49 protein-coding genes and 1 pseudogene (2 of these 50 cut by a window edge) are annotated in these 57671 nt (G+C 34.0%); 24 read left to right on the top strand and 26 right to left on the bottom strand.

All coding sequences use genetic code 11. The features are described 5' to 3' along the window. Nucleotides 1-555 carry the 3' portion of a hypothetical protein gene (locus UH7x_RS06205; RefSeq protein ID WP_482362852.1) on the top strand. Its footprint begins 312 nt before the window's first position, so the window shows 555 of its 867 coding nt (coding positions 313-867); its start codon lies beyond the left edge, outside the window; it ends in the stop codon at nucleotides 553-555. A 235-nt stretch (nucleotides 556-790) separates the two neighbouring features. Then, entirely contained in the window at nucleotides 791-925 is a 135-nt protein-coding gene (locus tag UH7x_RS06200; RefSeq protein ID WP_482362851.1) for a hypothetical protein, read from the top strand. A 159-nt stretch (nucleotides 926-1084) separates the two neighbouring features. On the opposite strand, the gene amaB is transcribed toward UH7x_RS06200, so the two are convergent. From amaB to UH7x_RS06180, 4 genes are all read right to left on the bottom strand, one after another. Beyond that, nucleotides 1085-2638, bottom strand: a complete 1554-nt coding sequence (gene amaB / locus UH7x_RS06195; RefSeq protein ID WP_482362850.1) for an L-piperidine-6-carboxylate dehydrogenase — start codon at nucleotides 2636-2638, stop codon at nucleotides 1085-1087. 58 nt (nucleotides 2639-2696) lie between these two features. Further along, nucleotides 2697-3059: a DUF1304 domain-containing protein gene (locus UH7x_RS06190; protein ID WP_482362849.1), complete on the bottom strand. Its 363-nt coding sequence runs from the start codon at nucleotides 3057-3059 to the stop codon at nucleotides 2697-2699. A 72-nt stretch (nucleotides 3060-3131) separates the two neighbouring features. Next, nucleotides 3132-3665 carry a 3-hydroxyanthranilate 3,4-dioxygenase gene (locus tag UH7x_RS06185; protein WP_482362848.1) on the bottom strand — a complete coding sequence of 178 codons (534 nt, stop codon included), beginning with the start codon at nucleotides 3663-3665 and terminating at the stop codon, nucleotides 3132-3134. A 117-nt stretch (nucleotides 3666-3782) separates the two neighbouring features. Further along, nucleotides 3783-4268 (bottom strand): CAP domain-containing protein, encoded by a 486-nt coding sequence (locus UH7x_RS06180; protein ID WP_482362847.1) that lies wholly within the window; start codon nucleotides 4266-4268, stop codon nucleotides 3783-3785. A gap of 363 nt (nucleotides 4269-4631) precedes the next feature. On the opposite strand from UH7x_RS06180, the gene UH7x_RS06175 reads away from it, so the two are divergent. Both UH7x_RS06175 and UH7x_RS06170 read left to right on the top strand, forming a co-directional pair. After that, nucleotides 4632-10145, top strand: a complete 5514-nt coding sequence (locus tag UH7x_RS06175; RefSeq protein ID WP_482362846.1) for an alpha-2-macroglobulin family protein — start codon at nucleotides 4632-4634, stop codon at nucleotides 10143-10145. Nucleotides 10146-10216: 71 nt separating this feature from the next. Next, complete coding sequence (locus UH7x_RS06170; protein ID WP_482362845.1) at nucleotides 10217-10549, top strand: hypothetical protein; 333 nt, start codon at nucleotides 10217-10219, stop codon at nucleotides 10547-10549. Nucleotides 10550-10644: 95 nt separating this feature from the next. Here UH7x_RS06170 and UH7x_RS06165 read toward each other — a convergent pair whose 3' ends face one another. The 4 genes from UH7x_RS06165 to UH7x_RS06150 all read right to left on the bottom strand — a co-directional run bounded on the left by UH7x_RS06165 (nucleotide 10645) and on the right by UH7x_RS06150 (nucleotide 14126). Continuing rightward, on the bottom strand, nucleotides 10645-11382 hold the full coding sequence (locus UH7x_RS06165) for a hypothetical protein (RefSeq protein WP_482362844.1): 738 nt from the start codon (nucleotides 11380-11382) through the stop codon (nucleotides 10645-10647). 142 nt (nucleotides 11383-11524) lie between these two features. Then, a complete protein-coding gene (locus tag UH7x_RS06160) occupies nucleotides 11525-12667 on the bottom strand; it encodes a helix-turn-helix domain-containing protein (RefSeq protein ID WP_482362843.1) in 1143 nt (380 codons plus the stop codon). Nucleotides 12668-13080: 413 nt separating this feature from the next. After that, entirely contained in the window at nucleotides 13081-13380 is a 300-nt protein-coding gene (locus UH7x_RS06155) for a hypothetical protein (protein WP_482362842.1), read from the bottom strand. Between the two features lie 236 nt (nucleotides 13381-13616). Then, nucleotides 13617-14126 carry a CvpA family protein gene (locus UH7x_RS06150; RefSeq protein ID WP_482362841.1) on the bottom strand — a complete coding sequence of 170 codons (510 nt, stop codon included), beginning with the start codon at nucleotides 14124-14126 and terminating at the stop codon, nucleotides 13617-13619. An 85-nt stretch (nucleotides 14127-14211) separates the two neighbouring features. On the opposite strand from UH7x_RS06150, the gene UH7x_RS06145 reads away from it, so the two are divergent. From UH7x_RS06145 to UH7x_RS06120, 6 genes are all read left to right on the top strand, one after another. Further along, the gene (locus UH7x_RS06145) at nucleotides 14212-14568 is read left to right on the top strand and encodes a hypothetical protein (RefSeq protein ID WP_482363585.1); all 357 of its coding nucleotides are present in this window, start codon (nucleotides 14212-14214) and stop codon (nucleotides 14566-14568) included. A gap of 9 nt (nucleotides 14569-14577) precedes the next feature. After that, nucleotides 14578-14886 (top strand): antibiotic biosynthesis monooxygenase family protein, encoded by a 309-nt coding sequence (locus UH7x_RS06140; protein ID WP_482362840.1) that lies wholly within the window; start codon nucleotides 14578-14580, stop codon nucleotides 14884-14886. Then, nucleotides 14870-17248, top strand: a complete 2379-nt coding sequence (gene pbpC / locus UH7x_RS06135; RefSeq protein ID WP_482362839.1) for a penicillin-binding protein 1C — start codon at nucleotides 14870-14872, stop codon at nucleotides 17246-17248. Before UH7x_RS06140 ends, pbpC begins: the two co-directional genes overlap by 17 nt. A gap of 66 nt (nucleotides 17249-17314) precedes the next feature. Beyond that, a complete protein-coding gene (gene glpK, locus UH7x_RS06130) occupies nucleotides 17315-18802 on the top strand; it encodes a glycerol kinase GlpK (RefSeq protein WP_482362838.1) in 1488 nt (495 codons plus the stop codon). A gap of 49 nt (nucleotides 18803-18851) precedes the next feature. Further along, nucleotides 18852-20519 carry a glycerol-3-phosphate dehydrogenase/oxidase gene (locus tag UH7x_RS06125; protein WP_482362837.1) on the top strand — a complete coding sequence of 556 codons (1668 nt, stop codon included), beginning with the start codon at nucleotides 18852-18854 and terminating at the stop codon, nucleotides 20517-20519. 125 nt (nucleotides 20520-20644) lie between these two features. Further along, entirely contained in the window at nucleotides 20645-22489 is a 1845-nt protein-coding gene (locus tag UH7x_RS06120; protein ID WP_482362836.1) for a hypothetical protein, read from the top strand. A gap of 150 nt (nucleotides 22490-22639) precedes the next feature. Here UH7x_RS06120 and UH7x_RS06115 read toward each other — a convergent pair whose 3' ends face one another. The 9 genes from UH7x_RS06115 to UH7x_RS06075 form a co-directional block, all read right to left on the bottom strand. Beyond that, the gene (locus tag UH7x_RS06115; protein ID WP_482362835.1) at nucleotides 22640-23203 is read right to left on the bottom strand and encodes a hypothetical protein; all 564 of its coding nucleotides are present in this window, start codon (nucleotides 23201-23203) and stop codon (nucleotides 22640-22642) included. Nucleotides 23204-23276: 73 nt separating this feature from the next. After that, entirely contained in the window at nucleotides 23277-25706 is a 2430-nt protein-coding gene (locus UH7x_RS06110) for a TonB-dependent receptor (RefSeq protein ID WP_482362834.1), read from the bottom strand. Nucleotides 25707-25726: 20 nt separating this feature from the next. Continuing rightward, the gene (mddA, locus tag UH7x_RS06105) at nucleotides 25727-26464 is read right to left on the bottom strand and encodes a methanethiol S-methyltransferase (RefSeq protein ID WP_482362833.1); all 738 of its coding nucleotides are present in this window, start codon (nucleotides 26462-26464) and stop codon (nucleotides 25727-25729) included. Between the two features lie 190 nt (nucleotides 26465-26654). After that, entirely contained in the window at nucleotides 26655-28280 is a 1626-nt protein-coding gene (locus UH7x_RS06100) for a leucine-rich repeat domain-containing protein (RefSeq protein WP_482362832.1), read from the bottom strand. Between the two features lie 84 nt (nucleotides 28281-28364). Beyond that, entirely contained in the window at nucleotides 28365-29654 is a 1290-nt protein-coding gene (locus UH7x_RS06095; protein ID WP_482362831.1) for a Kelch repeat-containing protein, read from the bottom strand. A gap of 44 nt (nucleotides 29655-29698) precedes the next feature. Then, nucleotides 29699-30190 carry a nuclear transport factor 2 family protein gene (locus tag UH7x_RS06090; protein ID WP_482362830.1) on the bottom strand — a complete coding sequence of 164 codons (492 nt, stop codon included), beginning with the start codon at nucleotides 30188-30190 and terminating at the stop codon, nucleotides 29699-29701. 178 nt (nucleotides 30191-30368) lie between these two features. Next, nucleotides 30369-30644, bottom strand: a complete 276-nt coding sequence (locus tag UH7x_RS06085; RefSeq protein ID WP_482362829.1) for a hypothetical protein — start codon at nucleotides 30642-30644, stop codon at nucleotides 30369-30371. Between the two features lie 129 nt (nucleotides 30645-30773). Then, nucleotides 30774-33644 carry an ATP-binding protein gene (locus UH7x_RS06080; protein ID WP_482362828.1) on the bottom strand — a complete coding sequence of 957 codons (2871 nt, stop codon included), beginning with the start codon at nucleotides 33642-33644 and terminating at the stop codon, nucleotides 30774-30776. Between the two features lie 247 nt (nucleotides 33645-33891). Beyond that, a complete protein-coding gene (locus UH7x_RS06075; RefSeq protein ID WP_482362827.1) occupies nucleotides 33892-35868 on the bottom strand; it encodes a helix-turn-helix domain-containing protein in 1977 nt (658 codons plus the stop codon). 163 nt (nucleotides 35869-36031) lie between these two features. On the opposite strand from UH7x_RS06075, the gene UH7x_RS06070 reads away from it, so the two are divergent. The 8 genes from UH7x_RS06070 to UH7x_RS06035 all read left to right on the top strand — a co-directional run bounded on the left by UH7x_RS06070 (nucleotide 36032) and on the right by UH7x_RS06035 (nucleotide 44904). Next, nucleotides 36032-37117 carry an adenylate/guanylate cyclase domain-containing protein gene (locus tag UH7x_RS06070; protein WP_482362826.1) on the top strand — a complete coding sequence of 362 codons (1086 nt, stop codon included), beginning with the start codon at nucleotides 36032-36034 and terminating at the stop codon, nucleotides 37115-37117. A gap of 116 nt (nucleotides 37118-37233) precedes the next feature. Next, nucleotides 37234-39033 (top strand): helix-turn-helix domain-containing protein, encoded by a 1800-nt coding sequence (locus tag UH7x_RS06065; protein WP_482362825.1) that lies wholly within the window; start codon nucleotides 37234-37236, stop codon nucleotides 39031-39033. Nucleotides 39034-39198: 165 nt separating this feature from the next. Beyond that, nucleotides 39199-39921, top strand: a complete 723-nt coding sequence (locus UH7x_RS06060) for a porin family protein (protein ID WP_482362824.1) — start codon at nucleotides 39199-39201, stop codon at nucleotides 39919-39921. 18 nt (nucleotides 39922-39939) lie between these two features. Beyond that, nucleotides 39940-40629, top strand: a complete 690-nt coding sequence (locus tag UH7x_RS06055) for a DUF4386 domain-containing protein (RefSeq protein ID WP_482362823.1) — start codon at nucleotides 39940-39942, stop codon at nucleotides 40627-40629. Nucleotides 40630-40901: 272 nt separating this feature from the next. Continuing rightward, nucleotides 40902-42158 carry a serine hydrolase domain-containing protein gene (locus tag UH7x_RS06050; RefSeq protein WP_482362822.1) on the top strand — a complete coding sequence of 419 codons (1257 nt, stop codon included), beginning with the start codon at nucleotides 40902-40904 and terminating at the stop codon, nucleotides 42156-42158. A gap of 85 nt (nucleotides 42159-42243) precedes the next feature. Beyond that, nucleotides 42244-43413, top strand: coding sequence for a serine hydrolase domain-containing protein (locus tag UH7x_RS06045; RefSeq protein ID WP_482362821.1), 1170 nt, complete (start codon nucleotides 42244-42246; stop codon nucleotides 43411-43413). Continuing rightward, entirely contained in the window at nucleotides 43403-44269 is an 867-nt protein-coding gene (locus tag UH7x_RS06040) for an SDR family oxidoreductase (RefSeq protein WP_482362820.1), read from the top strand. The genes UH7x_RS06045 and UH7x_RS06040 overlap by 11 nt, the downstream gene beginning before the upstream one ends. Before the next feature lie 14 nt (nucleotides 44270-44283). Continuing rightward, nucleotides 44284-44904 (top strand): CatB-related O-acetyltransferase, encoded by a 621-nt coding sequence (locus tag UH7x_RS06035; protein WP_482362819.1) that lies wholly within the window; start codon nucleotides 44284-44286, stop codon nucleotides 44902-44904. Nucleotides 44905-44922: 18 nt separating this feature from the next. Here UH7x_RS06035 and UH7x_RS06030 read toward each other — a convergent pair. From UH7x_RS06030 to UH7x_RS06020, 3 genes and pseudogenes are all read right to left on the bottom strand, one after another. Further along, nucleotides 44923-45907: pseudogene (locus tag UH7x_RS06030) on the bottom strand (NAD(P)H-dependent glycerol-3-phosphate dehydrogenase). A gap of 301 nt (nucleotides 45908-46208) precedes the next feature. Further along, nucleotides 46209-46598 carry a hypothetical protein gene (locus tag UH7x_RS06025; protein WP_482362818.1) on the bottom strand — a complete coding sequence of 130 codons (390 nt, stop codon included), beginning with the start codon at nucleotides 46596-46598 and terminating at the stop codon, nucleotides 46209-46211. 83 nt (nucleotides 46599-46681) lie between these two features. Further along, entirely contained in the window at nucleotides 46682-47530 is an 849-nt protein-coding gene (locus UH7x_RS06020; protein WP_482362817.1) for an AraC family transcriptional regulator, read from the bottom strand. Between the two features lie 142 nt (nucleotides 47531-47672). Here UH7x_RS06020 and UH7x_RS06015 point away from each other — a divergent pair, with 142 nt between their 5' ends. Beyond that, on the top strand, nucleotides 47673-48647 hold the full coding sequence (locus UH7x_RS06015; RefSeq protein ID WP_482362816.1) for a phytanoyl-CoA dioxygenase family protein: 975 nt from the start codon (nucleotides 47673-47675) through the stop codon (nucleotides 48645-48647). A gap of 83 nt (nucleotides 48648-48730) precedes the next feature. Beyond that, on the top strand, nucleotides 48731-50317 hold the full coding sequence (locus UH7x_RS06010) for a SulP family inorganic anion transporter (protein ID WP_482362815.1): 1587 nt from the start codon (nucleotides 48731-48733) through the stop codon (nucleotides 50315-50317). Nucleotides 50318-50393: 76 nt separating this feature from the next. On the opposite strand, the gene UH7x_RS06005 is transcribed toward UH7x_RS06010, so the two are convergent. The 3 genes from UH7x_RS06005 to UH7x_RS05995 form a co-directional block, all read right to left on the bottom strand. After that, nucleotides 50394-50876: a c-type cytochrome gene (locus tag UH7x_RS06005; RefSeq protein ID WP_482362814.1), complete on the bottom strand. Its 483-nt coding sequence runs from the start codon at nucleotides 50874-50876 to the stop codon at nucleotides 50394-50396. A gap of 75 nt (nucleotides 50877-50951) precedes the next feature. Then, nucleotides 50952-51914, bottom strand: a complete 963-nt coding sequence (locus UH7x_RS06000) for a YheT family hydrolase (RefSeq protein ID WP_482362813.1) — start codon at nucleotides 51912-51914, stop codon at nucleotides 50952-50954. 30 nt (nucleotides 51915-51944) lie between these two features. Then, nucleotides 51945-52919: an NAD(P)H-dependent flavin oxidoreductase gene (locus tag UH7x_RS05995; protein WP_482362812.1), complete on the bottom strand. Its 975-nt coding sequence runs from the start codon at nucleotides 52917-52919 to the stop codon at nucleotides 51945-51947. A 109-nt stretch (nucleotides 52920-53028) separates the two neighbouring features. Here UH7x_RS05995 and UH7x_RS05990 point away from each other — a divergent pair, with 109 nt between their 5' ends. After that, entirely contained in the window at nucleotides 53029-53511 is a 483-nt protein-coding gene (locus tag UH7x_RS05990) for an acyl-CoA thioesterase (protein WP_482362811.1), read from the top strand. On the opposite strand, the gene UH7x_RS05985 is transcribed toward UH7x_RS05990, so the two are convergent. Both UH7x_RS05985 and UH7x_RS05980 read right to left on the bottom strand, forming a co-directional pair. Next, nucleotides 53504-54427: a DMT family transporter gene (locus UH7x_RS05985; protein WP_482362810.1), complete on the bottom strand. Its 924-nt coding sequence runs from the start codon at nucleotides 54425-54427 to the stop codon at nucleotides 53504-53506. The two genes, UH7x_RS05990 and UH7x_RS05985, sit on opposite strands and share 8 nt — an antisense overlap. After that, nucleotides 54424-54777 carry an arsenate reductase family protein gene (locus UH7x_RS05980; RefSeq protein WP_482362809.1) on the bottom strand — a complete coding sequence of 118 codons (354 nt, stop codon included), beginning with the start codon at nucleotides 54775-54777 and terminating at the stop codon, nucleotides 54424-54426. The genes UH7x_RS05985 and UH7x_RS05980 overlap by 4 nt, the downstream gene beginning before the upstream one ends. A gap of 127 nt (nucleotides 54778-54904) precedes the next feature. On the opposite strand from UH7x_RS05980, the gene UH7x_RS05975 reads away from it, so the two are divergent. Further along, nucleotides 54905-55360, top strand: coding sequence for a DinB family protein (locus UH7x_RS05975; protein WP_482362808.1), 456 nt, complete (start codon nucleotides 54905-54907; stop codon nucleotides 55358-55360). On the opposite strand, the gene UH7x_RS05970 is transcribed toward UH7x_RS05975, so the two are convergent. Beyond that, nucleotides 55338-56114 (bottom strand): DUF3298 and DUF4163 domain-containing protein, encoded by a 777-nt coding sequence (locus tag UH7x_RS05970; protein WP_482362807.1) that lies wholly within the window; start codon nucleotides 56112-56114, stop codon nucleotides 55338-55340. The two genes, UH7x_RS05975 and UH7x_RS05970, sit on opposite strands and share 23 nt — an antisense overlap. A 62-nt stretch (nucleotides 56115-56176) precedes the next feature. Here UH7x_RS05970 and UH7x_RS05965 point away from each other — a divergent pair, with 62 nt between their 5' ends. Both UH7x_RS05965 and gdhA read left to right on the top strand, forming a co-directional pair. Then, nucleotides 56177-57331: a cystathionine gamma-synthase gene (locus UH7x_RS05965; RefSeq protein ID WP_482362806.1), complete on the top strand. Its 1155-nt coding sequence runs from the start codon at nucleotides 56177-56179 to the stop codon at nucleotides 57329-57331. 140 nt (nucleotides 57332-57471) lie between these two features. Further along, on the top strand, nucleotides 57472-57671 hold the beginning of the coding sequence (gdhA, locus tag UH7x_RS05960; RefSeq protein ID WP_482363584.1) for an NADP-specific glutamate dehydrogenase. 1144 nt of this gene lie beyond the right edge of the window; 200 of the gene's 1344 nt are visible here — the first part of the coding sequence; it begins with the start codon at nucleotides 57472-57474; its stop codon lies beyond the right edge, outside the window.

Here is a 57671-nt window from a genome sequence, read left to right as displayed (position 1 = left end):
GGCGCAGATGGTCAAGATGGTGTTGACGGAGCAGATGGTGCTGATGGACAAGACGGAGCCGATGGTGCTCAGGGTCCACAAGGAGAGCAAGGTCCGCAAGGAGAACAGGGTCCAAAAGGAAATACCGGAACTGCCAATGTGATATATTCTGGATGGATTGATACGACTTTTCCAGCGAATATTCCGGGTCAAGGTGCTGGAATAACCATCAATGCAAATGATTTGACTCAAGATATCATTGATAAAGGAATGGTATTGGTCTACGCCAGAAATTTGACCATATTTGGCTTTGATGTATTTCCATTGCCAATAATTAATGCAGGAAATCAACATGCTTTTAGATTGGAAGGCGTGAAAAAATTACGTCTTACTATAGCATCCTTAGATGGAGGGGCAATAGGTCCGAGGTTTTTTGAAGGCTATCGTTATGTTCTAATTCCTGGAGGAAGGTCAGTAAACAACGCCCCTGTACTTACAACAACAAGCAGTAAAGTTATGGATTACAGCAAAATGTCTTATAGCGAAGTTTGTGCTGCATTAAATATCCCAGAATAAAATAGTGTTTGAGTTAGGTTGGTTTTTCCGCCGATTGCTTTGACAACTGTGTCCAATGCTTTCGGCGGATTTTAACTAGTAAACTTATGAATATTGCAAAAGGTTTACAGGTAGAATTTAGACTAAACCATTTATACAAAATAATGGTACAGTTATACAAGATATTTGCAGATTGGCACATATCTAGATTAAACAAGGAAACAATATCCTATTTTTAATATGTTAACTAGAACAAATGAAAACGAGAATAGTAAATATGTTGACATTCTTTTTAATGGTAATGGTGTTGGGAACACAAACACTTTTACATGGCAGTTGGACTATAAAAGAAACTGAGAATGCCAGCTCAAATAATAAAACAAAAAATTAGGTCCTTTTAAGTAGTAGAATATTTATTTAGTAGTTTAATATAGTTAGTTTTAAATTAACCGTTGTAATTCAAACTTGTCTTTCGGGGGAACGGACAAATTAGAGATCAGCGGTTTTTTTATTCCCTATTTTTTACCATTTCTATTTCTTCTTAAACCTATTAAAGGTCAAATTTAATGCCTTGCGCTAACGGAAGTTCTGTAGTGTAATTTATAGTATTCGTCTGGCGTCTCATATATACTTTCCAAGCATCTGACCCCGATTCTCTGCCTCCTCCTGTATCCTTTTCACCACCAAAGGCACCTCCAATTTCCGCTCCAGATGTTCCAATATTTACGTTTGCAATACCACAATCACTTCCAGCAACTGAAAGGAAATGTTCTGCTTCACGTAGATTATTCGTCATAATTGCAGATGAAAGTCCTTGAGCTACACCATTTTGGATATTGATTGCATTTTCAACTGTGCCAGAATATTTTAATAAATAAAGAATTGGCGCAAAAGTCTCATGTTGTACTATTTTAAAATTAGGTTGCGCTTCTGCAATGGCAGGTTTAACAAAACATCCGCTTTCGTAACCTTCACCTTCTAAAACACCACCTTCAACAATAATAGTACCCCCTTCTTCAACAACTTGTTCTAAAGCTGTTTTATACATTGTTACAGCTTCCTTATCTATTAACGGTCCAACATGATTATTCTCATCTAATGGGTTTCCTATACGTAATTGTTTATAGGCTGCAACTACAGCATCTTTAACTTTATCATAAATTGAATCATGAATTATTAATCTTCTTGTTGAGGTGCATCTTTGCCCAGCTGTACCTACTGCTCCAAATACTGCTCCGATTACCGTCATTTTAATGTTAGCATCAGGAGTGACAATAATTGCATTATTTCCTCCTAATTCTAATAATGATTTACCCAAACGAGCTGCCACAGTTTGTGCCACGATTTTCCCCATTCTTGTAGAGCCTGTTGCAGAAACAAGAGGTATTCTAGAGTCGGTAGTCATCATTTCACCTACTTTATAATCCCCATTTATTAAACATGATATTCCTTCAGGTAAATTATTTTGCTTCAACACTTCAGCAATTATATTTTGACAAGCAATTCCGCAAAGTGGTGTTTTTTCTGAAGGTTTCCAAACACATACATCACCACATATCCATGCTAACGCCGTATTCCAAGCCCATACCGCCACTGGAAAATTAAAGGCAGAAATAATTCCAACCACTCCTAAAGGGTGGTATTGTTCATACATTCTATGTCCCGGGCGCTCGGAATGCATTGTTAATCCATGTAATTGACGCGAAAGGCCAACTGCAAAATCACAGATGTCAATCATTTCTTGAACTTCACCCAATCCTTCTTGGTAACTCTTACCCATTTCATAAGACACCAATTTACCAAGAGGTTCTTTTAATTCTCTTAGCTTATCGCCAAATTGTCTTACTATTTCACCACGTAAAGGGGCTGGTTTTTTTCTCCAAGTTATAAAAGCAGCAGTAGCTGTTTGCATTACTTTTTCAAAATCTTCGGAGGTAGTTGTAGAGACTTTTGCAATTAACTTACCATCTACAGGTGAATTTGATTCAATGCTTAATCCTGATCCGAAATTTAACTGTCCTGTTGATGTGCCATTATTATTGGCGGAAATACCCAATTTTTTTAAAGCATCAGGGATACCAAATGCAGCTGCTGTGTTTGACATTTTGTAACTTTTTACGCGTGTATTGTTATAATTTATTCAAATCTACGAATATTAGATGTTATCTAAATAAAATAAGAAGTATCGTAATTAAAGCAGGTAAGCCTTGAATAATGAATATTTTTTTCTCAACCGTAATTGCACCATATATTCCTGCAATTACTACACATCCTAAGAAGAAAAGTGCAACATTCTCTTTCCAAACTAAATCAGAAATAAAATAGGTCCACATCAAACCAGCGACTAAAAATCCATTGTATAGACCCTGGTTGGCTGCCATTGCTTTTGTTGGTTCGAACATGTCTTTCGGAAAATTTCGAAATATTTTCGGTCCCTTGGTGGTCCATGCAAACATTTCGAAATATAGAAAGTATAAATGTAGCAAGGCCACAAAACCTATAAGTATGTTGATTACTATTTCCATAATGTTCAATTGGTTTAGAAGTTCTTTAAATTAATATTTATGCACCTAAAACCGCACATAAATAAATTTTTGCTATCCTATAAAACGTTCATCTACAGGCATTACATTATTGCAGTTGTCACAAGTTCTTAGTTTTTCAGATCCATAAAAGACTTTGAAATGTGCTAGAAAATCTTTTTCAATATCCTCTAGTGTAAAGTAGGCTTCATATAATTTATGATTACAATTATCGCAAAACCAAAGCAGACCATCATCAATATTCATATCTGCTCGTTTACGCTCGATAACTAAACCAATACTACCCTCATGTCGTACAGGGGAATGCGGTACTTTTGCAGGATGTAAATACATGTCGCCAGGTCCCAATTGCATAGTTTTCTTTTGACCATCTTCTTGAATATGAACCTCAATATTGCCTTCTAATTGATAAAAAAGTTCTTCTGTCTCATTATAATGATAGTCTTTTCTAGCATTCGGGCCAGCAACAATCATTACAATATAATCTCCGGATTCTTTATATAGATTTTTATTTCCAACAGGTGGTTTCAGCAGATCTCGGTTTTCAGAAATCCATTTATTAAGATTAAAGGGAGGTGCAATTGCCATACGGGTAATTTGATTGTTTCAGGTGTTTTGCTAACAAATAACCTAAAAACGGGTTTTATCAAATTTAAAAAAAGAAACCGACATGCCCCTGAAGTATACTAAACAAAAAACAGAATGCTAACGGTAGAAGAGTTGAGTGAAATATAGTTTTCCATCTGCATTTACTTTCACACTTACTGCTGTATGCGTAAAATCGCCCTCCATTGTTTTTTTATGACTTGCACTTGCTAACCAATTGCCATATGCTCCGGATGCCGAATCGAAATTTCTGGCTACATTTTCAGCAATATATTCAACATTAACAGCGGCTGCAATTTTTGAAGCACGTGAGCTAAAATTATCGTGACTTAAACTGCCTTTAGCTATCATATAATCGTTGTGTGCATTTGCCTCAATATATGCTTCTTCACTAAATTCAAGAGAATTGGCGCCAATTGATAAACGGTGGTCGTTTACAATGTCTAGAAGCTCTCCTTCAATTACAATGTTATTCTTGGCTATTGGAAGGCCACTATTGTCTGTATTTTCTAAGGATTCTTTGCTGCACGAACTCCCCAAACATACAAACAAGACCAACATTAAGTGTTGTAATCTCATTTTCATATACAAATGTCTTTAAAGTAGGTCGTTCTAGTACCACTTTAAGTAGGAGAAAAGAAAGGGGAAATTCTTGTGTTCTAATGTTGAAATGGGGTTTCAACATTACGAATATAGAAAAACTTGCCAGTGCAGTAATCGAATAAATACGTTTTTCGACGAAATACACGAACCAGCTATATTTTGTAGTATAAAAGTGACAATATTTATAATCTCAAATTGCCATCCTTACAGGAAATATATTTATTGAATAATCGTTTTTATACTACTGGTTGTGTTAAAACCATTGTTTTCTGGGGCAATATTTCGAGGTTATAGGAATATTATTATGGGGAAACGCTTTAATTTCATCTTCAAAATGTATCATGCATGCGTATTAAATCTTTAGTGTCAATTGCGTTATTTTTATTTATTACCTCATGTTCAGAAAAGAAAACAACTTTTGAAGACTTTAGTAATTTAAATAATTATAGCGATTTTATTTCTGATGCATCACACGGTATTATTTCCGTAAAAAGTGATGTGCGCGTAGTCTTAAATGAGCCTATTGAGTCTTGGCAGAAGGGAAATGAATTAGATGGTGATTTGTTCAGGGTTAACCCTAAAATAAATGGTAAAGTTGTAGCCTTAAATGATAGAACAATTGCTTTTATTCCTGAAAATGGCTTTGAACCAGATACGGAATATCAATTTAGTTTAGCATTAAAAGAGATAATCACTGAGCTTCCTGAAGATTTAAAAGTACTAACCTTTGGTGTTAAAACACTTAAACAACAATTTAATGTGTATACTAATGAATTGCAATCATACTCAAAAGATTGGCAATATGTAGAAGGACAAATACGCACTTCGGATATTATTGATAGTAAAGAAGTGAAACAACTCGTTTCTGTTGAACATAATGGAAAGCAATTAAAACTAAAATTTGATACAACAGTCGAAGAAGGAACTCAATTTCAGTTTCGATTGGATAGTATTCAGCGATTTGAGGAAGATTCAGAATTGAAGATTTCTTGGAATGGTTCAAAATTTAATATTGAAAGTTCAGGTAGTAATACTTTAAAAATTCCTGGCAAGAATAATTTTTCTGTATTGAATGTGTCTGTTGATCGCTCTGATAAAAGTGTGGTGTTAATTAATTTTTCCGACCCTATTAAAAAAGGGCAAAACTTTAAAGGCTTAATAGTTTTACAAGGTGATGAAAATTTGAAGTATACCATTTCTGGTAATACGTTAAAAGTGTATCCTTCTGAAGATTTAAAGGGTTCGATTCCTTTGGAAGTATTTGAAGGCATAGAAAGCGCTGATGGTCATAGGTTAAAATCGAAATATGAAGATCGAGTTGCCTTTGAGCAATTGAAACCACAAATTCGCTTATTGTCAAACGGAAGTATTTTACCTTCTTCAGAAAACTTAAAAATTAATTTCGAGGCTGTAGGTCTAAAAGCTGTTGATGTTCAAGTATTGCGCATTTATGAAAATAACGTGATGCAATTTTTACAAGGAAATAACTTAAATGGTAATTATAATTTAAGAGCCGTTGCCAGACCAATTGCCAAAAAGAAAATTGATTTAGAATTCGGGTTAGGGGTAAGTAATGAAAAATGGATGGCACATGCACTTGATTTAAAATCGGTTATTACACCGGAACCTGGAGCTATTTATCGTGTTGAATTTAATTTTAAACCCGCCTATAGTAATTATACCTGCTCAGATTCCAATTTTACAAATGAAGAAACTCAAGAAGACAATTTTGATGATGAGAACGAGAGTAGTTCTTGGGATGGAATTGAAATGTATTATGATGATAGTTACTACTACAACTATAATTGGAACGAACGCGAGAATCCATGTCATACCTCATATTATTATGATAAAAAAGTAGGAATAAATATTTTAGCTTCAGACTTAGGTGTGACTGTGAAAAAAGGTCTGAATAAGAGTTATTTTATTGCAGTGACAGATTTGATTTCGACGAATCCAATTCCAGGTGCTACCATTACTTTTTATAATTATCAACAGCAAGCTCTAGGTAATGTTTTAACTGAAGCAGATGGAACATCATTTTACGATGCTGAAAAAATACCTTATTTCGCAATTGTAGAACATAATAGGCAAAAGACATATGTGAAATTAGGTGATGGTAATGCACTATCCGTAAGTAAATTTAACGTTTCGGGTGTAGCATTGCAAAAAGGAATTAAAGGATTCATATTTGGTGAACGCGGCGTTTGGAGGCCAGGAGATCAATTGTTTCTATCCTTTATGTTAAATGACAATGCTAATGAACTCCCAGAAAATCATCCTGTAAAATTTGAATTATTAGACCCTTATAATAAAGTGGTTCACCGTGAGATTAATACTATGGGTCTCAACAATTTTTATAATTTTAATGTAAAGACGAATGAAAATGCTCCTACTGGAAATTGGTTGGCAAAGGTTTCTGTTGGCGGAGCATCGTTCACGAAGACTATTAAAATTGAAACGATTAAGCCAAACCGATTAAAAATTAAAGCTGGTTTTGATTCTGAACTATTAACATCGGCAAAACCCGTTAAAGGTGATTTAGAGGTTCTATGGCTACATGGTGCTATTGCAAAAAATTTAAAGGCAGATATTAATGCCAAGTTCAATACGAGTACCACTACTTTTAAAACTTTTCCTGGATATGTTTTTGATGATCCGTCTGCGACATTCGCACCTCTAGAACAAACAATTTTTGATGGTAAAGTTAATGCTGAAGGAAAGGCCAATTTTACAATTGCTCCTAAATTAGATAGTAAAGCACCCGGTATGCTAAAAGCTGCATTTGTTACTAAGGTTTATGAAAACGGTGGTGATTTTAGTACCGATGTCTTTACTAAAACCTATTCGCCTTATACTACTTATGTTGGTTTAAATGTACCAAAGGGAGATAAAAATAGAGGTATGCTTTTAACGGATATAAAGCATAAGTTTGAAGTGGTATCTGTTGATGAACTAGGAAAGCCAAAGGCGGCTAATAAATTAAAAGTTACGATACATAAAGTCAATTGGCGTTGGTGGTGGGATACTTCTTCTGACAATCAAAGTGATTTTAGTAGTAGTAATTATAGAGAAAAAGTTTTTGAAGAAACCATTAGCACAAATGCAAGCGGAAAAGGTTCATTTAATTTTGAGTTAAAATATCCAGATTGGGGTCGCTATCTCGTTCGTGTAGAAGACCTAAATGGTGGGCATGCTACTGGTAAAGATATATATATCGATTGGCCAGGTTGGGCTGGAAAGTCTAAAAAGAATGATCCCTCAGCAGCGACAATGTTATTATTTTCAGCGGATAAAGAAAACTATAATGTTGGTGAAACAGCTACAGTAACTTTTCCGAGTTCAGAAGGAGGTAGAGCGCTTGTGACTGTTGAGAATGGAAGTGAGGTTTTAGAATCACTTTGGGTAACATCTAACAAAGGCGAAACAAAATTTGAATTACCAATTAACAAGAACTATACCCCCAATGTATTTATTAGCATAGCCTTATTGCAGCCACATGCAAATACAAAAAATGATTTACCAATTCGCATGTATGGTATACTTCCCATTTCGGTTGAAAATCCGAATACAAAACTGCAACCTGAAATTCAGATGCCCGATGTTTTGCAACCGGAACAAGTGGTAACCTTAAAAGTAAATGAACAAAAAGGCAAAGCGATGACATATAGCATCGCCATAGTCGATGAAGGTTTATTAGATCTAACACGTTTTAAAACTCCAAACCCATGGAATACTTTTTATGCCAATGAGGCGCTGGGTGTGAAAACCTGGGATGTATTTGATGATGTTATTGGAGCATTTGGTGGGCGAATAAATCAAGTTTTTGCCATTGGTGGTGATGGTGCTTTGGCGGGAGCAAAAAACAAAAAAGCAAATCGATTTGAGCCTATGGTGGTTCATTTAGGACCTTTTAGTTTAAAAGAAGGTGAATCTAAATCTCATCAAATAAAAATCCCTAAATATGTAGGCTCGGTGCGAACAATGGTTGTGGCTGGGAATTCAAAAAGCGCGGCATACGGAATGGTTGAAAAAGCAACTCCAATTCGAAAACCTTTAATGATTCTTGCATCATTACCTCGAAAAATAACACCGGGTGAAAAAGTTACTTTACCTGTTACGGTTTTTGCAATGGAAAAAAAGGTTAAAAACGTAACCATAAATATTAAAGATGATGAGGCATTTTCTATTACTGGAGGAAATTCTAAATCGTTGACTTTTAATGAGCCAGATGAAAAAATGGTTTATTTTGAATTGGATGTTTCTGACTTTAACGGAATAGGAAAAGTTATTGTTGAAGCATCGGGTAATGGAGAGAAGGCATCTTTTGAAATTCCTATAGATGTGGTTAACCCAAACCCGACCACTAGTGATGTGACTGATATCGTTTTAGAAGCAAATGCAAGTCAATCTATTAATGTAGAAACTTTTGGATTGACCGGAAGTAATTCAGCTGAAATTGAATTTTCAACTTTGCCTCCAATGAATTTTAATGGTCGTATGCAATATTTAATTCGGTATCCGCATGGGTGTGTAGAACAAACGACTTCGGCAGCATTTCCGCAATTATACTTATCTGAAATTTTTGATGTTCCATCAGAAAAGAAAAAGAAAATACAATCGAATATCGAAAGTGCCATCAAGCGCATAGGAGGATATCAAAATGCAAGTGGTGCATTTGCATATTGGCCAGGACAAGCTCAAGCTAATGATTGGGGTACTTCTTATGCCGGACAGTTTTTATTGGAAGCTGAGAAAAAAGGATATGTATTGCCAATAGGTTTTAAATCTTCTTGGGTTAATTACCAAAGACAAGTAGCCAAGCAATGGCGTGTAAATAGTAGTAGCGATCTTGCACAAGCATATCGTTTATATACGTTAGCACTTTCAGGAAATGCCGATATCGCGAGCATGAATCGTTTACGCGAAAGTTTAAATGTTTCTAATGAGGCCAAATATAGATTGGCAGCAACTTATGCACTAGTGGGTCAGAAGAAAGTAGCCCAAGATTTATTGAATGGAGCAACGTTTGACTTTAAGGCTAACAAGTATGATTATTACACTTATGGTTCAGCAACAAGAAATAGAGCAATGGCATTAGAGACTTTGGTTTTATTAGATGATAAAGCAAAAGCGCAAGAACTAGCTAAGAGCCTAGCTTTACTATTAAATAAAAAGAATTGGATGAGTACCCAAAGTACTGCCTATAGTTTATTAGCGATGGCCAAGTTTGCCGAAATGGTTGGTGGTAGAGGAATAAAGGCCAATGTAACCGTAAATGGAAAGTCTGAAGATGTATCAACGGACAAAACTTTGGCAAATCGGAACTTAAATATTCAAAAAGGAGGTAATTCGATTAGCCTTAAGAATAATGAGGCAAATACCCTTTACGTAAGTGTTGTTAATTCAGGAATTCTGCCTGTAGGTAATGAGAAAGTAGTACAACGGAATTTGTCTGCTACAGTTTCTTTTAAAGGAAGAAATGGAATTAAAATAGATGTTTCAAAAATTCAACAGGGTACAGATTTTATTGCTGAGGTAATCTTAAAAAATACAACTGATAACAGTTTAAAAGATGTAGCGCTGATGGAAATTTTTCCAAGTGGATGGGAAATTGTAAATACTCGATTTACCGATTACGATTCTTTTGATGAAAATAAAGTAAGCCATACTGACTTACGTGACGATAGGGCAAATTTCTATTTTGATATGGAGGCTAATGAATCTAAAACCTTAAGAGTTGTGCTAAATGCTTCGTATTTAGGACGCTATTATTTACCAGGCGTTCAAGCCGAAGCTATGTATGACAATGATTATGAAGTGCATACCAAAGGGCAATGGGTTGAGGTAGTGCAGTAGTAATTTTGAATGCTTCTTTTAAATGGTTTTGATGAAGAATTAAATATTAACTAGGTAATAATACTTCCTTAATGCTAAACACAAAACGCAAAATATTTGTTTATGTACTTATTGCCTTTTTAATATTAATTGCAGTATTATTATACTTAGATGCTAACACCAAAGGTTTTCCCGATGGGTATTTAACTGAACTTGACAAGGCAGAAAAACCTTTGTATTATTTTACAAGTATTCTGAGTTTGGTGGTTGCCCTTTTTTTGTTTTATTTAACCGCATTTAAAAGTAACGAGTATGCCAAAAGGTTTTTCTTTCCCACACTGGTTTTTCTTGTCTTTGTTTTTTTGATAATTGGATGCCTAGATTGGCATTTTATTATATCCTTAGATAATGGTTCGGGTGGATAAATACACAAAATTTACTTAATAAAATTAAATTAAAAAGCCCCTTAGATTTATCTAAGAGGCATAGTGTATTTTCGTTTAAAATTATTTTGGAGTTGCTAATCTTGCGAGCCAACATTTTCAAATACGATGACATCAATGTCACCTTCTATGCTTAAATCATGCCCAGTTTCACTGTTGGTGCTGTCAATATCCATCGTAAAGGAAAATTTCAAATTGTTTGTGGTATCATCAAAACTATAATCGCTCACTGTAGAAATATTGGCTACATTATTTGCAACCCTACCAGTATTGTTGATTGTCCCAGAGTGAGAATTATATAGTGTAATGTATTTTAAGTCATCAGAAAAAATGGTAAAGTCTGAAAACTCAATTCCTAAATCAAAGTTTTGAGATGATAAATCCGCATCATTGACATCTAGATTAATCTTAATGCCGTTTATTTCATCAACATTGGGTGAGTGTAATAGTCTTAAAAAGTTAAACTCAAGATTTGTATTTTTTGCTTCAAAACTGTTGTAGTTTAATTCAGGAGAAATAAAATCGAGTTTCGTTTCATAGTCAAACGCAACGCTGTCTGGTCGGATACCTTGAACCCGAAGTTCAATTGAACCATAATTTGTGAATTCTTCAAGACCAATTGCATCTGAACCATCAGTTCCATTTAATCCATCGGTTCCATTGGTTCCATCTTGCCCGTCTGAACCATCTACTCCATTGATGCCGTTGATTCCGTTTATACCGTCGACACCATCTTCGACACTACAACTTATAGCACTGCTAATAAATAACGCTAGACTGGTTGCACCTAGAATACGTAAAATTTTGTTTTTCATGATAAAAATGTTTTAAAGGTTAACTCGTATAGCATATGATTTATACTTATGAGCTTATTGATTTCCCTCAAAAACGGATCCATTATTATGAAAGTATTTTTAGGTAGGTTGTTCTTGTCCAGTATCTTACAAATTGATGAATTTAGGACGGTTTTTGAATTTTTTTACGATAATCGGTTGGTGTTATTCCCTCAATTGATTTAAAATATTTGTAAAAATTAGATTTTGAATTGAACCCAGCTTCTAGTGCGATCGCCATAATTTTGAAGTTTTTGAAATTTGTGTCTTCTAATAGTTCTTTAACCATTTCATGCCGATATTGATTGACAAGGTCTGTAAAACTTATATTGGCCTGGGCATTTACAATTTTTGATACGTAATTGGGAGAAATATTAAGTTTGTCGGCTATATCTTGTAGACCTAAGGTGGGATTTGTATAAATCTGTTCATTTTTTAATAATATGATGATTTCATTGTAATGCTGCATTTCTTTGGTGCCATTTTTTTTAAGTGACTTTTCCTTAGATGAAATTTTTATCGCTTTTATTCCTTGTCTTATTTCGGATCGTTCTTTAGCCAATTTCGACTGGTAAATTCCAGTATAACCCACCCAATAAATCCATAAGGTTAGAAATAACCATAAAGGGTAGAAAAGGGCTTGATTATTAATATCGGAGGTCATGTCAATAACGATTAAAATAACCCAACAAATAATAATTAGACAAGAGAGTATCAGCATTTTTCGTAACCAACCGAGTTTAATTATATAATGTTCGGGCATTTTTTTTTTGGCTGCACGAAATTTGTTCAACAATCTAAAGGAAGTTATAGCGGAAATTACGATTGCGGTTAAATTTAAAAGCTCCAAATAAAAATAGTATATACTCTTGATAATATCGGGCTTGTCGAATGCCAAAGAATAAAGTCGAATGCCCCAAATAATTAGAGATATTAAGATAAAGGGTAAGAATAATGCGAATGTATTTTCATGTTTTTTGCTTATTGACATTGTGGGCCTAACTGAATGTCGAACATAAAGATAAAAGCAGGGAGCTAAGATTAATGCCCATGGAATATGTAGAAAAACTAAAATGGAAATACTTTTCATAAGTCCAACATCCCAAGCATAATAATTGAGATTGCTTATACTTAAAAAAAGTACTGTAAGAGCCAGGTAATAATTGGCCTTACCTCGATATTTTTTATTGGAAATTATAGCAACAAAAAAAATGAGTCCTTGCAGTACCCCAGAAAGAATAAGAGTATTATAAATATTGAAGTTCATAGTCAATGGTATCAAAGTACGATGCTGTACTTAAGCTAGCCTTACCTTTTTTTAAGCAAAAGGATGGATAATACTTTGAACGTGAAAATATATTACTGGCAAGTTGAAGTAGTCCGTTATCTTACAATTTACAGAATTTAGGATAACTCTTAGATTTTTGTGGAAAGTTATTGACAATAAATATCAATAGATTTTATTCAGGCCCCATTGCAATATCATTAATCATTCTTAGTATGTTGATTTACCTGAATCAATTTAAAAGTAGGATAGCTGTTAATTTGTAAATAACAAGTTAACATTAAACAAAAGGATTTTTAAAAATTTGAACAAAAAAAAAGGAACCGTTCGAAAACGATTCCTTTTTCTAAATCAGTATGGATTGAATACCATATCAATTTATATATTCTAACTAACTACTCAATAGTTTTACCTTCTTCATCAAGAGTTAAAGATCCTACAGTTCCGTCTTCTAAAGCAACCTCTAATTTATAATGGTTTTCATCGTTTTTCTCTGCTTTATTTATTGTTGCACCCGGGTAGCTAGCTTCAATCATATCCGATACAGCTTGAGGAACTTCTTCAACTGAAATTTCAGAAAAATTATCTTGAGCAACAACTTCAGTTGCTGTTTCTTGAGCTTCAGTTGCTGCTTCTTGAGCAAATGTTGCGAAACTACCTAATGCGAATACTGCTGTAAAAATTAATTTTTTCATAATTCAAATATTTTAAATTAAACTGTTATTACTAATTGTTTAACCTACTTGAAAATAATGTGCCATCAATATTCAAAAAAATAAAATCGCTGATTTTCAGCGTATTAAAAATAAAATGAATTTATGCTGTTGTGTATTTCTGTAGTATTTTATAACAAAATGTGTAATTATTTCACAACTTTAGACAGCTGCGAGAATTGCAAATTATTAAAAGTGCTTTTTGCTAGTAGAGAATTTTATACTTCTGATGATTCGGATACTTCTTCCTTTTTTAAAACCTTAGAAAATATAAAAACACCAATTTCTTTAATTGGCTCGTATAATACAGATTGTTGTACATTTTCATTTTTAACTAAACCTAAAGAACTATTTGCGCGTTCGATAAAAACTAAAATTGCACCTAGAATAACTGCTACTTTAAGTGCTCCAAAAAGTGCGCCTGCAATTTTATTAAGAAGGCCGAGCATAGCAAAATTAGCAACCTTGGTTAATAGTTTTGCAAGTATATTTACCGCAATTACTATTAGTATAAATGTTATTACAAATGAAGCATTACTTATATAACGCTCATCCCAGTTCATATTTTCAGATAGATAATCGCCAACGTAATACGAAAAATGAATAGCTCCGTAAATTCCAGCAATCAATGCGATTATTGAAGCAAGCTCTACTAAAAGACCATTTTTAAGCCCTTTGTATAGGCCATAAACCAATAGTATTCCTAAAATAATATCTAAAAAATTCATACAACAAATATAGCTTTTTGATTTGTACCTTTGAATTCGCTTTGCACGCATGCAAAGACAAATTTCATTTGAATATTTAGTTTTAATGTCTAGAGACGTACAATTAAAAGAACGCTGGGAAGTATTGGTAGAAAAGCTATCCATACAATTTGCTGATGGAGATGTTTTAGAATTGGATGCCATTATTTATTTAGTGGGAATACAAGAATTAGGTCAATACCATAAAAAGTATAAAAAAGATGATAAGCTTGATCTTATGCATATTTCTATTTGTCGCTTGTTAGAGCCCTATGGATATTATGAATTTGATTACTTTGATGAAGAAGGATGGCCGCACTACATAGTTAAAGAAGAATTGCCAACATTAAAAGCAGGTGAACAATCGGTATTAATGAAAGAAGCTATTGTAAATTACTTTATAGAGAAGAAATACATTAACTAAGAAAAAATTTTGGAAACGAAAAAACCATATTACGCAGTAATATTCACCTCTACATTAACAGATAATGTTGAGGGTTATTCTGAAATGGCGCAGCGAATGGATGAATTAGCCAAAAAAGAACCGGGGTACATTGATTTTGAAACTGCTAGGGATGAAATCGGAATCTCAATTAGTTATTGGGAAAGTTTAGCCGCTATTGCAAATTGGAAAGCTAATACAGAACACTTGTTGGCTCAAGAAAAGGGCATCAAAGATTTTTATTCTTATTATAAGGTTCGCATTTGTCTAGTGGAACGTGAATATGAATTTAAACGGTAATCTTCAGAATTCTTTTGGGTTTAGTATTATTTCAAGATTAAAAAAGCATCCCAAAAAACTAGTGCTTTTAGCAATTATAATGATTGCATATTATTTCTGTCTTCCAAAAGAATTATTTGTCTCTCCGACTGCAACGGTAATAGAAAGTAATAATGGGCAACTTTTAGGGGCTCAAATTGCGGAAGATGGACAATGGCGTTTTCCTTTGGTAGATAGTATTCCAAGTAAGTTTAAGACGTGTTTATTACAGTTTGAAGATGCCCATTTTTATCAACATCCGGGGTTTAATCCTGTTTCAATGGTAAAAGCAATTGGAGAAAATATTTCTGCCGGTAAAACAGTGCGTGGCGGAAGTACTATTACCCAACAAGTAATTCGACTTTCTAGAAAAGGTAAAAAGCGATCGTATTTCGAAAAATTTGTAGAACTTATTTTGGCGACGCGATTGGAATTTCGCCATTCTAAAGATGATATTCTAAAATTATATGCAAGTCATGCCCCTTTTGGTGGTAATGTGGTGGGATTAGAAGTAGCTGCATGGCGCTATTACGGCTTACAACCACGACAATTATCTTGGGCAGAATCTGCAACCTTAGCTGTGTTACCTAATGCCCCTAGTTTGATTTATCCGGGTAAAAATCAAGAGCGACTTTTGCACAAAAGAAACCGTTTGCTCAAAAAGCTTTTTGCTACAGCGATAATTGATAGCACTACTTATGAACTTGCACTTCTTGAAACATTACCACAAAAACCTTTTACGTTGCCTAAATTGGCTAATCATTTGGTGCAATACACTGCAAAACGAAATAAAGGGAAAAGAGTTCGCACTACTGTAGATGTTATGCTACAAGAGAATGTAAATGCTATTGTTAAAAAACACTACCAGCAATTATCGCAAAATCAGGTTCATAATATTGCAGCATTAGTCTTAGATGTAAAGACTAGAAAAGTACTGTCTTATGTTGGAAATGCACCAACTATAAAAGAACATCAAAAAGATGTTGATATGGTTCAAGCGAATCGTAGTACTGGTAGTACTATAAAACCGCTATTGTATGCTGCCATGTTGGATGCTGGTGAATTGCTGCCAGATATGTTGATCGCCGATGTGCCTACGCAAATAGCGGGGTATACTCCTGAAAATTTTAACGAAGATTACAGTGGAGCAGTAAAGGCCAAAACTGCGTTAGCGCGGTCTTTAAATATACCGGCGGTTCGGTTATTGCAACAATATGGACTCGATAAATTTAGAGATCAACTAAACTTTTTTAAGCTTCACGGACTTAATAAGCAGGCTGATCATTATGGACTTACATTAATTTTAGGTGGAGCTGAAACTAGCCTTTGGGATTTGTGTAAGACTTATGCTTCAATGGCATCAACTATCAATCATTTCAATATTACTTCTAGTGAATATTTTGAAAATGAATTTGTAGAACCAGTGTTTAAAAAAGACCAGGTGGTTGATTATGGAAATAAATCGATTGAAAAAACTATTTTCGATGCCGGTAGCATTTATCTCACATTTGAGGCTATGAAAGAAGTTAACCGCCCAGAAGGTAATGAATCATGGAAGTTTTATGATTCATCTAAAGAAATCGCTTGGAAAACAGGCACTAGTTTTGGTAATAAAGATGCTTGGTCTATTGGAGTGACAAAAGACTACGTGGTTGGTATTTGGGTAGGTAATGCTGATGGTGAAGGGCGACCAAATATGACCGGTGTTACAAGTGCTGCTCCTATTTTGTTTGATGTTTTTGATGTGCTACCCGATTCAGAATGGTTTCAAAAACCTTTAGACGAATTTTCAGAAATTACTATTTGCGAAGAGAGCGGATTTTTGGCATCTGAAATTTGCCCAAAGAAAATTATCGAGATTCCAAATAAAGAAAATTTTGCACAAGTCTGTAAATATCATCGTTCTGTTCAATTAGATGTTGACCGCAAGTTTAGAGTGAATTCGTCCTGTGTAGATTTATCAAATTCCGTCACAGAATCTTGGTTTGTTCTTCCACCATTAATGGAGTTTTACTACCGTAAAAATCATCCAACCTATAGAATACTTCCGCCTTTAAGAGATAATTGTCAGCCAACGGATGTTTCACCATTAGAATTTATTTATCCTAAGAATGGAAGCAAGATTACATTACCAAAGAACTTTGATGGTAGTATTAATGAACTAGCGGTTAAATTGGCACATCCGAAACCAGAAACAGTAGTATACTGGTATTTAGATGAGCGGTTTATTGGGGAAACAGTACAATTTCATGAAAAGGGTGTTGTAGCTCCAACAGGTAATCGTAAAATAACTGTTGTTGATGCTTTAGGAAATGAGGCTGTGGTACATTTTATTATTGAGTGATATTACACTTTTGAATCCGCACTTTAACCGTTATATTTGGTAGGATACCTCTAAAACAATTCAACCATGGCCGAAAAGTATATTGTTTCGCTTGATCAAGGCACGACAAGTAGTCGCGCATTACTTATAAATTCTGAAGGAAATATTGTTGCAATGGAGCAGCAAGAATTCCCGCAAATATTTCCAAAACCGGGTTGGGTAGAACATAATCCAAAAGAAATATTGGGTTCACAGATAGCTGTTTTAAAGCAATTATTACATAATCAGAATGTAGATCCAACATCAATAAAAGGTATTGGAATAACAAATCAGCGTGAAACTACATTGGTGTGGAATAAGAATACTGGTGAGCCTGTTTACAATGCAATTGTATGGCAAGATAAACGGACTGCAAATATTTGTGAAGATTTAAAAGAACGTGGTTTATCAGATTATGTAAATAAAACCACAGGTTTAGTAATTGATTCGTATTTCTCTGCTACCAAAGTAAAATGGATTTTAGATAATGTGTCTGGCGCAAAAGAACAAGCTGAAAACGGTGATTTAATAATGGGTACTGTAGATACTTGGCTCGTTTGGAATATGACCAAACGTGCGAATCACGTAACCGATTATACGAATGCCTCTCGTACCATGCTCTATGATATATCTGAATTAGAATGGGATACAAAGCTTTTAATGGAATTAGAAATTCCTGAAAGTATGTTACCCTCGGTTAGTCCTTCTTCACATCATTTTGGTGATTATGAATATGAAGGTGTAAAAATTCCTATTGCTGGTATTGCTGGTGATCAACAAGCTGCTTTATTTGGTCAAGCTTGTTTTGAGAAAGGCACAGCTAAAAACACCTATGGTACTGGCTGTTTTATGTTAATGAATACTGGGCAAAAACCACAATTCTCTGAAAATGGTTTATTAACTACTATAGCTTACGGTCTAGATGGTAAAGTTTTTTATGCGCTAGAAGGTAGTATTTTTATCGCTGGAGCAGCAATTCAATGGCTTAGAGATGGATTAAAATTGATAAAGAATGCTAAAGAAACAGAAGCATTAGCAGAATCTGTACCTGGTGAAAGCTCGGTATACGTTGTACCGGCATTTGCTGGTCTTGGCGCGCCATATTGGGATATGTATGCTCGTGGAGCTGTTTTTGGACTAACACGAGATACTGGTAAAGCGCATTTGGCAAAGGCTACGTTAGAATCGTTGGCATATCAAACCAAAGATATATTGAATGCCATGCAAGAAGATTCGGGTGTTGAATTGGCTAATTTAAGAGTAGACGGTGGCGCTTGTGCTAATAATTACTTAATGCAGTTTCAATCAAATATTTTGGGCTGTGAGGTTCACCGACCGAAAGTAATTGAATCGACAGCTATGGGAGCTGCTTTTTTAGCAGGAATAGAAGTTGGAATGTGGAAACAAAGCGATATCAATCAAAAAAGAGCCTTAGATAAAATTTTTGAACCTACTTTTGAAGAAGAAAAACGTGACAGATTGTATGGAAAATGGCAAAAAGCCGTCAAACGTACGAAAGGATGGGAATTAGACTAATTCAATTCAGCTTTTGTAATTCTTAGCTTAATAAAATAAGATGCATATCATGAAAAACATACCCTTTTCAAACCTAAATAGAACTGCAACTATAAAAAAAGTAGCAAATGAAGAATTCGACCTTGTTGTTATTGGTGGTGGTATTACTGGTGGTGGTATTGCCTTAGATGCTGCTTCTCGAGGACTGAAAGTTGCCCTAGTTGAAAAAGGTGATTTTGCCTCTGGCACAAGTAGTAAATCGACAAAATTGATTCATGGTGGGCTTCGTTACCTTAAGCAATTCGATTTTTGGTTGGTTAAAGAGGTAGGTTCCGAACGTGCAATTGTACATAAACTAGCTCCACATTTAGTGATACCTGAAAAGATGTTACTACCACTAATTGAAAATGGGTCTTACGGTAAGTGGTTGGCTTCTATTGGATTAAAAGTTTATGATATTCTAGCACAGGTTACTGGTGATGATAAGCGGAAAATGTTAGAAAAAAAGGAAGCAATGAAATTAGAACCCTTACTTCCGAAAAAAATATTAAAAGGGGCTGGGTATTATGCTGAATATAGAACCGATGATGCTCGTTTAACTATTGAAAATATAAAAACTAGTCTGCAGTTTGGGGCGGTGCCATTAAATTATGCTGAGGTTACCGATTTTGTTTATGTTGACGAAAGAGTAGCCGGAGTAAAAATTAAAGATGGTATTACTGGTGAAGATTATGAAATAAAATCGAAATATGTAATAAGTGCTGCTGGCCCATGGGTTGATGAGTTGCGTAGCAAAAACAATTCTAAAAAAGGAAAGCAGTTGCATTTAACCAAAGGTGTGCATTTGGTTTTTCCGTATGAGAAACTTCCCGTAAAACATTCTGTTTATTTTGATGTGCCCGACGGACGAATGATGTTTGCAATTCCGCGCGGTAAAATAACTTATGTGGGTACTACAGATACCAATTTTAATAAGGATAAAGATAATGTAGATATCGACTTAGCAGATGCTATTTATTTGTTGTCTGCTGTAAATCATATGTTCCCAAAAATAAACTTAGAGATGGAAGATATTATTTCTTCTTGGGCGGGACTGCGACCTTTAATTCATGAAGAGGGAAAATCTGCTTCTGAGCTTTCTAGAAAAGATGAAATTTTCACTTCTAATACAGGCTTAATTAGTATTGCAGGTGGTAAGTTAACAGGTTATCGCAAAATGGCAGAACGAGTTGTAAACCGTATTTCCAAAAAGATAGAAGAGGACGGTGGTGCAGAACTAAAAGAATGTGCAACAGATAAAATTCCACTATGTGGAAATGTAGATTTTAAAAAGGCCAAACATGTTAAGAAATATATCGACGAGATTTATAGTCGTTTAAAACCAGATGGATTTACAAAACATGATGCTTGGTTTTTAGTTACCAATTATGGGAAACAAACAGAAACCATTTTTGATACTTTTGCTACTTTAAAAGAAAAAGACATCTACGAACGAATGGCGAAAGCAGAGTTGCGTTTCGGAATCGATTTTGAAATGATACAAACTCCAATGGATTTCTTTATCCGTAGAACAGGTCGATTGTATTTTGATATTGATAGTGTTCGAACTCTTATGGAACCTATACTTTCTGAGTTTAAATCTATTTTTGAGTTAGAGGATAAACAAATTTCGGAATGGCGAGAAGAACTTTTGGCTCAAATTGATACGCATTCTAATTTTACCTTAGATCGGGTATAAGATTAATGCTTAATAAAGGTAAATTTCTAGTTGTTTTAAGCAATATAGGAGAGAACTCCGATTGTATTACATTGTATATTTAAAGGTTGCTATAAACTATTTTTTTCTAACCTTTATTTTTATAAATGATTTCTTCCAACGATTTTTTTAGTAGATTGATTGCAGTAGTTTTAATAGTATTCATTTTTAGTTCTTCGCAAGTAAGTGCGCAAATGGACGAAAATTTTCGCTTTGCTAAAGAAAATCAAGATGATTTAAGACTGAGCGTTTACATCACAGCACATTCCGTAGAGCGATTGCTTTCAACTTCTGAGGGCAGAAGGGAAGCTATTTCATTAATGATGGCAAATGGAATTACCAAAGTTTATATTGAGGTTTACCGAGGAGGCTTGGTCGTCTCTCCAAGTTTGTTGACCGAGGTTACAAAATATTTTAATCAAAATGGTTTTGAAGTAGTTGGCGGAATTGCCACTGTGCCTGGGGGTGATATTGGGGTAAAGGCAGAGGGAGGTCTTGGTTGGTTTAATTGGCAGAATCCAAAGACACAACAAGATATGAAGAAAGTGATGTTAGACGCAGCACCCATTTTTGATACATTTATAGTTGATGACTTTTTGTGTACTGGTGATGTCAGCCTAGAATCAAAGGCTGCAAAGGGAGATCGCAGTTGGTCTGAATACAGAAGACAATTGCTGACTAAATTAGCAACATCTATTTTTATAGAACCAGCGAAGTCTGTTAATCCTGATATTCATATGATTATTAAATACCCACAGTGGTACGATCGTTTTCATATGTTTGGGTATGATGTTGATAGTGGGCCAAAATTGTTTGATGAAGTATGGGTTGGCACCGAAACCCGTGGCCAATACACACAACGTTTTGGATTTGTACAACCCTACGAGGGATTTGTAAATTATAGCTGGATTAAATCTATTGCGGGAAAAAAAATTGGGGGAGCTTGGTTTGATCATGGTGATTGCGATGCTTTAGATTTTGTAGAGCAGGCCTACCAATCTGTGCTTGCAGGTGCAAATGAATTAGTTATTTTCAATTATACAAGTTTTGTAAATGGGCATCCTGGTCATCATTTGCTGCGGATGGATTTTGAAAAATTAATAAGACTTGCCAAAGCTGTAAAGACTTCTCCAATTCATGGAATTGCTGGGTATAAACCTTCAAGTAGTGATGCTGGAGGTGATTTATATATTATGGATTTTATTGGCATGTTTGGGATACCATTGTTACCTACAGCCTACTATCCCGAAAACTCAGAAACTATTTTTTTACCAACACAGGCTGCTTCGGACCCTGAAATTGTAAGTAAGGTGATTGCATCGTATAAAAAGGGAAAAAGAATTATTATGACTGCTGGTTTTTTGGCAAATGTAGATGACAAAGGGAAACTTGCCAAATTGGCGGGTATCGTGAAACCTGAAGTCGAAGTAATTCGTGCTGAGAAAATAATTTTAGAAGGAAGTGAAACTAATTTGGAAAGGTCATTGGATTTGGAGGCAGCAGTGGAAATTAAAAATGCAAGAGTGATGTTAGAAGCTAAATCGGGCAATAGCATCATTCCTTTTTTGACGCAAAACAAAGACGGAAACCTATTTATGTTAAATTCTCATACGTTTTCCGAGGCAGATTTCAAGGCTGTTGGAGAAGTTTTGCTTAGCCCACGTCCACTAGGTTTGCTGGATTTGCCAACTTCTTGGGCTAATGTTATTCGTGATGTTTTCAATAAACAATTACCATTTAAATTTAATGGTCCAACCAGAATCACCATCCAACCGATGGAAAATGGAGGCATAATATTGCACAATTATAATAAGACAGAAGAAGCGATTCAATTAAATGGGTTTGAAAACAATGGATTTTTAGATGCCTTTACCAATCAAAAGGTGGATATCGAACTAGGTGCGCTAAAAATGAAACCTAGATCAAGAATTTGGCTTAATAATAGTAATTGAATTGTGAACCCATAAATGGTAGACTGGGCCTCTACCCGAGGTAGTGTCTTTTATCTTTCTAACTTTTTGATTATATCGTATTTAGCTGAATCTAGGAATAATTTGATCCTAAGTTTATATTTTCTTTTTCACTTCAAGACTAATTTATACTTATTTAAAGGAATCATACTTTTTAGGAAGCTGATAATTATCCGATTCAGATTGACGCAAAATAGATTGTATCTTCCATTTACCATTTGTATATACTAGTTGAATACTGTTCACTCCTCGATTGGTTATTGAGTCCGAATTCGTATGATAAATATGATAACTGATTCGATGCGCGGTATTTCCAAAATATGTAGTTTCGGAACCAATTTCTCTTTCATTAAAAGAAAAAATATGTCTAGCATTAAAAGCATTTTTGAAACCTTCAACGTTTTCCGATATGGGTGATACTATTATTGAGTCTTGCATAATATCTTGAAATATTGCTGTGGATTCATAATAGCCTTCAAAATTTGAAAAATCTGGTTTACCACCTTTACTAAGAAACCATACTTTATACGCACCTATAATTGCCTTGTCGATATCAATCTCGGTTTGTGAAATTAATGTTTCTATTTTGGTATTATTTTTTTTGTCTTTTGTTTCGCAACTTTGACATAGCCCTGCTAGGCATAAAAAGATAATAGTTAAGTTAGACAATGAGAAATAATTAGATTTTGTATTCATAATGTAATTTAGTTTTATTTGAATGCTAAGTTGTTTACTTCACAAATTGTAAAGCAAAACCTGTGTTTTATTATTACATCCGATTTCGTTCTTCTTGAGAACCGATTTTACGCTGTCTTTTTTCTTTCAATTTTCGATTTCCAAAAGGAAAAGAATACGTTGTCTGAAAAACTCTTTCTGAGAAATTATTATCGCCAAAGGTTTTTATACCTAATTCTGGCTGATGGTATTCCCAATCTATAATACCGCTGGTAGCTGTTATATCTTGTACGCTAAATGTGAGTGTACTTTCATTTCTAAATTTTTTGCTTATCCCAAAATTTATAAAGTGTCGCATGAAATGAACCTGGTCTCCCGATATAAACGGACTCATATACCGCCCATCAATATTAGCCGTCCATGATTTCCCTAATTCAAAAACATTGGTAAGCTGAGCAGTAATTGTGAAAAGGTCTTTCTCAAATGGTAGGGGACGATTAGAAGCATCTTTCACTTTTTTGTAGGCACCATCTAAATTCCAGTTCATTTTCCATAGTCTACTTATTTTAATTGGAAAACTCATACTTAGTAAAAGCCCATCCATGCTATCGAAATTGATGGGGATACTAGTTTGTAAATTCTGTTCTTTATTTACAGTGTTGTAAAAAGATATTGCACCTTTTGTTCGATTAACCTCAAATGCAACTAGAAAAGAACCTTGGTTGAATGCCAATCTTGCAGCGTTTGTAAATGAAGGTCTAATGCGCGTATTCGATGTTACAAATAAACTTGGGTCAATAAATAAATAGTACCCAGCTAAATTCCAGAAAGCAGGGCGTTCGATACGCCGATTCAAAGAAAGCGTTAAGGTCTTTATAGAATCAATTGCATAACTTGTTCTAACAACTGGGAATAAATTGGTGTATGAGATACTGAAGTCATTATCTCCAGAGGTGTCATCAAGTTCATAGTTATACTGCTCTAAACGAACTCCTAAATTACTTTCCCATTTGTCATTCCATTTTTTTTGAACAGAACCATGTGCGGCTAAAATAGTCTCGTTAATGTCATCATTCATCGCAAAAGAATCATCTTCAATCCAAACTCCAGCGTCTTTATTCTGAATATTAGAGCTTGTATTCGTACTGTTGAAGGTACCTTTAAGCCCTGTTTGTATGGTGGTTCCCTTTTCATTTTTCCATTCAAAGTCCCCTTTTACGGTGTAAATTTCAAATGCTGTATCACGATTAGAATTCGTTGCATCAATATTATCTTGAGCTTCCAAATATGAAAGGGTCGAAGAATTTACCACATCTAACGAAACTCTATCTACATCTAGATTTAAAGAACTTGCAGGAGTCAACTGCCAAAAATAATTGAGATTGGCAAAGGTGTTTGTATTCGGATTATTGCTGTTGAGCAGATAATTTAAATCAGTGCTTACAGTATTGTTAATCGTACCTTTTGATTTACTGGTGTAATCATATCCAGAAGAATTACTTTTCGTGTAACCAAAAATTGCACCAACGATTTTGTTTTCATCTATTTCAAAATCTGCACCGATAGTAAAACCAACAGAATTGTTATTAGGATTAGTAAATTTTAATTTGTTTTCGTAATAATACTGGTCACCCAGATATTCATATTCTCGATAATGATTTATTTGCCACAATGGCGATTTACTCTGAGAACCCGTAAGTGTGCCGTATAAATTCAATTTTTTATTTCTATAGTTTAAATCAATACTACCATTCCCTTTTTCCCTTTGCCCTATGCCAAGCGTTAGGGTTGTATTACCATTTAAACCAAATAAATTATTCTCTTTCATTACGATATGAATAATACCGGCAGCGTTGTTAGCATCGTATTTTGCAGAGGGCTGATGAATAAGTTCAATGCGATCAATGTTTTCAGCTTGCATGCCTTTTAATTGTTGAATTAAAGCTCCAGTAGGTACGCGAGAAATTCTATCATTAACCATGATTAAAACTTCACCTTTATTATTCAAACTTATGCTGTTCGAGTTTTCCTGTACAATTACTCCTGGTGCTTTTTGAAGTACTTGTAGCGCGCTGTTGCCACTGAAAGTTGGTAAGGAGCCTACATTCAAAATTAATCGATCACTTTTTTGTTCAAAAAGCAATTTTCGACCTACTACAGCTACACCGTCCAATTCTTGATTTTGGACTAGTAATCGGGTAATGCCTATCGAAAGTTCTTGTGAATTTTGAATTTGTACCTTTTTGAAATAAGGCTTAAAACCAAGTAACGAAATGTTAAGAATATAATTTCCTACCGAAATATTTTCGATTAAATAATCGCCTTGTTCATTACTCGTAACTCCTTTAACTAAAACGGAATCTTGTTGTTGTAGTAGAAGAATATTAGCAAAGGCAATGGGCTCTTCATTTTTATCATTAACTGTTCCTGAAATTGATGTGTTTTGGGCGTTTAAAACTTGCCCTATTCCAACAAAAAATAGGATGAACAAAAACCTACATACATATGAATGTTTTATTTTCATTGATTTTGGTTTTAACCCTTCTAACCTTTTTTTAATTTTGTAAACGGAACAATCATAGGCACCTTTTTTTGATAGTCTTCGTATTGCTTACCGATTATCTTTTTCAAATCCTTTTCTTCTAAAAATTTAACGGCAATCAAGATATATGCTGTGGTTACTACGGCAAAGAGTAATCGGCCATAGGTCATAGTAGGGGCTGCCCAAAATGCTATTATAAAACCTAACATTAACGGATGTCGTACTAATTTATAAAACCAATTGACTTGAAATTTTGGAGTTGTTATAGTTTCGTTTTTAAAGTTTTGATAAATCTGTGTAAGTCCAAAAAGTTCGAAATGATTGATCATAAAAGTGGAGAGGAATACAATTGTCCAACCCAAAAAGAACACTACTAGAATAATAATTGAAGTAACATTTTCGGTCTCCCAAACAATAGTTATCATTGGCTGCCATTTCCAATAAATGAGTAATAGTGCTAAACTGGACAGTAAGATATAAGTACTGCGTTCCATAGCTGGATTAATAATCTTAGTAAACCATTTTTTAAAGGCAGGCCGTGCCATAATACTATGTTGAATTGCAAAGAGACTTAATAATCCAAGGTTAATAAGTAGCGCAGGTATCAGAGAAATTTCTTCTCCAGAATCTATAGATTTTGGTACGAAAAGGTTTCCGACAAAGCCGATAGCATAAAGAAAGGCTACTAAAAAAATGAGGTAAGCGATGATTCCGTAAATTACAATGAGTATTTTTTTCATGATTTTTGTTTTATGGTTATTTAAAGATTGTTAGCCGCGGATTATAGAAATGCAAGCTATAGTGGGGAATCATCGACCAATCATTTAGGATGAAATTAATGATGGACGTTTATAGTGCAATTTCAAATTAGTTATTAAAAATAGCTGTCACTATTTGTTCAATTTATAGCAGTCTTTGTGCCAGGGGCATTTAGTCACACTCTTCCCCAGGGTCAGTTAGTATTGTGAGTATACCACCATTTGATGTTTGCTGATTACAAACTTCTTGCGGTATACTGGTAATAGGGTTGTTGGTTATGCTTAATAATGCAAAATTTGGTAATTGGCTTAATTCTGAAGGCACTGAACTTAGTTGATTACTCGCAGCAGTAATAACAACTAAAGAATTTATAGAGCCAAGTGCTGTTGGTAAACTTTCTAAATTATTATTATTTACATTAAAGCTTTCTAAGCTTGATAAAGATGAAATATTTGTTTGAATTCTAGTTAGGTTTTTATTATTCATAGTAATAGTTTTAGGATTACCATTGTCATGAAATGAAACTCCTGGATAGTTATCTACTCCCCAACCTAATGTATTATTGGGATTGGCGCTATAAAGACTGATAAGGGCATCTTTTTGCGAATTAGGACGTTGTAAAGCTCCTGTAGTAACTTTAGCTGCAGAAAGATTAGAGATGGAAAGAGGGAAGGTAGGTGTATTATTGTTTACCACAGTAATAAATTCAAGGTTTGAAATAAAGCCTATCTCCGGCGGCAATGAAGTAAGTTTGTTATCTTTTAGTATTAGGTTTTTTAAACGTATTAATCTTCCTATTTCCTTCGGTATGGAAACTACTTCGGTTTTAAATAACTCAAAATCGGTTAAATTGATCAGTTCTCCTATTTCATTAGGTAAGGTTAACATATTCTCATTGACAATACGTAAGACTTTTAAACTAATTAATTGCCCTATTTCTGGAGGTAAATTAGTGATGTTATTTGCATCAAAAGATAAGTTCGTAATTCTACCTTCTGGATCAGTTCCCACACCTGTCAAAGTCCCTAAATTAATAGTGTTTTGTATATCCCACCCAAGATTATTACTGGGATTGGCATCTAATATGTATTGTAGGATTTGCCGCTGGGTTGAAAGAGTGGTTATGGATACTGTATAGACAGTTGTACTACTATCTTCGGCAGTAATTTCATATTCAAGAGACGTTGTAAAGTTTTGTGCAGTCGTAAGATTAACTGATGCTAAATTTGAAAGTTGCACTTCTGGCAATAGCCCAGAGAGATCCGTACCAGTCGGCATGGCTGCGGTTATGGTCTTATTTTCTTCATCTATTATAGCCACCACATTAACTTCAATTGGGTTACTGGTAAGTAAGAATACAAAGCTTGTAATCTGTTTTGAACTACTCTTACTTGTTACAGTTACCGCATAATTTTGAGTTGTACCATCTTCTGCAGTAACTGTATACGTTACTTTATCTGTAAAATCTTGTGCACCTGTAAGATCTAAAATAGCCTTGGGAGAGGTTTTTATAATTGGAGTTAGGGCAATTAAAGGAATGTCACTCGGTAGGTTTGCACTAATTGTTTTTGCATTTACATCTATAGAGGCAATCACATCTGCAGCTAACACTGTATTTTCAGAAGCCAAAAATTTAAATTCGGTAATCTGTTTTTCACTGCTCAGTTTTACCTCTTCTTTCGGAACTTCCACCGAGTCGTCTTTTTTACTACAACTGGTTATACCAATCGTAATACATAATAACATAATAATAATCACCTTTATGTTTACTTTAAAAACAGTTTGTATGGTTTTCATGACTTTTGTTTAAAACGGTTATTAATTTTAGCTTGCTCGTAAACAATATTTGTATTGTTTAGTAAAGGGCTGTGGTAGACATATTTAATCCATAGACCATACATCATTCAAATAAGAGTCGCCAAGAATGCCACCTCTACCGCCAATAATCCAAATTTTATTATCAAATATGACAGAGGTATGGCCTCTTCTTTCAGTAAAAGGAGCTTCTGCAGTGACTTTACTCCAAGTTTCTCCATCTGTACTTTGCCAAATTCTATTCGTACTAAGCCTACTATCTCGGCCACTTATAAGCCACATTTTATTATCAAATACTACAGTAGTGTGACTTTCAATGCCTTCCATAGCTGCTTCTTTAATTACCTCTGTCCAATTACTACCATCAGCACTTTGCCATACATCATTTAAAACACCTCCTCGGCCTCCTCCTATAATCCATATTTTATTGTCATAGACCATGGTAGTATGTCTATACCTTTCTGAGAAAGGTGCTAATACTTCGACCGGAGTCCAAGTTTCCCCATCTGTACTGTGCCATATATTATTTGATGCTTTTGCAGGTGCTTCGAGACTACCGATAACCCATAATTTATCTTTGAAAACTACAGCGGAATGGAGGCCGCTAGAGGGAAATGGTGAAACTCCAGTTATTTTAGTCCAGTTTTCGCCATCGACGCTTTGCCAGATATCTCTTAAAAAGTCTACACCATTATAACCGCCGATGATCCAAATTTTACCATCAAAAACTACAGATATATGTCCACTTCTTTTATGGAAAGGTGCATCGTCTGTAACTTGAGTCCATGTTTCGCCATCGATACTTTGCCAGACATCATTTAAATGAGAGAAACCATCGTAGCCACCAATAACCCACATTTTATTATCAAAAACGACCGAGGTATGATCTGTTCGTGCTGAGAAATTTGCATTTGCAGTAATTGCGGATTCGGAGATTTGTAAATCTCTAGTTGTAAAACTGAAAACTGCACTAGAAGTCGTATTCCCTTCTGAATCATTTGCCTCTACTTTCCAGAACAAGTTTTGGTTTAAAGGCAACCTTTCTTCTAGGGCGAAACTGGTTTCAGTTATAGCGCTTGCAATACTAGTAGTTGGATTACTATTGCTATCTGCAAAAACTTTATACGTTACTGGGTCTCCATCAGGATCCACTGCGGCATTCCAACTAAATGTTGGCTTAACGGTTACTTGAGTCGCAGCATCGGTAACAGCGATTAACGAAAAAGCTTCTGGTGCTTGATTAGGTATTTCCGTTTCCTGAATAATTATTTCATTATCATTACTACTACAATTAAATAATGTTAAAGCTAATGCTATACTCGATAAAAGCACGAAATTATTTTTCTTGGACTTCATAATTGTTATTTTGCAAATTTCAATTAACTATGGGGTATAAACAGCTATTGCATTTTTAATGGTGAATGATGCTCTGCAACTATTTTCCAACCTTCAACAGTTTTAAGAAATAGCAGACTGATTTGATCATTTACCACCACTAAATCCTCTCCAAATTTGAATTCAAAATCGGAATGAAAGGTTACATTGGCAACATCACCATAGACCGCAATCTGTAAATTGTTTGAATCGAACTTAACAACTTCGGTTACTGCGCTAAATGTTTTTCGTTCGTATATTTCATTCTCTTTACTACCATTGCGTAGTTCTCCATTTTTAAACTCTGTGAACTTTGGACCGTAGGCATGCATAGAAATCAGTTTGTCGATATTACCATCTTTAATGCTTTGAATAATTTCTTCATAAGTTTCCATTATTTCCTGTTGTGCTTCAGGGAATTTGTCGTTAAGCACATCTACTTTTGAAGATTGGCCGATGCAACTTGTAATGCTTAATAGCAAAAAGGTTAATACTGTAAATTTTACATTTGTTTTCATAATAAAAATTTTATGGGTTAAAAAGTTCTTTTTTTATGTAGAACTAATGAGAGTCAAAGATGAAAAGAAAGTATTCACAGTATATAACAAGCATGTTTCAGTCTTGTTAAGCTTTAGTTCAGCTCTTTAAATTATGGTGCATAACCTTTAAATAATGTTGAAGTGAATAATTAACACCCTACATAGCATAGGTAACAATACCAGTAGTAATGGTTTCTAATTCATATTCAAATACTTGAACATTTGCATAACCACCTTCACCGTCAGTGCCATCTGAACCAAACATTACATCTAATCCATCGACCCTATTTGTACCTTGGATACCAGCAGGACCAATAGGACCTATTTCACATCTTTGGAACAGGAAGTAAATATTAATGGTAAAAGAATAAATGCGCAGGCAAAAAGTTTCATTATAGTTTTCATAATATTTGTTTTTAGTATTATGATACAATGATATTGCACTTATAGAAAAAAGGTTTTCACCATTTTTTCAATCAGTTGTGCTATTTAGGAATTGGTAGGGAAATGGTAGTACTATTATTGCATAAAGTGCAATAACCTTATTGTAATTAACTGAAAATTAGTCACTTGATTCCTCGCTTGGTGGATAGCCAAATTCATCTCTAAATGCTCTGCTAAACCAAGATGGATTACTAAAACCAACAGCATAAGCTATTTCTGAAACAGATTGAGAAGAAGTTTGGAGTAGTTCTTTGGCTTTTTCTAAGCGAACTGATCGGATGAAAATTGCAGTAGATTTATCGGTAATGGTTTTTAATTTACGATATATCTGAGATTCACTTAAATGCAATTCTTTTGCTAATTGTGTTGCGCCAAAATTTGCATCGTCTAAATGAGCATGTACGCTTTCAATAATTTGTTTTAAAAATTTTGTTTGTGGATGCTCTAACTCTTCACCAAGCAAAGAAGAGAATCCACTTTTCTCTAATTTGTTCATGAGCTTTTTGCGCACTAAAATCAATTGGTCTAGTCGGGTAAAAAGTTCTTCCTTGTTAAATGGTTTTGCTAAATAGGCATCTGCCCCTATCGATAAGCCTTTTAATTTGTCTTCGAAAGTGGCTTTAGCTGTTAATATTATAATTGGAATATGGTCTGTACGTTCATCATTTTTTAGGGTTTTACAAACTTCAAATCCATCTTTGCCAGGCATCATAACGTCACAAATAATAATATCTGGAATTTTTTCGAATGCTATTTCAATGCCCTCAATCCCATTAACTGCATGAATCGTTTCATAAGTATTCTCTAAGCAAGTTTTTAAATAATGAGCAACATCCATATTGTCCTCAATGATTAGTACCAAAGGTAATTCAGTAAATATTTCTTTATTTTTAAATACTTCTTTCGGCCTTGTTTTAATTATTGGAAAGGTCGAATCTAACGAATGTGGAACTTGCGATGTTGTTGGGGCAGTATTAGTAATAGGTATTCTAACACTAAACTCGGTTCCTTTTCCAAGTGTACTTTTAGCTTTTATGGTACCATTCATTAATTCAACGAGCTCTTTTGTAAGTGCTAAACCAATGCCTGTGCCTTCATTTTTTCTTACAGTTGAGGCGTCTGTTTGATAAAAACGATTAAATATGTTTGGTAGTTCGTCACTTGCGATACCAATACCGCTATCCTTAATTTTTAGGGATAAATAGGATTTGTCTTTCACTTCTACCTTGTTGATATGAACAATAATTTTACCCTGTTCGTTTGTAAATTTTATGGCATTTGAAAGCAAGTTAGACACAATGGAGGTTAGTTTATTGCCATCAAAATCCATTAGCAAAGATTCAGTTTCACTATAAATAGTAAGGTTTATATCATTTTCCTGAGCAAAAGAACTGAAACTTTCACCTAAATACTTAAGAAACGGAATTACATTAGATTGTACCAATTGTAATTCCATATTTCCACTTTCTATCTTAGATAAATCTAGCATCTCATTTACCAAGTGCAGTAGATTATTACTATTGCGTTCAATCATTTCCAATGAATTTTGAACGCCTTCGGGTTTTTTGTTTTGTAAATCAGATTTAATAGTATCTGTCATGCCTTTAATAACCGTAAGCGGTGTTCTAAATTCATGGGTAATATTTGTGAATAAAGCATTTTTTAATTCGTTTATTTCACTAAGTCTTTTTCTTTTAGAGGCTTCAATTTTTCGGTAAATAAAAAAGTAGGCGGTAGCTAAAAGAAGAACGAGAAGCCCAAAAGTTAAAAACACGTTTCGTTCTCTATTTTTTTTACGCAAACCTTCTTCATAGTTTCTACTTAACAACGCTTTCTCTTGTGCTTTTGCAATACTGTCTGTAGTTAACTGATTGTTGAAAACGATACTCTGTATTTCGGATTTTGATTTAATTTCATCCTCGTTGTCTATTATTAATTGGTATTCTTCATAGTATGCAAGGGCTGTTTTATGTCTATTTAGTTTTTTATTGACTTCATAAAGACTTTTTAAAATATCTGATTCAAGTACCCAATCATTTACTCTATAAACTTTCTCACATGCTTCACATTCTCTTAATGCTTTAGTATAATTGCCTAATCCATAATTTATTTGACATTTCCATAGGTTAATATTCAAAGAAAAACTTTTGGTATACTTTGAGGTAGTAAATTGGCTTGTTACTGATTCATATTCCTTTACGTGTTTCTGAGCTGTAATAAATCGCCTATTCTTAATTAATATGTCAATAAGATTTGACGTGCCAAGAGAAGCATATTCGTGACTACCTATTTCTTTCGCTAGCGCAATAGCTTCCGTATAGTATTTTATTGCTTTTACAACATCCCCTAGCTCATTATTTATATAACCCAAATTACCTTTTGCACCTGCAATACTGTGTTTAATATTATATTGAGTACTTGATTCTAAATGCTTTAAATAATATTTTTCCGCTTCTTTAAAATCTCCTAATTGAGCAAAAATTGTACCTATATACCCAGAACTCCATCCTATGTTTTTATTGTCTCCTATTTTTCTGCTAAACTCACCAGATTTGAATAGTGTTGTAAATGCTTTTGTATAATCTTTATAATCGATGTACAAACCACCTAACTTGAAAAGTTTCTCAGAATACAGAAAACTATCTTGTTTAGAAAGTGCTAGCTCTAAGCCTTTTGTATAATATGATGTGGCTTTATCATTTTCTTTTTTTTCAAAATATACCTTACCTATTGAAGTTAGCGCTTCAATTTCGCAATTGAGGTTCTTTTTACTTTGAGCAAGTTCTAACATTTGATAGCCTAGAGTAAGCGCACTATCTGTTTTGGTATATAAGTAGTGAAAAGCTATTAAATCACTCATCGCATTAAACCGCGTCGAATCTTGCAGTGTTATGTTATTCCAGATTTGAAATAGAGAATCCTTTTCTTTTTGCGCAAAAGTAGTGCTGAGAAAAAATAGTGAGATTAAAAATGTTAGAACAAACTTCATTCTTCAAATAAATTATTACAAGGCTAGAATGAAATATTCTTAGGAAGATTTTTCCGCAGAATGAAAATAAATTATGGCTTATGATAATCTAAATTATAAGTTATGGCCAAGGGGGGAAAGGATTAAAATAAGTAAAAAATTATGTGGTATGCAACTTATAATGTGTCTTTGGTTTCAATGGATGCAATATTAACCAATATACAACTGCTTAATATATCTATGCTATTTTCAATCTCAATCTTATCGTTCAATTTTTTAATGGCGTTTTTATTGGTATACCAATGCTAGGGAAACCAATTTTATCATACAATTTTTTATACCTAGGATCATTCCTTAAAGATGCCAGTAGAGGTTCTTCTCGTAGCCAAGTCATTTCTACTTCATGACGGTCGTAAGATTTTTGTAACCATTCAAAAGTCTTTTCATCTTCTTTACTATGAGCGTAGTACAGTGCGATAAACCATGCAGGACTGCCTGATGAACCTTTTTTGTATTCGTTTTGCAATTCGCTTAAATGCTTATTTGCCTCTGCAGTATTTCCATCTAATTGAGCATAGACAGCGTTAAACCACATTAGTATTGGTGGATAATCGGGAAAGCGAGTTACAATTTTTTTTAGTTGAACCTTAGATTTTTCATATTCACCCAAATAGAAATATAGTTTTGTTGATTCTCGTAAATAAAACCAGTTATCATTATACAATGGGTCCGATTGAATTAATGTTTTTAAAGCCTCATCATTAGAGCCTAAATAAAACATAGCCTCCGCTTTAAAAAAAGGATAAAATACGTTTGATGGGTCATTTATTCTATAATACTCGATTGTACTTAAGACTTCCTCAGGCCTTCCAGTTTTTATAGGGTAATCAAGAGAAATAACTGATGGTTTAGCAAGAGTGGAATTGTCCGATATTTTTTGATAAAATGTCTCTACAAGTTCAAAATTCCAATCATAAAAAAATCGCCCTGTATTAAGCTCTTCTTCAACGCGAAAGTTGTTCGGCTCTATTTTAAGGGCTTGTTCCAATAATGTTTTCGCATTCCCCCAAGCAATTTGCTCCTCATAAAAACCCCAAACAGAACCTCCCATATGCCAAACGTTAGCCATATCTACATAGGCTTCAACAAAATTCGAATCTGCTGCAATAGCATTTTCGTAAAGGTTAATAGCATTGGAATATGATAGTTCGTTTCCCTTATTTCTTTGAAATTCTCCCTGAAGATAATACGAATAGGCATCTTTACTTTGAGTTGGGGTTTTTTTAATATCAGCCAATTCATCTTGTGCAATAACCGCATTCATATTGGCGGCAATACCTTCTACTACCTCAGTTTGTAGTTGAAAAATCTCATCACTTTTCCATTCTTTGGTATATTCTTCAGACCATAGATGAACATTAGAACTACCATGAATTAATTGAAGATTAATCTTAATTTGATTACCTGACATTTGAAGATTTCCCTGTAAAATGTTAGCTACGCCTAGCTCTTTGGTGATTTCTTTCAGACTTTTTTCGGATTTTTTATAAGATTGTATCGAGGTAAACGGAATTACCTTTTTAATTGCTTTAATTTTTGTGAGTCTAGATATGATAGCGTCCGTCATTCCATCAGAAATATATTCCAAATCTGGGTTTCCAGTTAAGTTTTTTAATGGTAGTACCGCAATAGATTTTTCTTCAAAAGTCTCTACAACTTTAGTTGGCACACTTTCTTTCATTGAATTTGTGTAATAAAGAAGAATTACTGATACTATTAAGATTGAGGCTAGTGCTGTCCAGATTAATTTTTGCGTGCTCTTTTTTTTTGTTTTGGTATTTTTAGTTCCAACGGATGAAGATTCCATTGTATGGTCTATGGATGGATTATCCAGATTTTCCATTATTCTAGATTTTGCCTCCCCTGGGGTATACCCATAAAAATTATGAAAACAAGTGTTGAAATAGGTAGGACTACTAAACCCAACACGATATGCAGTTTCAGAGGCTGTAATATCTTCGGTAGTTAAAATTTCTAAACTCCTTTTTAAACGATATTCTCTAATAAATTGACTTGTAGAAATACCAATGGCCTTATGTAATTTTCGATGTAAACTAGACCGGCTCATTCCAACAGCTTGTGCTAGACTATCAACCCCAAATTGGTCGTTGGTTAAATTGGACTCAATTTCTTTCGAAAGTTTATCGACCAATCTTTTTTTCGATAAATTACTTTGAACCCCCATAGGTAGACTTCGCCTTTTATTCGTTGCGTAATAATTAATTAGAGGGAGTTACAAGTTAAACAAAATTGCTTTATATAAATTGTTTAGTTTTTAGTATTTAATTTTTAAAATCAAACTTCTTAACTTTATTTTCTTCCCCATTAAAAAGACGGAAACCAATTTTATGAATCCAAAAACCAAAAGAAATATATCACGCATCTTACCTTTCGGGGTTATATGGTTGGTCGTAGGCTGGTTTGTTTTGTTTACTCAAGAAGCTGCGACAGGTAATGTAAATGTGAATCCTAATGCCGTAATTTCATTGACTTTTGAGGTTTTTATCTTCGCAAGTGTAGCTTTAGTTATTGTGGGTTTTATAGTTGGTGCGATTGAAATGTTCTGGTTGCGAAATCTTCTCAAAAAGAAAAGTTTCTTTCAGAATATTGTCTATAAAATGTTCTTCTATATGCTCTTTTTTTTGCTATTAATTTTCCTTTTATATCCGATTGCAGCCAGTATCGAGTTAGATGTATCTCCATTTGACATAGAAGTACGACGAAAATTTTATAACTTTTTAGTCAGCTTAGATTTTGCAAGTACAATTGTAAGTTTAATATTCAGTTTATTTCTGTCACTTTTCTATTCTGAAATAAGTGAGAATCTTGGTCATGGAGTTCTCATGAATTTTTTTATTGGTAAATACCATAAACCTACCGTAGAGAAGCGCGTTTTTATGTTTTTAGATATGAAATCTTCAACCAAAATTGCCGAAGAATTAGGGCATATTAAGTACTTCGAATTATTAAAGGAATATTACTCCGATTTTTCAGATGCAATTGTTCAGCATTATGGAGAAGTGTATCAATACATAGGAGATGAAATTGTTATATCGTGGGAGTATAAAAATGGCATAGCAAACGACAATTGTATTGAATGCTTTTTTGCTATGAAAGAAAGTCTTGCGAATAAAAAGGAGTGGTATCAACGTACTTTTGGTGTACGACCAACCTTTAAGGCTGGTTTACATTATGGAGAAGTAACTACTGGAGAAATTGGCGCCTTAAAAAAAGAAATAATTTTTACAGGGGATGTTCTCAATACTACAGCCCGAATACAAGGGTTGTGTAACGAATACAACGTAGACCTTCTTTTATCGGGCGATTTAAAAGAACAATTACAACTCAAATCCAATTTTAAAACTAGAAGTATTGGAAATAAGGTATTAAGAGGAAAAGAAAAAGACATTGATTTATTTACGATTTCAAATTAATTGTAATTCTCTTAAAACTTTTTTGTTCGATTTAAGACATTCATTCAGTTTTTTTAGAAGTTGATTTTTTTGAGTAAGTTTATTCTCCCCCAAGTAGTTAATCGTTATTTGGATCAATGTTACCTTCTTTTAATTCCAAGTCTATTGCTGTACTTCCATTTCTGAATATCGGAAAAGAAGAAAACGAGTACTTCTCTGATGGTATTACTGAAGAAATTATAAATGCCCTCACTAAAATTGATGGCCTAAAAGTAACTGCTAGAACATCCTCTTTTTTTTATAAAAATAAGCCGTTAGATGCACGGCATATAGGCAACGAATTGGGTGTGGAAACTCTTTTGGAGGGTAGTGCTCGTATTATTAAAGAAAGAGTGCGCATAACAGCACAATTAATTAGAACTGATAATGGATTTCATATTTGGTCGGAAAATTTTGATAGAAATCTATCGGATATTTTTGATCTTCAAGATGAAATAAGTTTGTTAATAGCTGATAAAATTCGAGAGAATTTTGGCCATTTCGAAATACAAGATTCGTTGGTCTCTAATCCAAATATTTCTACTACAGCTTATAATGATTTTCTAAAGGCAAATTCGTTTATAGGCCGGTTCAATATAGGTGATATTCAAAAAGGGATTGCTTTACATGAAAAGGTTATCGTGCAGTCACCAAATTTTGCATTGGCTTACGTTCATATTCATTATGCTTATAATAGCATGGCTGCAGGTGGTTTAATGCCTGTAAAAGAAGCTTTTGATCTGGGAGGTAAATATCTTGAAAAAGCGCTAGAATTAAATGTGGACCTGCCAGAAGTTCATCACTCGTTAGGTTGGAATGACTTGAATAGAAAGTGGGATTTTAAAAGTGCAGTTAAGCATTTAAAAAAAGCATTAGAGTTAAAACCAAATTACTCTGATGCACATCAAAAGTTATTTATAACCTTAATACTTGAAGGAGATTTAAAAAATGCGGATTATCACATTAGAGAATCGTTACGATTAGATCCGTTGAGTGATTTAAATAACTATTTTATGGCTTATAATAGTTATGTGAATCAGGATCATGAAAAGGCAAAACGTTATTTTAAAAAATGCTTTGAACTTAATAATAAATTTATTGTTGGTTATGGTATTTATGCTTTGGCACTTTTAAATCAAAACAATCCAAATTTAATTTTGGATGTAGCTGATAGTATTCCAAAAATGGACGGTGCGGATACCGAACAATTAATAATGCGAACATTGGCATTGGCCGCAAATGGAACTACTGCAGAAATGGAAATTAGTTTAGACAATTTAACCAAGCTATTAGATTCGGATAGTCGGGAGAGAGTACGTTTCTTTTTGATTTATGTTTATACTATTATAAATAGATATGATTTGGCATTAGATCATATTGAGGAAGGTATTAAACGCAAAGAACCATTAATGACCTTGCTAAAGGTTGATCCTTTATTAAAACCTTTATATAAGCATGACCGTTTTCAAAAAGCTATTAATAAAATTTTTGCCTTATCAAATGTTGAGAGCGATATAGAACCTAGCAGAACGAATTCCAATTTACTTAATGATACAGATGCGGACCATTTTTTGAACCTATTAAAAAATTATATTGGTACAGAGAAAACCTATCTAAAACCAGCAATTACACTTCGCGTTATGGCAGCTGAAATTGGTTTACATCCTAATAAATTATCGTGGTTGCTGAACGATAAAATCGGACAAAATTTTAATGACTTTATTAATTCTTATCGCCTAACATATTTTAAAGAAATAGCGATTGATCCAAATAACAGAAATATTACACTTTTAGGTCTTGCCTACGATAGTGGTTTTAATTCTAAGACTGTTTTTAATACTTTTTTTAAAAGAGAAACAGGAATGACACCTAAACAATGGGTGCGGGCCAACAGCTAAGTAATTTAGAGTTATATACTGCTTTGTTTTAATATTTTTCATTCTACACCACTTGCCAAATAGTTCTAAATCTCATTTAAGAAGTTCCGATACGTAAGTACGGGCGTTTGGCCCTTCGTTCATTTTCATCTTTGCCCCATCATTAATCTTAAAACAATCAAAAAGATGAAAAAACAAATTATAGTACTTATAACCGTGGTATTGTTTGCTATTAACACGCACAGCCAAGAAACTTATTTAGATGTGGTAATAAATTACACACCAACCTCTATGAATTTTGGCAGTAATAATGATGCTTTAAAAGATTTTAAAAGAGGGTATTGGGGGCTACAAGCCGGAGCTTCTTTTCAGTTGGGAATATCAGATTATTTTTCTCTTGTACCGGAGCTATATTTTGTAATGAAAGGAACAAAATTAGAAAACAATAACCCCTTAACAGGACAAGAAACCAGAATTCGCTTTAATACTTTAGATCTGCCTATTCTTACTAGAGCACATTGGAAAAAATTCTATATAAACGCTGGACCAGTGGTTAGTTATAATTTACATGGTAGAATTAAAACAGAAGCAAATGAAACTTTGCCAGGAACTAAAACAAGAATGAAATTCGGTGCGGGTGCAGATGATTATAGTCGTTGGGATGCAGGAGCACAATTTGGTATGGGTTATGAATTTCAATGGAAGAATGCTAGACTATTATTTGATATGAGATACCATTATGGTTTGGTTGATATGGGAAATGGAACCGATATGTATAATCGATATTTCAACATGAATTTATTGCTCGCCAAAAAATGGAGAACAAATCCGTTGTCGCGAGCAAAGAAAAAAGATTTGGCCCTATGGGGTGAACTCAACACCGAACCATTAGCTGAGTTTAATAAGTAAAATAGGAGTTTATTCATCATGAAATCAATCAAAAAATCAGCAAGGATAGCGGGTATACTGTATTTAATTGTTATTGTGTGTGGAATATTTGCGGAGAAATATGTTCGTTTAAGTTTAGTTGATGTATTAAACAGCCATCAAACTTTTAAGAATATTACGGAAAATGAATTCTTGTTCCGTCTTGGCTTTATAAGTGACCTACTTATGCAACTGGCATATTTTCTATTGCCCTTAGTATTATATAGAATTCTGGAAAGTACTAATAAATGGTTGGCGCAATTAATGGTCTTAAGTGTGACCGTAGCCGTAGCAATTATGTGCACGAATATGCTCAATCATTATATACCACTAATACTTATTGAGCAATCAGATTTTAGTCAAGAAGAAATGCAAAATCAAATGTTACTGTATTTACAAATTCATAAGAATGGCTATCATATTGCTCAAATATTCTTTGGTTTATGGTTACTGCCTTTGGGTAGTTTAGTTTATAAATCCGCTTTATTTCCTAGAATTATTGGGGTGATACTAATAGTTGGCTGTTTTGGTTATCTAACAGATTTTCTAGTGTATTTCCTTTTTCCTAATGTGAATACAGCTCTTTCTAATTGGATTACCCTACCTGCGGACATAGGAGAATTTTCACTTTGCCTCTTTCTTTTAATAAAAGGTGTGAAATCTAGAACCTTTTATTTAAGTACCGAATGATAAATACGAACGACTGGCGATACATTTCATTCAATATTTGCATCAGAATAATTAATCAAATAAAAACAAAATCATGAAACTATTATCAAGAAAAACACCCACATCATCTAGAGAACATGCAGTATTCTCAAACTTTAAAAACAGTAAAAGGGTTCGCTGGTCGGAATACCGCAATTATAGTTACTAAATCAAAGCCTATCAATTTTAATCATCAATCAAAAAACAACAATCGCCCTTCCAATAATCTAAGGAGGGCTTAAAAAACAAAAATCATGGCAGTATTAGCAAGAATTATTATTTCAATCATTTTATCACTATTTTTTTTAACCTCATGTTCTAATGACGACAATGTTGTTACGCCGCAACCAGAACCAACAAATGCAATGACTTCTTCCGAATTAACAACATACTTCGAAGAATTGGCAACTACAACCGAATTACCTGGTTTGGCTATCAGTATTGTAGAAGACGGTGCAATTGTTTATCAAGATGCAATTGGTTATTCTAATCTAGAAAATCAAGAACCTTATACCAATCAAACGGTAAATGGTATAGCCTCAATTAGTAAAACTTTTGTTGCGGCAGCAGTGGCGAAAGCGATATCCCAAAATCTTTTTACTTTAGAAACTCCAATAAATGATTTGCTGCCTGTAGCAGTGGTTAATTTAAAAAGACCTGAGTCTATTATTAAGGTAAAACATTTAGTTACACATACTTCTGGTATTGTTGATAATATGGAGTTCTACCTGCCATATGACTATTTCTTTTTGCCAGGTCAAAACTTAAATACCAATGGGGCGGTTATTCTAAAAGAAGCAATTGGTATGCAAGAGTCTAATCCGGTGCCACTTGCAGATTACATGGGTGAATACTTTTTAGCCGATGGCGATTTCTATAGCACAGATAGTTATATCAATTCGGAACCAGGAACCACTTGGGCTTATTCTAATACGGCCACTGATTTAATGGGTTTTATAATTGAATTGGCTTCTGGGCTATCATTTGATGAATATGTAAAAGAGAATGTTTTGAATCCTTTACAAATGAATGCATCAACCTTTAATGTTTTGGAGGTGGATTTAAATCAAATGGCAACTCCATATTTAAATAAAAGTACTGCATTTCCATTTTATGGTAATCATGGATATCCTGAAGGTAGTATACATTCCACTAATGAAGATTTAGGAAAGTATTTATTGGATATGACTAGAGGAATAAAAGGAGAGTCATCGGTTTTGTTTGATTCTTCGTATTACAAAATGCTTTTTACAAAGCAATTAACTGATAATATCGTGCCAAGCGAATTTGCTGAAAATCACGGACTATATTGGTATACGAAGAACGGAAAATGGATACACGGTGGAAATAGTTTAGGTCTGTCAACACATATGGAAATAGCGGAAAACGGAAGTAATGGTTTTATTGTTGTTACAAATATGGATGGTACATTTTATGAAAACGAAGCAAATTGGACGAATGTAAATCAAAAAATTACTGAAGGAGTACAAGCTTTTTTAAAAAGTAATTAAGTAGAATCTTATGTATTGGATGCCATTATTATCTTCTATGAAATAGCGATTATTATGGCATCCTTAATTATTAAAATTTAATACCATGAACTTAAAAATTATTATCGTGATGTTTTTTGCCAGCAGTTTAACCTATGCTCAAAAGATTGAAAAAGCGCATAAAAAAGTAGACTCACTTTTTCAAAAACAACTGACTGAAACAAATGTTAACAATGCGTTCTTAACTATCTATTCAGATAAATTGGGAATAGAATGGAATTATGCTGAAGGTGCTTTTTTAAATGGATCAAAAGTATCCGATAAAAATCCCTTTTTAACTACAAGTATTGCTAAAACGTTTACAGCCACTTTAATTATGATGTTACAGGAAGAGGGAAAATTAAATGTGAATACCCCAATAGCTGAATACTTGCCAAATAATATTATTGAGGGTTTACATATTTATAAGGGGGTAGCGTACTCAAAAGAAATTACTATCAGTCAGTTATTGCAACATACCTCGGGTATACCCGATTATTTTGAAGATTCTCCAAAGGTTGGTCCGGGTTTTATGGAGCTCTTATTTTCAGATTCTAAAAGAATGTGGCAACCAATAGAAACTATCAATTTCGCTAAAACAAAATTAACTCCGCATTTTGCTCCAGGAGATGGCTATCATTATTCTGATACTGAATATGTTTTGTTGGGATTAATAATAGAGAAATTGGAAGGTAAATGGTTGCATGATGTTCTTGCTGAAAAGATTTTTGGTCCGCTACAAATGAAAAATTCGTACATGCATTTACGTTCAAAACCTATAAATAATAACATTGGCGAGTTGGCCGAATTGTATGTGGAAAACACTGAAATTAGTTCTTTCAAAAGTCTGAGTGCAGATTGGGCTGGTGGCGGTTTAGCAACTACATCTCAAGATCTTTTACAATTTCATAAGGCATTAAATGAAGAAATATTAATTAATAATAAGAGTTTAAAGCAAATGCAAAAATGGATTGATGAATCTTTTGGATTCGAGTATGGTTATGGATTGCGGAAGTTTGAATTGAAAAAATTAAACCCTTTAGTTGGGGATCTTTCACTTATAGGGCATTCAGGTACTTCCGGAGCTTTTATGTATTACTGCCCTGAATTAGACGTGTACCTAACAGGTACTTTTAACCAAACTTCTTTTAAAAAAAAGCATGTGATATTTATGCTTCAGGTGTTGGAGGAGCTGAAAAGTTTGTCGAATTTAAAAAAAGATGTAAATGAAAAATAACACTGTTTTATTGGCTGGAGCAACTGGTTATTTAGGAGGCTATATTGCTAAGGAATTAGAAACAAGGCAAATTTCTACGAAGATAATTGTGCGGAATATAGAAAAGGCAACTAAACTAGCTTCTGAAAACACTAAAATTATAAACGCAGAAGTTACAAAGCCTAATACTTTAAAGGGGCATTTTAACGATGTAGATACGGTTATTTCCTCAGTAGGTATAACAAGGCAAAAAGACGGATTTACTTATATGGATGTAGATTATCAGGCAAATATTAATCTATTAAAAGAGGCTGTTGAAAGCGGAGTTCGCAAATTCATCTACATTTCGGTGTTAAATGGAAATTCACACCGAAACCTGAAAATATTGGAGGCTAAAGAGGCTTTTGTAGATGTTTTAATTTCTTCCGATATAGAATATACTATTATGCGTCCAAATGGATTTTTCTCTGATATGAATGACTTTTTAAATATGGCCCAGCAAGGAAAAGTCTATTTATTTGGAAGCGGGGAGAAAAAATTTAATCCAATTCATGGAGCTGATTTGGCGATTGCATGTGTCTCGGCTATAGAATCTTCAAAGGCAGAAATTAATATCGGTGGTCCCGATATTCTAACTCACAACGAAGTGGCTAAAATGGCGCTTAATGCATATGATAAACCGATTAAAATAATTCATCTGCCTAATTGGTTGAGAAAATTGGTTATTTGGGTGTTAAGAGCATTTACATCATCTAAAACTTATGGCCCTTATGAATTTTTCCTAACACTTATGGCGGAAGATGCTATAGCTCCACGTTATGGAATACAGCACCTCTCTAGTTTTTTTCAAAGTGAAATAGACATCTTAAAAAAGTAACTATATTTATAACTATGGACATTCCAGATAAAAACACCCCTTTCCCATTAGCGAATTATAATCGGCTCTGTTTTCTGAAAAATATTGTAAAGAATCCTAATATTATCGTGGGCGATTACACATATTATGATGATTTTGAAGATGTTGCTAATTTTGAAAGGAATGTAAAATATCATTTCGACTTTGTTGGCGATAAGCTAGTAATTGGGAAGTTCTGTATGATTGCTTCTGATGTTACCTTTATTATGAATGGGGCAAATCATCTAACAAATGCAATTTCCTCATACCCTTTTACCATTTTTGGTGGAGCTTGGCAAGATGCAATGAAAGACAAGTCTTATCCTACCAAGGGAAATACACTAATAGGTAATGATGTTTGGATTGGCTATAATGCAACAATAATGCCTGGCGTAAAAATAGGCGATGGGTCAATTATTGCAAGTAATACAACAGTTGTCAAAAATGTTGAACCCTATTCTATTGTAGGCGGAAATCCAGGAAAATTAATACGAAAACGTTTTTCTGAAGCAGAAATCGAAAGATTATTAGACCTTCAATGGTGGGATTGGCCCATTGAAAAAATCACCAATAACGTAGATAATCTAACGGGAAATGTAATTGCGAATTTAAAGTGATTGAAAGTTATAGTGGTTTTAATCTAATTTATCAGTTAATTCTTTAAATACCTTCTTAGCATTACCACCATTATAAAGCACCTCATAAACTGCATCTATAATAGGTGTTCTGGCTTTTTTCTTGAATTTCGATTTAATAGCATACGCACTTTTAACTGCATAATAACCTTCGGCAACCATTTTCATTTCCATCTGCGCACTTTTTACAGTATAGCCTTTACCAATCATATTGCCGAACATTCTGTTTCTACTAAATGTTGAATACCCTGTTACTAATAAATCACCTAAATAAGCCGATTCATTAATGTTACGGTCTATTTTATAAATACGTGTAGCGTTTCATCTCACGAATCGCATTACTCATTAAAACACTTTGAAAATTGTCGCCATAACCTAAACCATGTGCTATACCAGCAGCTATGGCATAAATATTTTTTAGCATGGCGGCATATTCAGTGCCTATAATATCTTTGGTTACCTTAGTTTTTATATAATCGGATTTAAGGTTATCCGCTACTATTTTAGCTTTTGCCTCATCAGCGCAAGCAATGGTTAAATAGGATAATCGTTCCATGGCCACCTCTTCTGCATGACACGGGCCAGTAATTACACCAATGTTTTCAAATGGGATATCATATTTTTTATTAAAATGCTCCCCAACAATTAATCCTGTTTCGGGTACAATACCTTTAATAGCTGAGAAAATGATTTTATCCTTTAACGAAACTTCTAATTTTTTCATTTCTTCACTCAAGAAAGCTGAGGGAATTGCAAATATTAAAATATCAGCCTTTACAACAGCTGTATTTATATCACTTGTTAATACCAGTTTTTCTGTGTCAAATGTTACTGTAGTTAAGTAGTTTGGATTGTGCTTGTGTTGCGTTATGTAATCTATGGCATCTTGGTTTCGCATGTACCAACCAACTTTAGCCTGATTTTCACATAACATTTTTATTATGGCAGTTGCCCAACTACCACCTCCAAATACAGCAAAATTCATATGATATGTATTAGTCAAATTTCTATAATTCAAAAATAATCAAATTAGCTGGTTTAGATTTTATCGATGAACTACCAAGCTTTGTTAAAAAAACGATGAACTACCTAAAATTTTAACAGGGCATGCAGTTCATCGAGCAATGAAATCATGAACACATGCGTTATTAATTCAGACAAATGTTAAAAATACTATTGTCTTAAAGAACAAAAAATATACCTGCGTTTAGCGCAGTTTAAACAACGATTTTTTGGTTGGTTATTTAGTTAGAAATCGCCTTGAGTATGGTGCTCAAGGCGTTTTTTTATTCCTTTTCTAGAACTAATGTTTGAACCTGATTATTGCCGTCGGTAGACTGCCATTTTTGAAAATTATTCTTGTTTTCAATATAAATCCAAGTTTTAGATAAATCGGAATATTTATCTTCAATAGTTACAAAGTTATCTGTTGCGCTCCATTCAAAAGGTGTTTTGTCTAAAGATGAAATTCCTAAAAGAGAATAATTCAAATGTTTTGTTCCTGTCCCGTCTTTATCAAAAGTGATTGTGCCAATATTTTTTACAGACATTCCCTCTTCACCAGGGGTTTGTCGCTCGAAATTTTGAACATTCCATACGCCAACAAGTCGATGTGAGCATGAGGTTCCTATAAAAAGTAGTGTGATACAAAGTAAGTAAGCTGCTTTTAAATTCATATTTTCTTGTTTTATTATATGATACAGAAAACATGACTTAAGTATTAGCGTATATAATAGGATTACTAACTCATATAGCTTTTTTATGTTTTTATGAGGCGTTTTTTGAATTCCGATGGGTTCTCACCTGAAATCTTTTTAAATGTTCTATTAAAATAGGATAAGCTTTCAAAACCACACTCATAACAAGTTTCAGTAATATTCTTATCTAAAAGTAAAAGCCGCTTGGCTTGACTTATTCTATATTGATTTAGAAAATTTATAAACGTACTACCAGTAGATTTCTTAAAGTACCTACAAAATGCAGGTTTACTTAAATTACAAAGTGCAGCAATATCATTTACAGTTATTTTATCTTGAAAATGTGCATCGATGTAACCATAAATTTGCCGAATTCGCTTTTGCTCTTTCTCACTATACGGATTAATAAATGGTGTTTTGTGTAATAGTTCAAAATCAGTACTTGCAGAAAGTTCTTTTAGAATATGTATGACTTCCATAAAGAAATCGAAATCATTTAGTAAGTGTAGCTTTTTCATAAGTCCACCTATTTTAATTTTAGTCTCACCTGAAAATGCTATTCCAAATTTTGACAATTCCATAAGTCGATTTAAAGACTGAAGTTCTGGGAATTGTTCTATTACCGTTTTTTTGAAATTCTGTTTTATATGGAGAACTTCTTTTCTATAGGTGGAGGTTACATTATGATCAAAATTTAGGTGTGGAATATTGGACCCAATTAATACTAAATCGCTTTCTGAAAATTGTGAAATATGATTACCCACATGTCGCTTTGCACTAGCACCTTCGATATATACTAATTCAAATTCCGGATGAAAATGCCAATAAAAAAGATGATTAAGTTTTGGGTCGTGTAATAGCCTAAACGGACTTTTGGTATCAGTGCTAAAACTTTCAAGCTGAATTTTCATTTTATCAATATACCTAGATTGACGCTTATTTGTTTAATTTAATTAAAAAATATCAATATTGTTCAAATTTTGGTTAATATCGAGGTTGATGCTAGCGATAATCTAAGGTAGTTTTACAGTATCAAATTTAAAAGATAATATCATGCAAAAATCAGATTCTAAATTAGAAATGGCGAACAAAGCTCATGAAGAAATTCCTGGTAATCCATCAACAGCTACAAGTAGTAAAATTAAATTGAACGACCGTTCTAATGGAAAACCATTAAGAGTTCTTAGCGAAGAAGATTGGAAGTTTTGGATGTATAATGGTTATATCGTTATAAAGAATGCGATATCAAAAGAACAAGCAAAGAATACAGCTGATTTTATTTGGGAATTTGACGAAAAGAATCCTAATGATTCAACTACTTGGTATGCTCCACCACGAGCCGAAATGAAAATGAAAGAATTGACCGGAACTGGTATGGTTGAGGTTTATAATAATCAGCATTTGTGGAATAATAGACAAGAGCAAAAAGTTTATGATGCATTTGCAGATGTATGGGGAACCGAAAAACTGTGGGTGACTATTGACCGCGCTAATTTGAATTTTCCGTTACCACCAGGAGTTGATAAAAAAGGATTTATTCATTGGGATTATGACCCTGAAACAAAACCCCAAAATGTACAAGGAGTATTAGCGCTTGCAGACCAGAATGATGAAAATATGGGCGGTTTTCAATGCATTCCATGGTTATATAGAAACTACGATAGCTGGAAATTGACGCAGCCTGAAGACCGTGATCATTTTCAACCAGACATTTCGAATTTGGATGATAAAATAGTGAAGGTTAAAATGAATGCTGGGGATCTATTAATTTTCAATAGCACAGAACCACATGGTATACGACCAAATAAATCTAAAGATAAAGTGCGAATTGCTCAATACATTTCTATGATGCCTGCAGAAGAAGAAAATGTGGAGATGAGAAACTGGCGTATTAATTCTTGGAAGAACCGAATTGCACCAGAAGGCTATGCTTTTCCGGGTGACCCGAGAAATTGGGAACAAACTAAATACGATGTTGCTAAACTTTCGAACCTTGGAGAAAAATTATTGGGTTTAACAGATTGGTAGTTTATCATATCCTCATTAATACAAGCATACGCAGGCCGTCAAGATAATAAAGTGTATTTTTGCCCGCTTAAATTCATTGCGGTATGAAGAAGTATCTTAATTTATTCGATTTTAAGCAGAAAGTAGATTATAAAACCGAAATTCTTTCAGGTCTTACAGTTGCCTTAGCACTGGTTCCTGAAGCAATTGCTTTTGCCTTAATTCCAGGTTTTTCTCCATTAACAGGTTTGTATGCTGCATTTATACTTTGTTTGGTTACTGCAATTTTTGGTGGTAGACCAGGTATGATATCTGGTGCCACAGGAGCGGTAGCTGTAATTTTTGTTGGGTTAATTCTGGAATTGAAACGAAATTTCCCGGGAATAGAACCAGAGACCATATTAAATTATGTTTTTGCTACAGTAATTATAGCAGGTCTTTTACAGATTTTAGCTGGTTTTTTACGCTTGGGTAAATTCATTCGTTTAGTACCGCACCCCGTAATGTTTGGTTTCGTAAATGGTTTAGCCATAATAATATTCATGGCGCAGTTTCCTAATTTTTATGTGAAAGGAACCGATAGTCTTTTAAGTACTACACCCATGATGATAATGCTCGGCTTAACATTGCTGACCATGGTAATTATTTGGGGCTTACCAAAGTTAACTAAAGCTATTCCTTCATCTTTAGTTGCCATTATTGTTGTTTCTGCAATTGTAATTGGATTTGGAGTAGACACCCTTACTGTAGCAGATACTATGGGGGAAGGGGAGAGTATAAAAGGTGGATTTCCACCATTATCTATTCCACAAATACCATTTACATTAGAGACCTTTAAAATCATACTTCCGTATGCAGCAATTGTTGCAGGTGTTGGTTTAATTGAAAGTTTATTAACGCTAAACATAATAGACGAAATAACCGATACACGTGGTAGTGGTAATAAAGAATGTGTGGCACAAGGAACTGCCAATATTTTATCGGGCTTCCTATCTGGTATGGGTGGTTGTGCAATGATTGGACAAAGTTTAATTAATACTTCTTCTGGTGCAAGAGCTAGACTCTCTGGTATTACAGCTGCCGTTATGCTCCTTGTTTTCATAATGTTTGGATCAAGTTTAATTGAACGTTTACCAATGGCAGCATTAGTAGGTTTAATGTTTATGGTAGCAATAGGCACATTTGAATGGGCAAGTTTTAAGACTTTTGGAAAAATGCCTAAGTCAGATGTTATTGTTATGGTATTAGTTACACTGATTACGGCAATTACGCATAATCTTGCTGTTGCAGTTTTGCTAGGGGTAATTATTTCAGCATTGGCATATTCTTGGGAGAATGCAAAACGTATTCGTGCAAGAAAATATGTTGATGAAAATGGAGTAAAACACTATGAAATCTATGGTCCATTATTCTTTGGTTCAACAACACTATTTTCAGAAAAGTTTGAAATTCAAGAAGATCCTGAAGAAATAATAATTGATTTTAAGGAAAGTAGAATTGCTGATATGTCGGGTATAGAGGCCTTAAACAAAATAACTGAGCGCTATGCCAAAGCAGGTAAAAAAGTGCATTTACGTCACTTAAGTAAAGATTGTATTCGTCTCTTGAAAAATGCCGATGATATAATCGTTGTTAATGTCTTGGAAGATCCTACTTATAAAGTTGCAGTAGATAGGGTTGATGCGAAATAAGAGGTACACGGTAAAACCGTATAAAAAAAGCTCCTTCTCTTTCGAGAAGGAGCTTTTTTAATTCAACTATTGAATTTTATTTATTTCTTAAGAACTCGGCTACTGCGCGGGCATCTTCTTCACTTAATTTCTGATTCAACATAACAGCATTATTATATTCTTTTAAAAGAGCCTTTGCTATTGGGTCTTCTTTAAGCATCACATCAGGGTTTAATATCATGTTCATTACCCATTCCGGACTTCTTCTTTCATAAACGCCAGATAAAGCTGGGCCTATCATTCTCTTATCAAGTGCATGGCAAGCTATACATATAGTATTAAAAGTTTGTGCACCTTTAGCTACTAATTCTTCATTTACAGCATCATCAAATTCAACTGATTTTATTGGGCCAACTCCTTTATTGTCTAAATCAACTGGAACACTTTCTTGTACTTCTGCAGCTTTAGATTCAGTTTTTTTACGGTTCATTTCAAAACCTTCTTTTTCTTCTTTCTTTTCTTTTCCGCCGCAGCTGATCATTAATCCGCCAAGTGCTAATACGAAGAGCAATTTTTTCATGTATGTTTAATTTTTGCTGAAACTAGTTCAGGGGTTTAATTTTATTTGCGCCACTAATATAATGATTCGCAAAATCTAATTGGTCTTTTCAAGAAAATTTATAGCTCTTTTTTCTGTATAACTAACGCCATTTTTGGCGTGAAAGCCAACATGGCCACCGTATTTGGGGGTTTCTAAATACAAATTCGGATTTGCTTTAGCTTCGTTATATGGATAACAAGTTGGTCCTAAAAAAGAGTCATTTTTAGCGTTTATGATTAATGCCGGAATTTTAATATTAGGTAGAAATTGAAGACAATTACTCTTCTCATAATAATCTAAGGCGTTCAGAAAACCATGAGCATTACTCGTGTAAATGTCGTCAAAATCTTTTAAGGTTTTAATTCGTCTAATGTCAGCCTCATTAATTTTATCCGGAAAAAGCGCTACTTTATATTTCAGTTTGTCGGTTAAATGCTTTTTGAATCGACTAGCATAAGGTCTATTTTTTAATTTTAAAAGTTGGTTTGAAGAATTATTGAGATCACAGGGCACCGATATGCCGATAACTCCTTTGATTTCTTTAGGAAGTTCTCTTTTTTCACCAACATATTTCATCACCATGTTTCCACCAAGACTAACACCTTTTATGTAAATTTTTGAATACGTTTTATTTTTTAATACGTGTTTTACTACTGCATCTAAATCTTCTGTAGCGCCAGAATGATATGCTCTAAATAGTCGATTAGTTTCACCACTACAGCCCCTAAAGTTAACGGCACACGCATCATAACCAACGTTGTTAAAGGCTTTGGCGCTGCCCGTAATATAAGGTCGTTGGCCGTGGCCTTCTAATCCATGAAGCAAAATGATAACCTTATCGGATGTAGTTTTAGAATAGCTCCAATCTAGGTCTAAAAAATCACCATCTGTTAATTCTATTCTTTCCCGTTTTTGAGTAAAATCGTTTACTTTTCGCCATAAACCGCTATAAATTGTCGAAAAATGTCCTAATTTGAATAAAATAGGCGGATTGTAGTTGGATTTTAAAATGGGCATCTAAGACTAGTTTCGCGTGAAATTTATATGCTATTTCGGATAATTTTCTAAAACCTTAGTCTGTTCTTCTATTGCAGCTTTAAATTCTAATTTTAATTTGGCTACCAAATCTGCAATGGGTAAAGTATTGTCGATTGTAGTAGAACCTTGACCTGCAGACCAAATTGTTTTCCAAGCTTTAGCTTCCGTATCTAGCTCTTTGCCAAAATCAATTTTAGTATCCTTTTTAAGGTCTTCATCAGTTAGTCCAGCTGCTTTTAAGCTTTTGCCTAAAAAATTAGCACTAACTCCAGATACCGCAGCTGTATATACCACATCGCCCGCACCGGCATCGATGACCATATCTCTATATTCTTCAGGAGCCATACTTTCCGCTGTATTAATAAAACGCGTACCCATATAGGCAACATCAGCACCCATTTGTAAAGCAGAAGCAATATCGCGACCCGTACTAATACAACCCGATAGAATAATAGTTTTATCAAAGAATTTTTTTATTTCCGCCACTAAAGACATTGGGTTGATGGTGCCACCATGGCCGCCAGCTCCGGCTGCTACCAAGATTAATCCATCGACTCCAGCTTCTTGAGCCTTTTCTGCATGACGTTTTTTAATTATATCATGAAAAACTAATCCGCCATAACTATGTATTGCATCAACAACCATAGATACAGCTCCTAATGAAGTTATAACTATTGGTACTTGATGTTTTATACAAAGTTTAATATCGGCTTCCAAGCGAGGATTAGTTGGATGTACTATTAAATTGACACCAAACGGAGCAGCTTTCTTGCCCGTTTCATCTTCAAATTTTTGTAATTCCGTTTTTATTTCAATAAGCCATTCCTCAAATCCCTCACTTGTTCTTTGATTTAAAGCAGGGAAAGTACCTACAATACCATTTTTACAACATTCTATTACCAATTTAGGCCCAGAAATTAAAAACATTGGTGCTGCTATTACGGGTAGGGAAAGTTCTTTTATAAAGGCGGGTTTCTGACTCATTATTAAGATTTTAAAACTATTAATTAATGTACTTAAATTCTGTTGTTATTCAAAACTATACTATTTTTACCATTCCTATGCATGCATAGTAAAAATAATATTTAAAAGAATGTATTTAAAAGATTTTGAAGTTAGATGGAGTGATATAGATGCCAATAGACATTTAGCAAATAGTGCTTATATAAATTTTATGAGCCATACGCGTATGGCATTTCTATGGGAATTAGGTTTAAGTCAAAAGAACCTAGCAGCACATAAAATTGGCCCTGTAGTTTTTTATGAGCATATGTATTATTTTAAAGAGGTTTTTCCTGGAAAGCCTGTAAAAGTTTCTTTGGAAGTTATGGGCTTGAGTGAGGATGGTAAATTCTTTGAATTTCACCATAATTTCTATGATTCGAAAGGTAGAAACGTAGCACATTGCGAAATGATGGGAGCTTGGATAAGTCTTGAAACTCGTAATTTAACTGGTTTGCCTGATGATTTTTTAAACTTGTTTGATAAAATAGAACTATCGGAAGGATTTCGCATTTTAACTAAAGAAAACACGCGTAAATTTGCCAAAGTGCCAAAAGATTTAGCGATTATTTAATCTTGTTAGAAGTTGCATTTGTTTTTTTGGCTCCTATAGGATTTCTACTGGCCAAGTAGACACCTAAAAGTACTAAAGTGGCTGCCATAATCTTTAAGGTTGTAAGAGTGTCTTTGCCCATAAGTGTGGCAAATAGAATTCCTATAAGTGGTTGTACATAGACAAAAGCACTAAGTGTGGATGCTTTTAATTGGGTTAATGCGAAAATATTGAAGAGATAAGTGCAAAAAGTAGTGCCGAGAACTACGTAAACGATACTCCAAATTGCATCTGCTGGTAGGTTCGAAAAGTCTATTTCTGTAAATTCTTTTAAACCAAAAGGTAAACAAATAATGATGCCTAAAGTAAAAAGCCATTTCATAAATGTGAATGGGTGATATTTTGCAAGCAAGGGTTTTACTGTGATTAAATATGCTCCATAAAAAACAGAATTCATAAGAATAAAGAAATTTCCTAATGGAATGTTAGGTGCGTCTTGTCTACTCTCCGAGCTAAAAAATACTAATCCAAGTGCTCCAATTAACCCGATTCCAATTCCAAATATCTTTCGCCTTGATATTTTTTCTTTAATGAGGACTGCCGAAAGTATTAATACGATTATCGGTGTGATAGTAATTAGTACGGCACTATTTATTGGGGTAGATAAAGATAATCCTTTAAAAAAAACAAGCATATTAAACCCCATTCCTAAAATGGAGCAAAGCAACATACGTAAATAATCTTTTTTCTCGATATGTTCTTTAGGACCAAAAAATGAAATGAGCCAAAAAAGTAATGCTGCACCGCCAACTCTAAAAATAATAAAAGCAAAAGGTTGCACATGGTTGGGCATAACCCCTTTAGCGATAGTGTGGTTTAGTCCATAGATTGTTGTTGCTGCAATAGCAGCTAATATTGCTAGTGTCCTTTTGCTCACGGGTGAATTGTTGCTTTGGCAGCTTCAACCACTTTTTTACTATTACCTACAAATATTTGATTATCGAATAGAATTACTGGGCGGCTTAAAAAAGTATAATGTTCTAAAATTAGATTTTTATAATCTGCTTCTGTAAGTGTTTGCTCGTGTAAGCCCCTTTTGCGAAAAAGCATTGCTCTTCTACTAAATAGTGCTTCATAACTTCCCGCTAGATTTTTCATCTCATCTAATTGTTTTTCAGTTATGCTTTCCGTTTTTATATTTTGAAGGGTAAAGCCATCCAAAGGTTCTAATTCTTTTATGATACGTTGGCATGTAGAACATGAAGCTAGGTGGTATATTTTTTTCATCGGAAAATAATTTTGTTATTCGATATATGTAGTGATTTTTACTTTTTTATGAACTGAAAATTATAGACTACAAAGAAACCGCTTTTAAAGTAATTGCTCTAAATTTGAAGCTAAATCATTTTTCAGTATGAATAAACTTTTTGATATCACCCTTAAGAGTCGCCAGCGTTTGCACAAGATTTTGGTAGAAACACCAAAAGCTGATCTTTTAAAAATACCTACTAGCCATAATAATAATATTTGGTGGAATATTGCACATGTTTTGGTAACGGAACAACTGCTGGTTTATAAGTTTAGTGGTTTAGATTTAAATATACCTGCTAGTTTGGTTGGTAAATTTATGAAGGGAACTGTGCCAGATGGCACCGCTACAGATGAGGAAATACAAGAGGTGAAAGATTTATTAATTTCTACCGTTGAAAAAACGAAATCAGATTACGAAAAAGGAATTTTCAAAAATTATAAAGCGTATACTACTAGCGCTAATGTTACACTAGAAAAAGCAGAAGATGCTATAGCATTCAACCTTTTACATGAAGGATTACATATTGGTGCTATTATTAGTCTTCAAAAGTTGTTGTAGCTATTGACTTTTTTAGTTTTCCTTTTAAATAATTCTTTGCTGAAGTATATGGGATGACAACTTCTATTGGACCATCAGCATACGACGCTACCTCATATTGATTATAAAGTAGCTTAATGCCTGCCCTAGTGAAGCCTAAATTTTCGGGTAAATAAAAATTGTCTCCCTCAAACATGAAACCTGTTGCGTTAATAGATTCATTTTCAGAAATGGCTTCAGCTTTCCGGAACTCTTTTTCCGCTAGCGTTTTAAAGGCTGCTTCGTCATTAAATAGTTGGGAATTTTTTAATTCTTTTCCAGTTTTCTTATCAAAATTTAAAAATCGAATGGATTCATAGCCATGTGCACCGCCAGAGTATAAATATGATGTTAAGATTATTGACAAGATATTTTTATCTTCATACGATATCTCGCCATGTATGGTAGCTTCCCAAGTCTCAACCTCATCTTGGTATAATTTTGTAATTTCCTCGTGTTCGTTAATAAAAGCTTGAATTGCTTCTTGAATGGTATAGGCTTCATTATCTTCAGTTTCTCCAAAGAGAAGAATAGAAATAATCTCGTTAGAGATGTTTGCATTTATATTTATGGCAAGCCGAGATTTTTCAAGAACTTGCGGAATATTAATTGAAATTTGTGGGCATCCTTCGCAATTTTCACCAGAGAATAATTGCGGTGCTACGGTAAGTTTATGCTCATTTTTACAACCAATAAGTAGGAGTAAAACGACTATGTAAATAATTGGGGTTTTCATAAATTTCACATCATTGTGCGACTCAAAAGTTAACGATACATTTGCAACATTAATACTATTTTATGAGCCAAAAAAAATTAAAATTCAACAGTAAGACAATTCATGGTGGACAAAAACCTGATAAGGCCTATGGAGCGGTGATGCCACCCATTTATCAAACTTCAACTTTTGCCCAAACTACACCTGGTGGGCACCAAGGATTTGAATATTCGCGGAGCGGAAATCCTACTCGTAGCGCACTAGAAAATTCTTTGGCAAGTATTGAAAGTGGTAATTATGGATTAGCTTTTGGAAGCGGACTTGCAGCTATGGATGCTGTAATTAAATTGCTGAGTCCTGGAGATGAAGTTATTTCAACAAATGACTTGTACGGAGGTAGTTATCGAATTTTCAAAAAAATATTTGAGAAATATGGAATAGTATTTCATTTTGTTGGCATGCAAAATGTTGATGAAATTGAAAAGAAAATAAATTCTAATACGCGTTTGATATGGGTAGAAACGCCTACCAATCCTATGATGAATATTATAGATATCAAGGCAGTTTCTAAATTAGCGAAACAACACAAAGTTTTATTGGCCGTCGATAATACTTTTGCAACGCCATATTTACAACGGCCTTTAGAAATGGGTGCAGATATTGTAATGCATTCTGCAACAAAATACTTGGGTGGGCATTCAGATGTAGTACTTGGCGCTTTAGTAGTTAAAGACAAAGAATTAGCGGATCAATTATATTTTATTCAAAATGCCAGTGGTGCTGTTTGTGGTCCTATGGATAGTTTTTTGGTTTTAAGAGGTATAAAAACTTTGCATGTTCGCATGCAACGCCATTGTGAAAATGGAAAAGCCATTGCTGAGTTTCTTCAGAATCATCCTAAAATTGAAAAAGTATTTTGGCCAGGTTTAGAATCTCACCCAAACCATTTGGTAGCAAAAGAACAAATGAATGATTTCGGAGGAATGATTTCTTTTATTCCTAAAGGAGCTTCTTTTGATGATGCGATTAAAATAGTAGAACATCTAGAGTTATTTACCTTAGCGGAATCTCTTGGTGGCGTAGAGAGCTTAGCTGGTCATCCTGCGAGTATGACGCATGCGAGTATTCCTAAAGAAGAAAGAGAAAAGAGTGGCGTAGTAGATTCGTTAATTAGATTAAGTGTTGGTATAGAAGATGCTTCAGACCTAATTGAAGACTTGAAACAGGCTATCGGATAGGTTTTTTACGATATTTTTAAAAAAACACACTTTAAAATATAGGAATATCATAATTTTGCCGTTTTATTTTAAATTCAATAATCAAAGCTTAATTTTAACGAATTAGGAAAATTTATTTAAAGGAATTTATGGACGCAAAAATGCAAGTAAAGATTGATAAATTTATGGAAGAGGTTAAGGTCAGAAATGGTCATGAACCTGAATTCATACAGGCAGTACAGGAAGTTGCCGAAACAGTAATCCCATACATAGCTCGTAAAAAGATTTACAGTGGCAAGAATATTTTGTTGCGAATGGTAGAGCCTGAACGATTAATTTCGTTTAGAGTCTCTTGGGTTGA

The organism is Aurantibacter sp. UH7 (assembly GCF_056839165.1).
The sequence above is the reverse complement of the archived record's forward strand: the minus strand, read 5'-3'. Positions and strand labels throughout refer to the sequence as shown.

Coding starts and splice junctions, on each gene's coding strand:
- UH7x_RS06165 (WP_482362844.1), bottom strand. CDS start 11,382: ATGAAAAACAAAATTTTACGTATTCTAGGTGCAACCAGTCTAGCGTTA.
- UH7x_RS06010 (WP_482362815.1), top strand. CDS start 48,731: ATGAAGAAGTATCTTAATTTATTCGATTTTAAGCAGAAAGTAGATTAT.
- UH7x_RS06015 (WP_482362816.1), top strand. CDS start 47,673: ATGCAAAAATCAGATTCTAAATTAGAAATGGCGAACAAAGCTCATGAA.
- UH7x_RS06045 (WP_482362821.1), top strand. CDS start 42,244: ATGAACTTAAAAATTATTATCGTGATGTTTTTTGCCAGCAGTTTAACC.
- UH7x_RS06090 (WP_482362830.1), bottom strand. CDS start 30,190: ATGAAAACAAATGTAAAATTTACAGTATTAACCTTTTTGCTATTAAGC.
- UH7x_RS06150 (WP_482362841.1), bottom strand. CDS start 14,126: ATGAATTTTTTAGATATTATTTTAGGAATACTATTGGTTTATGGCCTA.
- amaB (WP_482362850.1), bottom strand. CDS start 2,638: ATGTCAAACACAGCAGCTGCATTTGGTATCCCTGATGCTTTAAAAAAA.
- UH7x_RS06060 (WP_482362824.1), top strand. CDS start 39,199: ATGAAAAAACAAATTATAGTACTTATAACCGTGGTATTGTTTGCTATT.
- UH7x_RS05990 (WP_482362811.1), top strand. CDS start 53,029: ATGTATTTAAAAGATTTTGAAGTTAGATGGAGTGATATAGATGCCAAT.
- UH7x_RS06040 (WP_482362820.1), top strand. CDS start 43,403: ATGAAAAATAACACTGTTTTATTGGCTGGAGCAACTGGTTATTTAGGA.
- UH7x_RS06065 (WP_482362825.1), top strand. CDS start 37,234: ATGTTACCTTCTTTTAATTCCAAGTCTATTGCTGTACTTCCATTTCTG.
- UH7x_RS06005 (WP_482362814.1), bottom strand. CDS start 50,876: ATGAAAAAATTGCTCTTCGTATTAGCACTTGGCGGATTAATGATCAGC.
- UH7x_RS06055 (WP_482362823.1), top strand. CDS start 39,940: ATGAAATCAATCAAAAAATCAGCAAGGATAGCGGGTATACTGTATTTA.
- UH7x_RS06200 (WP_482362851.1), top strand. CDS start 791: ATGAAAACGAGAATAGTAAATATGTTGACATTCTTTTTAATGGTAATG.
- UH7x_RS06075 (WP_482362827.1), bottom strand. CDS start 35,868: ATGGGGGTTCAAAGTAATTTATCGAAAAAAAGATTGGTCGATAAACTT.
- UH7x_RS06120 (WP_482362836.1), top strand. CDS start 20,645: ATGATTTCTTCCAACGATTTTTTTAGTAGATTGATTGCAGTAGTTTTA.
- UH7x_RS06100 (WP_482362832.1), bottom strand. CDS start 28,280: ATGAAAACCATACAAACTGTTTTTAAAGTAAACATAAAGGTGATTATT.
- UH7x_RS06125 (WP_482362837.1), top strand. CDS start 18,852: ATGAAAAACATACCCTTTTCAAACCTAAATAGAACTGCAACTATAAAA.
- UH7x_RS06110 (WP_482362834.1), bottom strand. CDS start 25,706: ATGAAAATAAAACATTCATATGTATGTAGGTTTTTGTTCATCCTATTT.
- UH7x_RS06000 (WP_482362813.1), bottom strand. CDS start 51,914: ATGCCCATTTTAAAATCCAACTACAATCCGCCTATTTTATTCAAATTA.
- UH7x_RS05965 (WP_482362806.1), top strand. CDS start 56,177: ATGAGCCAAAAAAAATTAAAATTCAACAGTAAGACAATTCATGGTGGA.
- UH7x_RS06175 (WP_482362846.1), top strand. CDS start 4,632: ATGCGTATTAAATCTTTAGTGTCAATTGCGTTATTTTTATTTATTACC.
- mddA (WP_482362833.1), bottom strand. CDS start 26,464: ATGAAAAAAATACTCATTGTAATTTACGGAATCATCGCTTACCTCATT.
- UH7x_RS06070 (WP_482362826.1), top strand. CDS start 36,032: ATGAATCCAAAAACCAAAAGAAATATATCACGCATCTTACCTTTCGGG.
- UH7x_RS06035 (WP_482362819.1), top strand. CDS start 44,284: ATGGACATTCCAGATAAAAACACCCCTTTCCCATTAGCGAATTATAAT.
- pbpC (WP_482362839.1), top strand. CDS start 14,870: ATGAATTTAAACGGTAATCTTCAGAATTCTTTTGGGTTTAGTATTATT.
- UH7x_RS06155 (WP_482362842.1), bottom strand. CDS start 13,380: ATGAAAAAATTAATTTTTACAGCAGTATTCGCATTAGGTAGTTTCGCA.
- UH7x_RS06185 (WP_482362848.1), bottom strand. CDS start 3,665: ATGGCAATTGCACCTCCCTTTAATCTTAATAAATGGATTTCTGAAAAC.
- UH7x_RS05975 (WP_482362808.1), top strand. CDS start 54,905: ATGAATAAACTTTTTGATATCACCCTTAAGAGTCGCCAGCGTTTGCAC.
- UH7x_RS06180 (WP_482362847.1), bottom strand. CDS start 4,268: ATGAAAATGAGATTACAACACTTAATGTTGGTCTTGTTTGTATGTTTG.
- UH7x_RS06020 (WP_482362817.1), bottom strand. CDS start 47,530: ATGAAAATTCAGCTTGAAAGTTTTAGCACTGATACCAAAAGTCCGTTT.
- UH7x_RS06190 (WP_482362849.1), bottom strand. CDS start 3,059: ATGGAAATAGTAATCAACATACTTATAGGTTTTGTGGCCTTGCTACAT.
- UH7x_RS05980 (WP_482362809.1), bottom strand. CDS start 54,777: ATGAAAAAAATATACCACCTAGCTTCATGTTCTACATGCCAACGTATC.
- UH7x_RS06145 (WP_482363585.1), top strand. CDS start 14,212: ATGTCTAGAGACGTACAATTAAAAGAACGCTGGGAAGTATTGGTAGAA.
- UH7x_RS06115 (WP_482362835.1), bottom strand. CDS start 23,203: ATGAATACAAAATCTAATTATTTCTCATTGTCTAACTTAACTATTATC.
- UH7x_RS06050 (WP_482362822.1), top strand. CDS start 40,902: ATGGCAGTATTAGCAAGAATTATTATTTCAATCATTTTATCACTATTT.
- glpK (WP_482362838.1), top strand. CDS start 17,315: ATGGCCGAAAAGTATATTGTTTCGCTTGATCAAGGCACGACAAGTAGT.
- UH7x_RS05970 (WP_482362807.1), bottom strand. CDS start 56,114: ATGAAAACCCCAATTATTTACATAGTCGTTTTACTCCTACTTATTGGT.
- UH7x_RS06080 (WP_482362828.1), bottom strand. CDS start 33,644: ATGAAGTTTGTTCTAACATTTTTAATCTCACTATTTTTTCTCAGCACT.
- UH7x_RS06095 (WP_482362831.1), bottom strand. CDS start 29,654: ATGAAGTCCAAGAAAAATAATTTCGTGCTTTTATCGAGTATAGCATTA.
- UH7x_RS06025 (WP_482362818.1), bottom strand. CDS start 46,598: ATGAATTTAAAAGCAGCTTACTTACTTTGTATCACACTACTTTTTATA.
- UH7x_RS06160 (WP_482362843.1), bottom strand. CDS start 12,667: ATGAACTTCAATATTTATAATACTCTTATTCTTTCTGGGGTACTGCAA.
- UH7x_RS06170 (WP_482362845.1), top strand. CDS start 10,217: ATGCTAAACACAAAACGCAAAATATTTGTTTATGTACTTATTGCCTTT.
- UH7x_RS05995 (WP_482362812.1), bottom strand. CDS start 52,919: ATGAGTCAGAAACCCGCCTTTATAAAAGAACTTTCCCTACCCGTAATA.